The sequence below is a fragment of the Aceticella sp. 75b-Ac genome (assembly GCF_056032965.2).
Window position 1 is genome coordinate 115,343 of sequence record NZ_CM190971.1, and the last position, 57,671, is coordinate 173,013.

The following is a 57,671-nucleotide window of genomic DNA, read 5'->3' on the forward strand; positions in this document are numbered from 1 at the left end:
ATCCCAGCGATGCAAAGGCACTATCTGACGATAATTTTTTAAATGACCTTGCAGGTGCTATTGCGAATGCTTTAAAAAATGCCCTTAACCTGCCTTGAGATGGTTAGAAAACAGGTGAAGACAGATGTAAAAATACCAAAACAGGAGGATTTTAACCTGTTTTTTTCTTTTGTTTCCTTGTAAATTAGTAAAAAAGGATTTACAATAAAGAGGAAAGGTTATAATAACGGATATTGAAAACAGATTAAGGAAAAAATGATAATAAAAATGAAAGGAATGAAGACATGAAAAGAATCGATGGAAGAGATTACGATGAATTAAGACCAATTAAGATAACAAGGAATTTTAATAATTATGCTGAGGGTTCTGTATTGATAGAGGTTGGAAATACGAAGGTTATTTGTACGGCATCGGTAGAGGATAAAGTGCCTCCGTTTCAAAAAGGAACAGGAAAAGGGTGGATAACCAGCGAATATTCCATGATTCCAAGAGCAACTGAAATCCGGACACAGAGAGAAGCAACAAGGGGTAAACAGTCGGGAAGGACAATGGAGATACAAAGGCTTATTGGAAGAGCATTAAGAGCTGTTGTGGATTTAAGCCTTCTTGGAGAGAAGACCATCTGGATAGACTGTGATGTTATACAGGCTGATGGAGGTACGAGGACAGCATCAATAACAGGTTCTTTTGTTGCACTTGTAGATGCTGTAAATAAACTGATACAAAAAGGCACGATAAATAAAATGCCCGTAAAAAACTTTGTTTCAGCTGTAAGTGTGGGAATTGTTGATGATAAGGAACTCCTGGATTTATGTTATTATGAGGATTCAAATGCCCTTGTTGATATGAATATTGTTATGACGGATAAAGGTGAGTTTATAGAGATACAGGGAACAGGCGAAGGAGGTCCTTTTCCAAAAGAAAAATTTAACAGTCTTATGGAACTGGCGGAAAAAGGTCTTAAAGAAATAATAATTATACAAAAACAGGTACTGGGTAAACTTGCCGATAAAATAGGAGTGGAAAATCTTGAGGTTAATAGTAGCGACACATAATATAAATAAGATAAAAGAAATCAGGGAAATTCTTTCTGATTTTGATATAGAAATTTCTTCAATGGCTGAAATAGGTATACAGGAGGAAATAACTGAAACGGGAAAGACCATTGAAGAAAATGCATTAGTAAAGGCAAGGGCTTTAAAAAACAAAACGGAAGGATTAATAATGGCAGATGATACAGGACTTTTTGTAGACTACCTTAATGGTAATCCCGGTGTTTATTCTGCAAGATTTGCCGGAGAAAATGCAACATATGAAGATAATAACATGAAACTTTTAAAAATGCTTGAAGGTGTGCCTTTTGATAAAAGAACGGCACATTTCAAAACAGTAATAGTTTTACTTAATAAAGATAAGGAAACAGTCATTGAGGGAAGATTAGACGGAAGAATTCTATACAAACAGAGAGGGAAAAATGGATTTGGATATGACCCGATATTTTATGTTGATGAAGCTAAAAAAACATTAGCAGAGATGACTCTTGAAGAGAAAAACACCATTAGCCACAGAGCAAGGGCTTTAAATAAACTTAAAAGCTATTTATATAAAATAATGGGGGATAAGGAATGAAGTTATTTGTAGTAAGCGATACTCATGGCATACTCAAATACGTTCGGAATTACTTAAAGCAGGTTGATGATATAGATTATATAATACATCTCGGAGATTATTATACGGATGCAGAGACATTATCAAAAGAATTTAATATACCGACAAAGTATGTTTATGGGAATTGTGATTTTGCAGACAAGGATAAAGCGGATAAAATAATTGAAATTTGTGGTAAAAAGATACTTCTTACACATGGGCACAGGTACCATGTAAAATTTGAAAAAGATACTATAATTATAAAAGCCAAAGAATCAAAAGTAGATGCGGTTTTCTTTGGGCATACCCATATCCCGATGATATCAAAGCATAGTGATATTTTACTGTTAAATCCGGGAAGTGCTTCAATGCCAAGAGGAGGTTCAAACAGGTCTGCGGCAGTTGTTTCAATAGAAAACAATGAAATAATACCGCAGATTATAAACCTTGATGAAATAAATTAATATAAAAATTTTAAATAGGGTGTTGACAAATGAGGTTAATCCTGATATAATCTTTAATTGTCAGAGCAATATAATAAGTCTTTAAACTTAATGTGCGGGTGTAGCTCAATGGTAGAGTTCTAGCCTTCCAAGCTAGCTACGTGGGTTCGATTCCCATCACCCGCTCCATTCTGCGCCTGTAGCTCAGTTGGATAGAGCAACGGACTTCTAATCCGTGTGTCGGGAGTTCGAATCTCTTCAGGCGCACCATTTTTAATAGAGTTTGATTACTATGGTGGGTATAGTTCAGCTGGCTAGAGCGCCAGATTGTGGCTCTGGAGGTCGTGGGTTCGAGTCCCACTATCCACCCCATTTAGTGGGATGTAGCCAAGTGGTAAGGCACCAGACTTTGACTCTGGCATTTCGTAGGTTCGAATCCTGCCATCCCAGCCATGTTATACATGACCCATTAGCTCAGTCGGCAGAGCACCTGCCTTTTAAGCAGGGTGTCCCGCGTTCGAGTCGCGGATGGGTCACCAACATTATAAGAAATTTGATTTTTATTAAGTCACTTTTGCGGGAGTGGCGGAATTGGCAGACGCGCTAGATTCAGGTTCTAGTGTCCAAAAGGCATATGGGTTCAAGTCCCTTCTCCCGCACCATAATAATATGCGGATATAGCTCAGCTGGTAGAGCATTACCTTGCCAAGGTAAGGGTCGCGAGTTCGAATCTCGTTGTCCGCTCCAGAAACATTAATTTACCGTGCGCCATTAGCTCAGTTGGTAGAGCAGCTGACTCTTAATCAGCGGGCCCCGGGTTCGAGTCCCTGATGGCGCACCAATTTCAATGCTTAATCCTAAAAGATAAAGTTAAAGGGTATTCGTTCAAAGCGAATACCCTTTATTGCTTAATTTTGTACATATTCCAAGGAATTTTATCTATCAATTTATTCTTATAAATCGAATCTGCACCCATAAATATATATTTTAGATTATCTTCATGTGGTATTTGTAATCCAATCCATACCTTATTTCCTTCTACCATTGGTTTTGACGACAGAACATCCGTCAATGAATTATCAGCCCTTTTGTATTGATAAACTTTGCCATCAATTAATACTAAATCCATACGTTTAATATCGTTGTTTTTGTAAAACAGTCGCATTTCAATGTGATATACTACTTTTTTCGATATAGATTTTGCCGATTGCAAACCAATATACAATTCATTATTATCATAGAAAGCTCCTAATTGTGAAAGCGCCGCACTTCTATATATTTCTTCATTCAACATTCCCATTGTAGGTACTTTTAATAAAGAATAAGGGAAAGTTTTGTTTTGTAAGTTAGGTTTTAATTGAACTACCGGTATATATAAAACCGGTTTTGTAGCAAATAGTTCACTTTTTCGTACGAAAGCCATTAAAAATGGTTCCATAACTTCTGTTTGGGTTCTGTATTGCTTTATAGCAATTTGCTTTGTAACAACTTCTTGTTGAGTCAAATAGAAGGATTGCCAATCAGTATTGCTATCATTCATGTTTTCCGGCGGCAACATAGGAGTATTTTTTTCTGCCATCCAAGGTACGGGCCATTGTGGATAATGAACTAAGAACATATGTTCATGCACATTAATATTCATAGCCGTAATTGCATACCTTACAAAATTGCTTACTGCCCAATGATCTGGATGTATGTCGTCCGCTAAAGGATAATATATATCCGTTGGTTTAAAGTTCTTAATTATCTCCGTTAATTCTTTTACCAAATTTGTACCTGTATATGGAATTCCGGGTTTATATACGGTATCATAAGGTGCATATGCAACATTGGTTCCTCCGCTTATCCTCGGATGATTATTATCCCAATATTGGCTCCATAAAAACCTTGTACTTCCATCAGCAAATCCTAAAAAAATCAAATCATTTCGTGGCAATCCCAAAACCTTCATGGCATATATACTTTCCTGTTGCCTTGCCAGTCCTAATTGATAAAAATCTTTTGGAGTAGGATTTAATTTGCTGGAAAATGACATAGCAGCCTTTTTATAACTTTCTCCGCTTGTAACAATTACAACTTTTATAGGTATATTTTGTTTTACAGCTCTTTGAATGATCCCTGCCATGCCCAGTGTTTCATCATCCGGATGTGGAACAATCACAAGGATTCGGTTACCAGGGTCATCAAAGGAAATAGCAGGCATTAATAATAAAAGTTTTTCTGCGATTATAGGAACAATAGGTGGAGTATTGTTAGCAGGTTTTATAGCTTATTTCATACAGAATAAAATTGGTTTGACAGGTTTAAGCAGTGATGAGGTTGCCCAGCTAATTATGAATATGCCTTATAAAATTGATTTCAGAAGTTTGTTATTTCCCGGAATTGTTTTAGGTGCTTTAGGGGCTGTCATGGATGTGAGTATTTCAATAGCATCTGCCGTTGATGAGGTAAGCCGAGCAAATCAGAATTTAACAATAAAAGAATTGTATACAGCAGGAATGAATATTGGCAGGGATATAATGGGTACAATGGTGAATACGTTGATTTTAGCTTATTCAGGCAGTGCCATAGCCTTGTTTTTCTTATTTGTAGCATATCAAAGTTCTTTAAACGATATACTAAACCTAAATATAGTAGCTAATGAAATTGTACGTTCTTTGGCAGAAAGCAGCGGTTTGGTTGCTTCAGTACCTTTAACCCCCTTAATATCAAGTATATTGATAAAGAAGGATAAATCACATATAATTAAGTAAATGCAAAAATAAATGTTGTTATAAGTTCGGTTATAGCTGGTATTATTTTTGCATATGAAGTTATATTAATTCAATAATGGAAGGAAGTTAAATAATAATGGGAAAAATTTTAGTGCTGGCTGAGAAGCCCAGTGTAGCTCGTGATATAGGTAAGGTTCTGAAATGCAATATAAATGGGAAAAGTTATTTAGAAGGTGATAAGTACGTAATCACTTGGGCTCTTGGTCATTTAGTAACGTTAGCAGATCCGGATATTTATGATATCAATCTTAAGAAATGGAGCATGGATACACTTCCCATGTTGCCGAAAAAAATGGAGCTGACTGTGATACCAAAAACAGCAAAGCATTTTGGAGAAGTCAGAAAAGTTATGAAAAGAAACGATATAGACGAATTAATATTAGCAACAGACCCTGCAAGAGAGGGTGAATTAGTAGGAAGATGGATTATAGAGAAGGTTGGATTTAGAAAACCGATTAAGCGTCTTTGGATTTCTTCTCAAACTGATAAGGCAATAATTGATGGTTTCAAAAGATTAAAACCGGGAAATGATTATCTGAATTTATACCAATCTGCCGTATGCAGAGCCGAGGCAGATTGGTTGATTGGTCTTAATGTTACAAGGGCATTGACATGTAAATATAATGCCCAACTTTCTGCAGGCAGGGTTCAGACTCCGATTCTTTCTATGATAATTGAAAGAGAAGAAGAAATAAAAAGGTTTAAGCCGAAGGATTACTATATCATAACAGGTAAAACTAAAGATTTTAAACTTCAATGGCAAAATAAAGATGGTAATTCAAAGATTTTTGATGAAAATTTTGCAAAAGAAGTATTAATGAAGGTTACCGGAAAATCAGGAAAGATAATTGACGTGGAAGAAAATAATCGGAAGCAGTATTCTCCGGCTTTATATGATTTAACGGAATTACAAAGAGAAGCTAATAGGATATACGGTTATTCGGCAAAAGAAACCCTTTCTATTATGCAAAGATTATATGAGAATTATAAGGTTTTGACATATCCTAGAACTGACTCAAGATATATTTCCAGTGATATTGTACCTACATTGCCGGACAGATTAAAGGCTGTATCTTTCGGGCAATACGGGAAAATAGCAAATGGAATATTAAAAAATAAAATAGTATCACATAAGGGATTTGTTGATGATAAAAAAATTACAGATCATCATGCGATAATTCCGACTGAGGAAAGGATGAATATTTCCAATCTCAATAATGAAGAAAGAAATATTTATAACATGGTAATAAAACGCTTTTTAAGTGTTATGCTGCCTCCTTTTAAATATTTACAAATAACTATAAAAGCAGAAGTTAATGGAGAAATTTTTACGGCAAAAGGTAAAATTGTCAAATCAAAAGGTTGGAAGACTGTTTATGATAGTGATGAAAATCTTGAGGAGAACAATGAGGATAAAAATGCGGAAGGACTGAAGGACCAGATACTTCCGATGATAAAAAAAGGAGATAATATATCATTTGTTTCAGTTGATCTGCATAAATTGCAAACAAAGCCTCCAACAAGATTTAATGAGGCGACACTTTTATCTGCCATGGAAAATCCTCAAAAATATGTACAAATGGATAGTGAATTATCAAAAACATTGGGGGAAACAGGAGGGCTTGGTACTGTTGCTACAAGAGCAGACATTATTGAAAAACTCTTTAATGCATTTTATATTGAAAAAAAGGGCAAAGAAATTATTCCAACATCTAAGGGAAGGCAATTGATAGATTTAGTGCCTGATGAATTAAAATCGCCCCTTCTTACGGCAAAATGGGAAAGAGAACTGGATTTAATCAGTAAGGGAAAGATGGATGGGAATACATTTGTAGACAAAATGAAACAATACGCCGAAAAGCTCGTAAAAATTGTTAAAAACAGTACAGACAAGTATATACATGATAATTTAACCGGAAATAAATGCCCTGTATGTGGAAAACATATGCTTGAAGTAAAAAGCAAAACAGGAAGAATGCTTGTATGTCAGGATAGGGAATGTGGTCATAGAGAGATGCTAAGCAGATTTACAAATGCAAGATGTCCGGAATGCCATAAAAAATTAGAATTAAGAGGTCAGGGTGAAGGACAGATTTATGTATGTACAAATTGTCATTTTAAAGAAAAACTATCATCTTTTAATAAAAGATTTAAGGAAAACAATCATAAAGCTGACAAGAGAGATGTGGAGAAATATATAAAAAAACTAAGGGAAGAAAATGAAACCCCTATTAATTCTGCACTTTCCGATGCACTATCAAAGTTAAATTTAAATAGTTGATGACACTTAACAAAATAAAATCTTTTCTAATTTATTGTTATTATTATACAGTTTAAACACCATCATTTTATTATTTTTTTTCCTTTGATTATATATTATTTTTCTAAAAAGGCAAAGAGACAATTATTTTTGCTTTTTTGGAAAATATGCAGGTTTAAGTCACTTATTTTTACGCATTCTTAATCTTGGAAATGTCTTATATGATATGTTAAAATTATAGTTAAGTTATTTATATCTTATAGTCAAGAAAATATAAGTATAATGATTGGGATGATATAGATGTGTGTGAGGTTTATATATGGTAGAGCAGGCAAAGGGAAAACTACATACTGCCTTAAGGACCTTAAAAAAAAGCTCTGTGATGGAGGAAAATATCCTCTTTTGATGATAGTGCCTGATGAGTATACATTTGAAACGGAAAAAAACCTATTGGATATGGTTGAGCGGGATGCTGACATGAGGGCACAGGTGCTGAGCTTTAATAGGCTTGCGATAAGAGTATTCGGAGAAGTCGGGGGTACTGCCGCCTGCAATCCTATAAAACCATGCAGCAGAGGAATCCTTATGTATAAAATAATGGACAGAACTAAGGATAATTTGCATATCTTTCATAGGTCAGTTAAATATCCGGGATTTGTTAATGAAATATCTTCAATAATTATGGAGTTAAAGACATATAGGATAACGCCGGAGCTTCTTGATAATATCATAAATATACTAAACAATTCATTATTAAAAGAAAAACTTAAAGAAATAAATTTAATTTACAAGAATTATGAGCATGAGCTTCATAAAAAATACATAGACCAGGAAGACGAAATGGAATTACTTATAAAGATGCTTGATTATTCGGAGGAATTAAGAGGGGCTGAAATCTGGATTGACGGATTTACAAAATTTACGCCGCAGCAGTTAAAAATCATAGAAAAACTTATAAAAAAAGCAGCAAGAGTAAATATTTCACTTTGCAGAGATACGTTAAATGATAATGAATTTGAAAATATTGAATTATTTTCGCCTCTAAAAAATACCGAAGAAGAATTAATAAAACTTTGCCATGATAATGATATTGAATTGGAGAACCCTGTCGACTTAAATGAAAAGCCTGCGGTAGTTTTAGGGAGTCCTGAAATTAAGCATCTTGAAGAAAATATATTTAAATATCCTTTTAATATATATAATGGGGAAATCCAAGATATAAGCATCTTAGAATCTGCAAATCTTTATGACGAAATCGAAGGGACTGCAAAGGATGTTTTAAGATTAGTGAGGGATGGTAATTTGAGATATAAGGATATTACCATTGCGCTATGTGATATAAATAAATATGCGAAACTCACAAAAGGAATATTTACAGAATACGGCATTCCATATTTTATTAATCAAAAGAAAGACATAAGCAATAATCCTATTATTGTGTTTATCACATCATTGCTTCAAATATTTACGAAGGATTGGGAATATGAACCGGTTTTCAGATATTTAAAGACAGGATTATTGAACATTGATTATGATGATATATGCCTTATAGAGAATTATGTTATTGCAAACGGCATAAAAGGAAATAAATGGTTTAAAGACAATTGGGAATACAGGCTTTCGTACAGATTCGACAGGATGAATTTGACTGAAGAGGAAAAAGATACAATAAACAGGATAAATATGATAAAAACATCAATAACAAAACCCTTAATATCCTTGCATGAAAGGATTAATAAATGCAAAGTTGCCGATATATGCAAGGCATTATATGAATTTATGGTGAATATGGGGGTATATGACAAGATAGAAAAACTTGTAGGCAACTATAAGGAAATAGGTGAAGCCGATACGGCAGAGGAATATTCAAATATTTGGGGTATTGTAATGGATGTATTGGATCAAATGGTTGAGATAATGGGGGATGAAGTAGTAACGTTAGCTCAATTTTTAGAAGTTATTACAATGGGATTCGATTCATACAATATTGGTCTTATACCACCGGCAATTGATCAGGTTTTGATAAGCAATCTTAACAGACTAAAAAACCATAATACGAAGGTATTGTACATAATGGGGGCAAATGATGGAATTATTCCTTCCATATATAAAAATGAAGGAATCTTATCTGATGATGATCGTAAGAAGCTCAAGGAACTTGGTATTGCTATAGATGGTGATATAAATGAAAGAATCATGGAAGAACAATTTATTATTTATAAGGCAATGACATCTGCAAAAAAATACCTTAGAATAAGTTATCCCATTGCTGACCAGGAAGGTAAAACAATGAGACCTTCAATTATGATATCAAAGCTTAAAAAGATATTTCCCGACATAAAATGTGAGGAAAAGATTGAAAAGCCTCATTCATCTTCCCCTGTTTTAAATTGCGTTTCAAGTCCTGCACCGACGTTTTATGAAATGGTCAGGGAATTAAAAAAGAGCAGCAGTATAAAAGATGTGAATCCGATTTGGATAGATGTATATAGATGGTTTTGCAGCAGACCTGAATGGAAGGAGAGGCTATACAAAGCCTTTGAAGGCTTTAATCATACATATCAGGTATTTCCTGATAAAATAAAAAGGTTATATGGCAGTAATATTACTTTAAGTATTTCAAGGCTTGAGAGATATTCGGGATGCCCCTTTTCATATTTTATGGAATACGGGCTTAAAGCTAAGGAACGAAAAACATACAGCTTTGAAGCAATTGATATGGGTACCTTTTTCCACAAAGTATTGGAGGAGTTTTCAAGGGGTATTAAAAATGAAGGGCTGTCATGGAGAGAGATAGACAGAGAATGGTGCAGTGAAAAAGTATCGTTAATTGTTGATGATATGCTTAAGAAAATGCCCGGATATATATTGAATTCATCTTCAAGGTATAGATATATATCCGATAGATTTAAGCGGGTTATAACAAGAGCCGTATGGACTATTGCAGAACATATTAAAAGGGGTTCTTTTAATCCCCTGGAATATGAAGTAGGCTTTGGAGGCGGCAAAAGGTATTCCCCGGTAAAAATTGCTACTTCATCTGGAGATGTGATAAATATTATCGGCAGGATTGACAGGGTAGACGTTATGAAAAAAGACGGGGAGTTATATGTAAGAATAATTGATTATAAATCAGGGAATAAAGGCTTAAACCTTGCTGATGTATATCATGGTTTGCAGCTTCAACTGATATTATACCTTGATGTAATATTGGAAAGTGTAAGTGGTGATATGAAGTTAAATCCCGCCGGAATATTTTATTTAAAAATTGATGAACCAATGATTAAATCAAAGGGAGATTTATCCGAAGAAGAAATTGAAAGAGAGGTATTGAAGGCACTAAAGATGAAGGGTCTTGTTTTGAATGACAGTAATATTATAAAAGAAATGGATAATACATTAAAAAGCGGTTATTCTTCAATAATACCGGTTTATTTGAAAAATGACGGCAGTGTGGGAAGAAACACCCATGGGGTGACAAAAGAGCAATTCAAGTTATTGCGTGATTATGTTAAGTATTATATACAAAAGCTATGTGATGATATCCTCAAGGGCAACATAGAGATAAAACCATATAAGAATGGAGATATGTTACCATGTCAATTCTGTAAGTTTTCTGATGTATGCAGAATTGATAAAAATTTTAATGGATACAGGATAATAAACAATGAAAAAGATGATGTAATATGGGATTTGATGGAGAGGGGCTTAAAAAATGAATGTTGCAAAATGGACTAAAGAACAGGGAGATGCGATAAATTCGAGAAATTCAAGCCTCCTTGTTTCCGCAGCGGCAGGAGCCGGTAAAACAGCTGTACTTGTTGAAAGGATTATAAAAAGGATAACGGATATAAAAAACCTGGTTGATATTGATAAACTCCTTGTTGTTACATTTACGGATGCTGCCGAATCTGAACTTAGGGAAAGAATAGGAAATGTGATATCCGATGTTCTTATAAAAAATCCTGAAAACAAAAGAATAGAGGCACAGCTTAAACTTTTGTGTAGGGCTAATATCTCTACGATACATTCATTTTGTCTTGAAGTAATCAGGAATAATTTTCATATGACCGATATTGACCCGTATTTTAGAATTGCAGATGACATAGAAACAGATTTAATTAAACAGGAGGCGATGGAGGAACTTTTAGAGGAATGGTATGATAAGGATAATAATTGGGATTTCATTACACTTGTTGAAAGTTATGGCGGAAGCCGGGGTGATTCTAAGCTTAAAGAAATAATTTTTGATTTATATAATTTTGCAAAGTCAATGCCATTTCCGGAAGAATGGCTTAGAGATAAAATAGAAAAATTCAATATAGATGATAATTTCGATTTTGGTAAATCTGAATGGGGAAACTGTCTCATAAAAGGCATCAAAATAGAACTAACGGGTTATAAAAATGCTATAGAGAAGGCGATATCCATAATTGTTTCTTCAGATGGACTTTTACCATATCTCGATAATTATGATGAAGAGCTTGAGATTATTGAGAATTTGATTAAATGTACGGAAAAATCATGGGAGAGTCTTTGTGATGCATTTAATAATATAAATTTCAAAAATTTAAAAAGCTGCAAAAAAGATGCGGATATAGTGGCTAAGGAGACTGTTACAAAGATACGGAATGAGGTTAAAACAGGTATCAATAAAATAAAAGAGGAAATATTTTCATATACCCGAGAGGAAATCAAAAAAGAGATAAAATCATTATATCCTTTGATGAAAACCCTGTGCAGCCTTGTTGTTGATTTTGATAAAAAGTATTCAATGCTTAAAAAGGGAAAAAATATTATGGATTTCAATGATATTGAACATTATGCACTTAATATACTGCTCAGGAGAAATGAAAAGGGAGATACGGAACCGACAGAGGTTGCAAAAATATACAGGGGTAAGTTTGAGGAAATATTGATTGATGAGTATCAGGACAGCAACATTATACAGGAGGCTATTCTTAATTCTATATCAAAAGATAACAATATCTTTATGGTTGGTGATGTCAAGCAGAGTATATACAGATTTCGTCAGGCAAAACCGGAGCTTTTTCTTGAAAAATATGAAAGCTATTCTTATGATCAAAACAGTGAGAAAAGAAAAATCCTGCTTAATGATAATTTTAGGAGCAGAAAAGAAATAATAGACAGTATCAATTATATTTTTAAGAATATAATGTCAAAAGAAATCGGAGAACTTGATTATAATGATGAGGAAATGCTTAATTACGGTGCGGATTTTCCTGAGATAGAAGAAGAGGTAAAGACGGAACTTCATATTATTGAAAACAAAGCATATACAAAAAATGAGGAGGTTTCATCAGAGGAGGATGACAGTGAAGATGAGCCGATTGAAAATATACGGCTTGAGGCGAAGATGGTAGCAAAAAGGATAAAGCAGTTAATATCTCCTGATGAAAATGGTTTGAGATTAAAGGTTTATGATAAAAATATTCAGGGTTTGAGAGCTCTCAAATACAGGGATATTGTCATATTGTTGAGGTCTGTATCTGATAGGGCGCCTATATTTTTAGAGGAATTGTCAAAATCAGGCATACCTGCATATGCGGATGCCGGTCTTGGATATTTTGAAACACCAGAGATTAAGATGATAATATCTCTGCTGCAGGTTATAGATAATCCAATGCAGGATATACCCCTCATTGCCGTATTAAATTCACCGATATTCGAATTTACACCGGATGATTTAGTTGATGTTAGACTTGAGGATGTGGAGGGTGCATTTTATAGTGCGTTATTAAGGGCTTCCTTGAAAAATGATGTAATAGGTAAAAAAGCAAAACATGTTATAGAATGTATTGAAAAATGGCGGGAAAAAGCGCTGAATATGCCGATTGATGAACTAATAAGATATTTATATGAGGAAACAGGCTATTACGGATATGTCGGTACTATGGAAGAAGGGACAATAAGACAGGCAAATTTAAGTATATTATTAATAAGAGCTAAAGAGTATGAAGATACAAGCTTTAAGGGACTTTTTAATTTTATAAATTATATAAATAAACTTAAATACCACGAAGAAGATATGGCAAGCGCAAAAGTTCTTGGGGAAAATGAGAATGTGGTTAGAATAATGAGCGTACATAAAAGCAAGGGGCTTGAATTTCCTGTTGTTTTTGTATCCGATATAGGGAAAAAGTTTAACCTTAAGGATTTAAAAAAGCCTGTTCTATTTCATTATGATTTAGGTCTTGGACCTGAATTTGTCGATTACAAAAAAAGAATTTTTCATTCGTCTATTGTAAAGGAAGCCGTTAAAAAGCAGATATTATATGATACCCTTTCTGAAGAAATGAGGATATTGTATGTTGCACTTACAAGGTGTAGGGAAAGGCTTATTATTACAGGTTCATCAAACGATGTGGAAAAAGATGTGGCAAGATGGGGAAGATATACCATTGGTGGCAAACTATCAATATATAATACATTGAGGGCTAAAAACTATCTTGATTGGATCTGCCCCGTTATTTTAAAGCATAAGGATGGCAAAGCCTTGAGGGAATATCTGCAGGGCAATATTGACCTGATTGATGATACATCAAAATGGGAAGTAAGGGTATGGCAGCGTGAGTTTATAATCAATGATGAAAAAGCTGATAACGAAGATATACAAAGTATTTTAGATGAATTAAAAGGCATTAAAAATGCAAGAAGTAAATTTGCGGATGAAGTTGACAGAAGGCTTCAATATAAGTACCCATTTGAGAAGTCAACGGTTTTGCCGGCGAAACTTACTGTTACGGAGGTCAAGAAGCTTCTAAATGATGACATGAGCACTTCCTTAATTAAAAGCAGCCATCTAAAAAAACCTGCCTTTCTGGATGAAAAAAAAGACTTTAGTGCAGCAGAAAAAGGTACTTTTCTGCATTTGGTTATGCAGAAACTTGATTTTTCAAAGGTAAAAACGGAAAATAACATAAAAGAACAGATTGAGTTGATGGTTCGATCAGGAATTTTAGCTGAAAGTCAGGCAAAAACGGTGGATACAGGAAAAATATTAGCATTTTTATGTACACCTGTCGGTATCAGGATGAAAAATGCTGAGAAGCTATACAGGGAGGTACCGTTTTTAACTAAGATTAAAACCACGGAGATATATAAAGACCTTACATCAGAATATGAAAATGAATATATACTCCTACAGGGAAAGATAGATTGTTACTTTGAAGAGGATGGCGGGCTTGTCCTTATTGATTATAAAACGGATTATGTAACAAAAGACAATCTTGATAGTTTAAAAAATGAATATAAAATTCAAATTGAGTTATATTCAAAATCCTTTGAATATATAACGGGCAAAAAGGTTAAAGAAAGATATATCTATTTTTTCTCCAAGTGGATTGATGCCGTCAAAATGTAATTATGATATAAAGAGGGATTTATGGGATAAAGAAACTGAGAAACAATTTTTAAAATTTACACATAATTAACAAAATATTAACATAAATTTTGTATAATTATGTTGAGGGGTGATAAATTTGGAAGAAGATATTAAAAAAATAATAGAAGAAAGGCAATTTACAATTTTTTTTCAGCCTATTGTTTCTTTATCAGATGGAAAAGTTGTAGGATATGAAGCCTTGACAAGGGGACCTGAAGGCAGCTTCTTCTATAATCCTGAAATTCTCTTTGGTGAAGCAAAAAAATATGATTTATTATGGGAACTTGAAATGGTTACAAGAATTAAAGCGATTGAAATATTTAATAGTTTTAAAAATGATAAACTTCTTTTTCTAAATGTAGACCCTGAAATAATAAAAGATGAACATTTTATAAAAGGTACAACAAGAGAAGTGCTACAATTCTATGGGACAAGTCCTTCCAATTTAATTTTTGAAATTACAGAAAAGACTGCTATAAATGACTATAAAACATTTAAAGATGTTATTGATAATTACAAGATTCAAGGCTATAAAATTGCTATAGACGATGTAGGAGCAGGTTATTCCGGACTTTATGCAATTGCAGAAATAAAACCTTGTTATGTAAAAATTGATATGTCACTAATCAGAGATATTGATAAAGACAATTTTAAAAAGGCAATAGTAAAAGCATTAGTAGAATTTGCAAATAACACTAATATAAAACTTATAGCAGAAGGTATAGAAACTATTGACGAATTGTACGCCATAATAGAAATCGGGATACCATTAGCTCAAGGATTTCTTTTGGCGAAACCTGCCGATAAATTGTACTGTATAGAAGAAGAGATTAAAAAAATGATAGTGGATAGAAATGCCTATATTGAAAAATTAAAATTTGCTTCAACTTTTACAGTAAGTATAGGTGAAATAGCAAGAAGAGACAAAGGGGTTTCTCCTTTTGCACGAGGAAGTGAGGTGGAAAAAATATTTGCCAATAATCCCAATCTGCAAGGTCTTACAGTGGTTAATGAGGGTAAAATATCGGGGTTAATAATGAGAAAAAAGTTTTTTTCCCATATAGGGACTCAATATGGTTGGGCGATATATATGAAAAGACCGATATATAAATTAATGGATCCAAATCCGTTAGTGTTTGATTATAATATCCCCATCAGTGATGTGGTAAAATCTGTTACAACACGGGAAGAAGACAAACTTTACGACTATATAATTATTGAAAAAGAGGGGTTTTATTATGGGATAGTGCCTGTGATTTCTCTTCTGGAGAAATCAATGCAGTTAGAGCTTAATATCGCTAAATATTCCAATCCACTGACCGGTCTTCCGGGCAATCTTATGATCGAAGAAAAAATAAGAGAAATTATAACTCAAAACGATCCTTTTTCACTTTTATACTTTGACCTAAACAATTTTAAAGCATATAACGACATTTATGGTTTTGAAAAAGGAGATAAGGTTATAAAATATACGGCAAATATTATTGATAGGCATCTGTATTTTTATAAAGACAGTTTTTTGGGACATATAGGAGGAGACGATTATGTGGCTATTTTAAAAACCTATGAAGTAGAAGATTTATGTAAAAATATAGTTGAAGAGTTTGATTATAATATTGTAAGGTTTTATAGTGATTCGGATGTAAAAAGGGGATATATACATGCAACCGACAGACTATGCAGGGAAAATGACTTTCCTATTATGGGTATCTCAATTGCTGTAGTAAACAATATGAATAAAAAATTTGCTACTATTGATGAATTAAGTGAAATAGCTTCACAGGTCAAAAAGAAATGTAAATTATTTAATAAGAGCTATTATATAATAGAATCATTTTGAAATGTACGCTTGACATTTAGATAAATTTCATGTAAAATACCGATATACAATTGACATTAAGAAGTAAATATCGAAAAAGATATGCGGGCGTGGCGGAACTGGCAGACGCGCCAGACTTAGGATCTGGTGTAATTTACGTGGGGGTTCAAATCCCTTCGCCCGCACCATTTACACATAAAAAAAGAAATGTAAATTATAAGTGAATATTTAATTCTGAAAAAGGCAAACTTAGAGAAATCTAAGGACGCAAAATTATGGGCCTAAGGCGATTAATCGCTATGGCTGCCAGGTTGCCAGGAACTCCTATATGGGGTTCCTACGGGAAACTTCATATAGGGGGATATGGAATGATTAAAAAATTTTTAATAATTTTTTTAATATTTCTTTTTGCTTTTATAATAAATTTTCATACATATGAAGCTAAAACTTATGTAAATGCTCCAGATATTGTATACGGAAATATTTCAAAGGTATTTTATCTTGCCGGATTTCCAGGAGATATTAAATTAAAAGATTTTACTACGGGTAAGGTAGCAACGTTAGTTAAAGGTGGCTGCGGAAACTTTGACGTTTCAAGTGACGGGCGAAGAATAGTTTATGCTTCAAGTAAAACCGGAACATGGCAGATTTATATAGCAGATGTAAATAGAGATAAATTATCAAATATACGCATGCTGTCAGACGGAATTTCACGTTCAGAAGATCCTCGTTTATCTTGGGATGGCAGTAAGGTTGTATACAAAAGAAATGGTGATATTGTCGTATGTGCGCTTGATGGTTCTATCATACAGGAAATCACAAATACACCTGATACTGAAGAATGGGCGCCAAATTTTGCACCTGATGGAAGGATAGCATTTACAAGAGGGATTGGAGACAAATGCCAAATAGTCGTTTGGGATAATGGCAGAGAACAGACAGTTGCACCCGGTTGGTACCCAGCTTTTGGAGATGATGGAAGTTTATACTTCGTAGGAAGATTCAATGATAATGAAGATGATATTTACCGTATTCTTCCAAATTCGACTTCTAAAGAATTGTTACCTATTAATGCTCCAGGGATAAGCGATGCAGATCCCCATTGGGTGCTTGGAACAAATAAATATATGACATTCAATTCAGAACGCGGCAATGATGAACGCAGGTATGAGGGATATATTGCTGATATTACTACTAATAGGATATCAAAGATTGCAAGTGATGTATTGCCGGTACTTAATCCGATTGTTATTATCAAAAATTAATGAGAAAAGATAATTACCGTTTTTCAAATGATATTCACAAGGTTAAAATGAAAGTAAAAATGAAAATAAATTTGGTATTATACATCGTAAAAATAAATCAGGCAAGAGAAAATTCTTCTCTTGCCTTATTTATATATCTATGATAAACTAAAATGATTAGAGAAACTTAACAAAAAATTTTACAGGTGGTATTATGAACCTTAATACAGATAATAAAACAACCCCTTACAATGCTCTTAAGAATAGATTAGCTCGCTTATTAATGATTACTACAACCTTAGGGGCATGGACCTTATTGTTTCTATCTATTATATGGGTTTTAGGTGCGATCGGCTGGTACCTGCTTGCTCGACTATGGTTAAAAGAGCTTTTCGTACCCAGTGCAGTTTATCCAACTGTTATAGCAGTTTTTGTTGCAACTTTATGGGCTATGTTGCTTTGGTGCAGTGCACTTTTATGGTCCCGCTACCACTATTACCGTTATTACCAACGTAACCATAGGCAGCTTTTGCCCCCGACTTTAAAAACACAAAAGCTTTTATGGCAGGAAAATATTATAGATACCTCTAAGGGAGATCTAACCAATCCATCTCATTTAAAAGTTTTATCAGGCAAATCAAGTTATAAAGAAACAGCCGCAGCAGTTGAAAACTGGGAAAACCATGGACACTACCCTGATGAGGTGCTTTTGCATGGTGCAACCCTACGAGAGAACCTTCAGGATGAGACAGGGAAAATTATCTTAGCAGCGGGAGAAATCATCACCCCAAAAAAGCTTGAAAAGATAATAGGCTGTGGATTATACAGTGAGTTTATCACTAAACTGTCAAAACAATTTTTTTCTGAGGAGGAAGGCAAATGAAAATAATCGGGAATATTTGGTGGTTTCTCGGCTGGTATGTTTTTCTGTATCCTCTCGCATTAAGTATAGTTTGGTCCATTTTAGGATTCTACTTTTGGTGGCGGCGTGAGAGAAATCCTGACAAGGAAAAAAAGAACTGGCCTGACCTCTGGCCCCCTATAACGATATTAATGCCCTGTCACAACGAATCAGCGGGTATTGCTGCCATATGCACCAGCTTGCAGTTACTGAATTACCCTGATTATCAGGTGATTTTTATTGATGATGCTTCGACGGATGACACAGCAGCTCTAATCAGACACTTCCTCCCTGATAATCCTAATTTTCACTTGCTGAGCCTTACTAAAAACTGCGGCAAAGCGCAAGCCGCAGAGTTTGCTTCTATCATAGGGCTTATCAAACGTTCACAGAGGGTTATAGGTCGTGTTCTTACTGTATCCGGATGTGCCACTGCTTATAGGACAGAAGTACTTAAAGAGGTCGGCGGCTTTTCCTTTAAGACAGCCACAGAAGATATTGATATTACTTGGAAGATACAGCGTCATTTTTATGAGGTATGGTTTGCACCGCAGGCAGCCGTTTTTATCCAATGTCCTTCAACCTTTAAGGAATATTGGAAACAAAGGCGGCGATGGGCATTAGGCGGGTGGCATCTTTTGAGAACACATAAAGATATATTTAAAGATTTAAAATGGCGATATCTTTATCCGACATACTTGGAATTTGTGTTAAGTACCTTTTGGGCATTTGTTTTTGTTTTTGGAACAATCTATTGGCTAATTACATATTTCTTTAAATTATCACCGATTGGTTTTAGTCCGATTCCTGCATGGTATGGCGCTTTAATCTCTATAGTATGTATCTTTCAAATGGCAATAGCGTTGTTTCTTAATCATAGATATGATCCAAAGCTTTATCGTACATTTTTTTGGATTCCATGGTATCCTATCTTCTTTTTCGCATTTGGTGCTATTACGATAGTATGGACAGCACCAAAGGGGCTTTTCGGAAGCCTTGAGAATGCCGGTAGGTGGAAAAGTCCAAAAAGACAGGTAGCAAACAGCTAAAATACGAGGTAAAATTATAATTTTTAAAGGGAGTCTTTAGATTGAGGCATTTAAATAGGATTATTGGAATTTTAATACTTTTAACAATTTTTGTTACGGGTTGCAGCTTTATGCAAAAAGAAAAAACTTTAACAATTTCAAAGAATTTAAAAGGAGATGGATTGCTGGTTCTCTGCTATCATAGGGTACTGCCCACATGGATATTACGTTGGGGAAAATTATTCTATCCTTCAGAATCAGAGCTTTCCCGTTATGCTATAAGTACTAAGGAATTTAACAAACAATTAAATTATTTAAAGCAGCAGGGGGTTCGCTTTGTAACACCTCAGGAAGCCGAAGATTTTTTAAACGGACGTAACTCAATTTCTGGTAAGCTTGTTCTCATAACCTTTGATGATGGCGATCTTAGCATATACAAACATGCCTTTCCGTTGCTCAAAGAAAAACATATTCCATTTCTCCTCTTCTTTATAGCAGATCAGGCAGGAAAAGAATGGGAAGGTTTTAACATGTGTTCATGGGATCAAGTTAAAGAAATGGTAAATAGCGGCATTTGCACTATTGGTCTGCATACTTACAACCTTCATTATTTTGATCCTCAAACGAAAAAACCTGTTTTTCTTCTCCAAGATAAAGAAAAGCTATTTGTTGCTGATACAGAAAAGGGAATAAACTGTTTTAAAAAACAACTTGGCATAAAGGTTAAATATTTTGCTTATCCTTATGGATTTGGCACACCTTCAACCGACCGCATTCTTATGAAACATGGAATACTTAATATATTCACATTAGATTCAAGGGTAAATCATCAAGGAGACCCGTGCTTTTTTATAGGACGTGTATTGGTTACCCCTAATAGCTGGCAAAAGGTAGCCGATTGGGCTCGCTATCGTTAAAATTAAACTGTCATTACATCTTTAAGCATTTTCCTGCTTCAAAGCTTGCCTTAATTGTTTTTTCAATATCAATATCAGTATGAGCAGTCGAAAGAAAGAAGGTCTCAAATTGTGACGGCGGTAAATAAATCCCCCTCTTTATCATTTCTTTAAAATATTTTTCATACATACCGGTGTTGGATTTTACAGCGGTATCGTAATCATATACAGGTCCTTCATTAAAGAACATACACATCATAGTGCCAACTCTGTTTATTGTAACAGGTATACCATTTTGCTTCATACTTTCTTCTAAACCATTGCATAATCTCTCTGCTTTTTTATTAATTTCCTCATACAACTCAGGATTTTTCGATAATATGTTTAAAGTCATAAGCCCTGCTGCCATTGCAAGGGGATTGCCTGATAGGGTTCCTGCCTGATATACCGGTCCATCAGGAGATATCATTCTCATAATATCTTCTCTTCCGCCATATGCTCCCACAGGAAGTCCCCCGCCTATGATTTTTCCAAGTGTTGTCAAATCTGGTGTTATCCCATATAATCCTTGTGCGGATGCATAAGATACCCTAAAGCCTGACATAACCTCATCAAATATCAAAAGGGCTTCATACTTTTTGGTTAACTCTCTTAAAGCCTTTAAAAATTCCTCTTTAGGTGGTACTGTTCCCATGTTTCCGGCAACAGGTTCTACGATAACACCTGCAATTTTATCACCAAAATTTAAAAAGATATCCTCAATCATTTTAACATCATTATATCTTGCTATAATTGTATCCTTTGCTGTTTCCTTAGTAACACCCTTTGAATCCGGTGAACCAAAGGTTAAAGCGCCGGAACCAGCCTTTATCAAAAGGCTGTCTGAATGTCCATGGTAACAGCCGGCGAATTTCACTATAATATCTCTACCCGTATATCCTCTTGAAAGCCTTATTGCACTCATTGTAGCCTCTGTACCGGAGTTGACCATCCTTACAATATCACAGGAGGGTACAGCATTTACAACCTTTTCTGCCATTTCAACCTCTAATTCCGTACAGGCTCCAAAGCTTGTACCCAATTCCGCCTGCCTCTTTACAGCATCTACTACATCAGGATGCGAATGTCCAAGTATTAAAGGACCCCATGACATAACATAATCTATGTACTCATTTCCATCAACATCCCATATATGGCTCCCAGCTCCGCGACTAATAAATAGCGGATTCATACCAACAGATTTAAATGCCCTTACAGGGCTGTTAACACCGCCGGGCATAAGCCTTTTCGCTCTATCAAATAATTTTTCAGACCTTTTATTATTAATCATAACAACCTGATTATCTGGTATACAAACCACATCAAATAGTAATAATATGGTTTATAACAGAAATCAGTTTCCTCCTTTCGTTTATTTATATTTTCAAGATAAAAGCACATCTCAAGATGTTACTGAAATAATCCGCTTTTATCAATAATTTTTCTGTATGTTTTAATTTTATCTTCTTCTGCTAAGTCGCTCTCTTTAAGTCTGTTTCTCATTTTTTCAAGTTCTTTAAGCAGCAGTTCATATTCCTCTGTAAACTGTTTTTCCAGTTTCTCCCTTATCATTCTGGTGAGTAGAGGGCTTTTGCCATTTGTGGATATGGATATTGTTATATCTCCTTTTGCAACAACGGAGGGTACTATAAATGTGGATAATTCCTTGTCATCAACGACGTTTACAGGAATATTATATTTTTGGCAATCAGATGCAACTCGCTTATTAGTCTTTCTATCGTCTGTCGCAACAATTACAATATTGTATCCTTTAACATCATCATCAAAATAACAGCGTTCAATCACATCTATTTTTCCTTCATTGTACAACATATATATGTCTTTTTTAAATGCCTGTGAAATTACGGTAACCTTAGCACCGCATTTTAACAATGAGGATATTTTTCTTAATGCAACATTCCCGCCGCCAACGACAAGACATTTTTTATCCTTAATATTCATCATTACAGGGTAGTAATCCATTTTGCAACATCCTTTGCAAAGTATGTTATTATTATATCTGCTCCTGCTCTTTTAATTGAGGTAAGGGACTCCATAATAGAGCTATCATCAAGCCAGCCATTTTTAACAGCAGCTTTTAACATTGAATATTCCCCGCTTACATTGTATGCTGCAACAGGGATATTAAAGGAATCTTTTGCCCTTCTTATTATATCAAGGTATGGAAGTGCAGGTTTTACCATTATGATGTCCGCCCCCTCCTCTATATCAAGTGCAATCTCCCTTAAGGCTTCATCAGAATTAGCCGGATCCATCTGGTATGATTTTCTATCTCCAAATTTAGGTGCGGATTCTGCCGCCTCTCTAAATGGACCATAAAATGCCGAGGCGTATTTAGCGCTATATGCCATAATAGGAGTGTTTGTATATCCATTTGCATCAAGTGCTTGTCTTATTGCTCCGATACGTCCATCCATCATATCAGATGGCGCTATAATATCTGCACCAGCTTTTACATGGGATAGGGATATCTTACCCAGATAATCTATCGTTTCATCATTTACTACATAATTATTTTTTATTATACCGCAGTGCCCATGACTTGTATATTCACACATACATACATCCGTAACAACGATTATTTGCGGTACTGCTTTTTTTATTTCTCGTACAGCCCTCTGGATTATTCCGTCATCAGCGTATGCTTCGGAGGCAAGTTCATCCTTATGCGATGGTATACCGAACAGCAATACAGCTGGAATTCCCAAAGCATCTACCTCTCTTACTTCATTTATAAGGTTATCTATAGAAAAATGATAAACACCCGGCATGGAGTCAATTTCTTCTTTAATACTATTGCCAGGTACAACAAATAGTGGATAAATAAGGTTTTTTATTTCAATGGTTGTTTCACTGACCATCTCTCTTATGGTTTTATTTATTCTTAATCTTCTCGGCCTTTTTATTAAGTTCACATGAATCGCCCCTTTAAGTATAATCTACAAATATATTATATCACTTTTCATGAAACTCTCAAAAGTAAGAGAATTCATTTTCAGAAAATCATTAGATATAGAATGGTTATATTATAATAAAAATTGCAAGAAGGTAAAAAAAATATTTCACTTTTTTTTTACTTATGATATAATAAAATTAAAGTCTAATTTAAACCCTATATATACATAAAATCGGTCATGGTTCAAAAATAATGTTGCTATTATACTTATAAAAAATTATACTCTTAGGTATTATAATAAGTATACGCTGATTATAATATATAGGTTTTAAGCGAAAGAAAGGGGAGTTAATATGAGTGAAGCTATGAAAAAAATGTATGACATTATAGAAGAAGAAGGACGGAATGATGAAGTGAAAATGACTAAAGTTATGAAAACAATGGATGGCAATGCTGCCGCTGCACATATAGCATATGCTTTTACAGAAGTTGCTGCTATATATCCAATTACACCATCATCACCAATGGCTGAACATGTTGATGAATGGAGTGCTCATGGAAGAAAGAATATATTTGGGCAGGAGGTTAAAGTTGTTGAAATGCAGTCAGAAGGAGGTGCTGCAGGCGCAGTACATGGTTCGCTTGCTGCAGGTGCCTTAACCACAACATTTACTGCATCACAGGGCTTATTATTAATGATTCCAAATATGTACAAAATTGCTGGTGAGCTATTGCCTGGTGTATTTCATGTAACTGCTCGTTCACTTGCATCACATGCACTTTCAATATTCGGAGACCACTCTGATGTTATGGCTTGCCGTCAGACAGGTTTTGCTATGCTTTCATCGGGCAGTGTACAAGAAGTAATGGACCTTGCCGGCATTGCACATTTATCAGCAATCAAGGGAAGAGTTCCATTTCTTCATTTCTTTGATGGTTTCAGAACATCCCATGAACTTCAAAAAATAGAAGTATTGGATTATGAAGACCTTAAAAGCCTTCTTGATTATGAAGCATTAAAAGCATACAAAAAAAGGGCTTTGAATCCCGAACATCCTGTATTAAGGGGAACAGCACAGAATCCCGATATATTTTTCCAGGGGAAAGAAGCTTCAAACACTTATTACAATGCAATACCTGAAATAGTAGAAGAATACATGAAAGAAATAAGCAGATTAACAGGCAGGGAGTACAAGCTGTTTAATTACTATGGTGCTCCTGATGCTGAAAGAATTATAATAGCAATGGGCTCAGTAACAGAAACAATTGAGGAAACAATTGATTACTTGCTTAAAAAGGGTGAAAAGGTCGGTGTTGTTAAGGTTCATCTTTACAGACCATTCTCAATTAAACATTTACTTAATATAATGCCAAAAACAGTTAAGAAAATAGCTGTACTTGACAGGACAAAGGAACCAGGTGCATCAGGTGAACCATTGTATAAAGATGTATGTACCGCCTTCTTCGAAAGCAAATTAACACCTGTAATTGTAGGTGGACGTTATGGACTTGGTTCAAAAGATACGACACCTGCACAAATATTAGCAGTATACGAAAATTTGAAATCAGATACGCCAAAAAATAATTTCACCATAGGTATTGTAGACGATGTTACAAATACATCTCTAAAGATAGGTGAAGAAATTGAAACATCCCCTGAGGGAACTATTAGCTGCAAATTTTGGGGTTTTGGTTCTGATGGTACTGTTGGCGCAAACAAGAATGCGATTAAAATTATCGGTGATAACACGGATATGTATGCACAGGCATATTTCGCATATGATTCAAAAAAATCAGGTGGAGTAACAATATCACATTTAAGATTTGGTAAAAAGCCCATAAGGTCCACATACCTTATTAATAATGCAGACTTCATAGCATGTCACAAGCAAACCTATGTTTATAGTTATAACCTGCTTGCAGGTCTTAAAAAAGGAGGTACCTTCCTTTTAAATTGTACATGGAACAAGGATGAACTTGACGAAAAGTTACCTGCATCATTAAAGAAATACTTGGCTCAAAATAATATAAAATTTTATATAATTGATGCTGTAAAAATTGCAAAGGAATTGGGGCTTGGTACAAGAATCAATATGATAATGCAGTCGGCTTTCTTTAAACTTGCAAATATCATTCCGATTGAAGATGCGGTAAAACACTTAAAGAAAGCAATAGATGATACTTATGGTCATAAAGGGGATAAGATTCTCAATATGAACTATGCTGCTGTTGAGCGTGGTATCGAATCACTTGTAAAGGTTGATATACCTGCTTCATGGGCAAATGCTGTTGATAAAGTTAAAGAAGAACGAAAAGTACCCGATTTTATTAAAAATATTGCAGATGTTATGAATAGACAAGAGGGCGACAAACTACCTGTAAGTACATTTGTTGGTATGGAAGATGGAACATTCCCGCTTGGTACTACGGCATATGAAAAACGTGGAATAGCTATTGATGTACCTGAATGGCAGATGGAAAACTGCATACAGTGTAATCAGTGCTCATACGTGTGCCCGCATGCAGTTATAAGACCTTTCTTATTAAATGAGGAAGAGGTTAAAAATGCTCCTTCTGGATTTGAATCTAAAAAGGCTACCGGTAAGGGCTTTGAAGGATTAAACTTCAGGATTCAAATAAGCGTACTTGATTGTACCGGCTGTGGTGTTTGTGCAAACATATGCCCTGCAAAGGAAAAAGCACTAATTATGAAACCAATTGAAACTCAATTAGATCAAGCTGCAAACTGGGAATATGCCATGACTCTTTCACATAAGGAAAACCCAATGAATAAAGAAACTGTAAAAGGAAGTCAGTTTGAACAACCCTTATTAGAATTTTCAGGCGCATGTGCAGGCTGTGGCGAAACACCATATGCAAAGCTCATAACGCAATTATTCGGTGACAGGATGATGATAGCTAACGCAACAGGTTGTTCATCAATATGGGGCGGCAGTGCACCATCAATACCATATACAACAAACAATGAAGGATATGGTCCTGCATGGGCTAACTCGCTGTTTGAAGATAATGCAGAGTTTGGCTTTGGGATGTATCTTGCCGTAAAACAGCAGAGAAATAAAATTGCTGATTTAATAAATGAGGTACTTCAATTTGACATAACATCTGAGCTTAAGAATGCATTGAGATTATGGCTTGACAATATGAATAATGCAAGAGAATCGAAAAGAGCAGCATTAACAATCTTGCCTCTTATAGAGAACTATAAGACAGATAATGCAAAAATAAAGGATATTCTCAATGAAATATATGATAGAAGAGAATACTTGATAAAAAAATCCCAGTGGATATTTGGCGGTGACGGCTGGGCATATGATATCGGATTTGGTGGTCTTGACCATGTACTTGCATCAGGTGAAGACGTAAATGTACTTGTATTAGACACTGAAGTTTACTCAAATACAGGCGGACAGTCTTCTAAAGCAACTCCTTTAGGTGCTGTTGCACAATTTGCTGCAGCTGGTAAAAGCATTGGAAAGAAAGACCTTGGAAGAATCGCCATGAGCTATGGATATGTATATGTTGCACAGGTTGCCATGGGGGCAAATCCGAACCAGTTAATCAAGGCGTTAGTTGAAGCTGAAAGCTATCCGGGTCCTTCCCTTATAATAGCATATGCTCCTTGTATCAACCATGGTATTAAGTTGGGTATGAGCTGTAGCCAAATCGAAGAAAAGAAAGCCGTAGAGGCTGGTTACTGGCATTTATATAGGTACAACCCGCTTCTCAAGATAGAGGGTAAAAATCCATTTGTACTTGATTCAAAAGCACCAAACCTATCATATAAAGACTTTCTGATGGGAGAAGTCCGTTATTCGGCGCTTGAAAAGACCTTTCCTGAAAGAGCGAAAAAACTCTTTGAAGAAGCGGAAAAACTTGCAAGAGAAAAATACGAAATATATGAGAAGCTTGCAAAGCAAGAATAAAAATGGAGGGTTTCCTCCATTTTTTATTGTAAATCCATAGTATGATTCACAAGTTTTCTTGTTTATATTTAAAAAAAGATATACAATAATCAGTGTAAGCTTATTTATAGAAGTGTATAAATTCTTAGTAAAGGGGACACAGAGATGAAGGAAAAAATAAAAATGAACATCCCTCTCGTAGAGATGGACGGGGATGAAATGACAAGAATTATATGGAAAATGATAAAAGAAATATTGATTAATCCCTATATAGACCTTAAAACAGAATATTATGATTTATCTCTTAAAAACAGAGATGCAACGGACGACCAGGTTACAATAGATGCGGCAAATGCCATTAAAAAATACGGTGTTGGTGTGAAATGTGCTACAATAACTCCAAATGCACAAAGAATGGAGGAATATAAGCTTAAAAAAATGTGGAAAAGCCCTAATGGTACAATAAGAGCCATACTTGATGGAACTGTTTTTAGAACCCCTATTCTTGTTGACAACATAAAACCATTAATCAAAACATGGGAAAAACCCATCACAATAGCAAGACATGCATATGGGGATATATACAGGGATATAGAATATCGTGTTGAAGCTTCTGCAAAATCAGAACTTGTAACAACATATAAAAATGGCGAAACAGTAAAACAAACAATATATGAATTTGATGGACCCGGGATAATACTGGGGATGTACAATCTTGACAGCTCAATTGAAAGCTTTGCAAGGGCTTGTTTTAATTATGCCCTTGATACAAAACAAAATCTGTGGTTTGCAACAAAGGATACAGTATCTAAAACATATGACCATAGATTCAAAGACATATTTCAAAAAATATTTGAAAATGAATATAAGGACAAATTTAAAAATAATGGTATTGATTATTTTTATACATTAATAGATGATGCTGTTGCAAGAATTGTCAGGTCAAATGGGGGTATGGTATGGGCATGCAAAAACTATGATGGTGATGTAATGTCAGATATGGTAGCAACAGTTTTTGGAAGTCTTGCCATGATGACATCAGTCTTGGTATCACCTGACGGTAATTATGAGTTTGAAGCTGCACATGGTACGGTTACAAGACATTATTATAAATATTTAAATGGTGAAGAAACCTCTACAAATCCTATGGCAACTATATTTGCATGGACCGGTGCATTAAAAAAGCGGGGAGAATTAGATGATATACATACACTTATCGAGTATGCAAATGCTCTTGAAAGAGCCTCAATAAAAACCGTTGAAGAAGGGACCTTGACAAAAGACCTTGCAGCATTATCTGATATACCAAATAAAAATGTCGTAAATACTGAAAAATTTTTACTGAAAATTAAAGAAAACCTTAATTCTATATTCAAAAATAAATAGTAGACATGGACTGCTATTTATTTTAATGTGCCTTTTGCTTTTGGCGCAAAATATTTATATGATATAATTTAAAAAAGAAAAAATTTGTCAAGGGAGATGATCCTGTGTTTTCTGAGAAAACAATAAAAGAATATCTCAAGGAGGTAGCATCACCTTCTCCGTTTCCAGGATGCGGCAGTGTTTCGGCTGTAGCAGCTGGACTTGGAATTGCATTATCATCTATGGTTTACAATCTGACAATAGGGAAAAAATTTTATGAAGAATATGACGGCGATTTGAAAGACAAAATTGAAAACGGTCTTAAAATTAGCAGCAGATTATTTGGAGAATACATAAAGCTGATAGATGAAGATATTGCTGCATATGAGAATGTATTTAAGATTATGACGGCAAAAGAAAATGAGAATCAAAAGGAGTTAAAACAAAAGGAATTGGAGAAAGCTTATATCAAAGCCATAGATGTACCTCTAAAACTTGCAAGGCTTTGCGATGAGGGTTTAGTTCCTATATTACTTATAGCCCAGTATGGAAATCAAAATGCTGTTGCAGATGCTGCTGTTGGTGCAGTTTTGCTTTATGCTGCTATGCAGAGTGCTGTTATAATTGTAAAGACGAATATATCAAATATTACAGATAAAAAAATGGTTGAAGATGTTTTGAAAGAATGTGATGACTTATTAAAAAAATATGAGCCTATTAAAGACGAGATAATCAATATTTCCTTAAAAGGCATGTAATTATTAAAGATTTATAAGGCATAAAAAATAAAAAAAGGAAGGAATGGTATCATGGAATATGACAGTCTTATAAAAATAGCAAAAGAGGCAAGGAATATGGCATATGCACCATATTCGAATTTTAAAGTAGGGGCATGTTGCATAGCTGAAAATGGGAATATATACAAAGGATGTAATATTGAAAATGCATCATACGGACTCTCAAATTGTGCTGAAAGGACTGCTCTATTTAATGCATATTCAAACGGAGATACTAAACTGAAAGCATTAGCGGTTGTGGCTGATACGGAAAAACCTATATCACCATGCGGTGCATGCAGACAGGTGATATATGAACTTGGGGGAGAAGACATTGATGTAATCATGGGGAATTTAAAAGGGGAGTATATAATAAAAAAATCTAAGGATTTGCTGCCGGGAGCATTTTCTTCAAAGAATTTATCCATGAGGCGCTGGTATGTTTAAAAAAATTATACTTATTGTTTTAGACAGCGTCGGAGTTGGTGAAGCACCGGATGCATATAAATATGGTGATGAAGGTTCTGATACATTGGGACATGTTTATGAAAGAACCGGTGTAAAACTGCCAAACATGGAAAAACTTGGGCTTTGCAATATACTACAATTAAAAAATGCACCGGGAAATCCTGAAGTTATCGGTGGGTATGGAAAAATGACTGAAAGGTCCTGTGGAAAGGATACAACAACAGGACATTGGGAAATAGCGGGTTTATGGATTAAAAATGCTTTTCCGACATTTCCACATGGATTTCCTGATGAAGTAATAAAACCCTTTGAAGAAAAAATCGGAAGAAAAATTATTGGCAATAAGGTTGCATCAGGTACTGAGATAATAAAGGAACTTGGAGAAGAGCATATGAAAACGGGGTATCCTATTGTATATACATCTGCAGACAGCGTTTTTCAAATAGCGGCACATGAAAATATAATTCCTCTAAAGGAACTTTATCAAATATGTGGTATTGCCAGGGAAATTTTAACCGGAGATTTTGCGGTAGGAAGGGTAATTGCAAGACCCTTTACAGGAAAACCCGGTAATTTTGTGAGGACAGAAAATAGAAGGGATTTTTCTATTAAACCCTTTAAACCGACAATTCTTGATATTTTGAAAAAGGCAGGATATGAGGTATTTGCTATTGGAAAGATTGATGATATTTTTGCAGGATGTGGTATTACAGGAAAAGCCCATACGACTAATAATAAGGATGGAATTGAAACAACTATAATAGCGGTTAGTAAGGTCAGAAGAGGGCTTATATTTACGAACCTTGTCGATTTTGATATGTTGTATGGTCATAGAAATGATCCTGAGGGATATGCAGCTGCACTTAAATATTTTGATGATAGACTGCCTGATATAATGTCAGCATTGACTGATGAGGATTTATTAATAATTACCGCAGACCATGGGAATGACCCAACAACTGAAAGTACAGACCACTCAAGAGAGTATGTGCCTTTACTTGTATATAGCCCTGCCATGAAGCATGGTGTTAACCTTGGTATCAGGGAGACATTTTCGGATATTGCTGCAACAATAGCTGAGATATTCAATGTAAAAAATACAGGTTATGGACTATCTTTCCTGAATGAACTACCTTTATAAAATAACGGGGGAGGTATATATATATGCGTATGTACGACCTTATCATGAAAAAACGGGATGGCGGAATACTAAGTAAAGAAGAAATTAATTTTATAATATCCTCATATACAAAAGATTATCTGCCGGATTATCAGATGAGTGCTCTTTTAATGGCGATATACTTTAATGGCATGAGTCCGGGAGAGACTGCAGATTTGACAATGGCAATGGCATATTCCGGTGAAATAATGGATTTATCAAATATAAAAGGAATAAAAGTTGATAAGCATTCCACAGGTGGTGTTGCTGATACAACAACCCTTGTATTAGCTCCACTTGTTGCAGCATGTGGTGTACCTGTTGCAAAAATGTCCGGAAGAGGGCTTGGACATACCGGTGGTACAATAGATAAGCTTGAATCAATACCAGGTATGAGGGTTGAACTTTCTAAAGAAGAATTTATTAATAATATAAATAAATATGGCATTGCAGTGATGGGTCAATCCGGCAATATTGCACCGGCAGATAAAAAGATATATGCATTAAGAGATGTTACGGCAACAGTTGATTCTATTCCTCTTATAGCAAGTTCCATCATGAGCAAAAAAATTGCTGCAGGAGCCGACGGTATAGTGCTGGATGTAAAGGTTGGGCGTGGAGCATTTATGAAAGACCTTGATAGTGCTAAAAAACTATCAAATCTAATGGTTGATATAGGAAATTTGGTAGGAAAAAAAACCATTGCACATATTACCAATATGGATCAGCCTCTGGGGCTTGCAATAGGCAATTCTCTTGAAGTTGCTGAAGCGATAGAGGTATTAAAAGGACACGGCTCAAAAGATTTGTTGGAGGTTTGCATGACTCTTGGCATAGATATGCTTAAAGTAGCCGGCATTGTTAAAAATGATGATAAGGCAAAAGAAATGTTGAATAATGCTTTGAAAAGCGGGATAGCCTTAAAAAAATTCAAAGAATTCATAAAAGCACAGGGAGGTGATGAAAGGGTAGTTGATGATATTACACTTTTGCCACAGGCAAAATTTGTAGAGGAATGGACTGCCGATAAAGAAGTTTATATAAAGGATTTACCGGCTTTTGAATTAGGGCTTATAGCAATGAAGCTTGGAGCAGGACGTGAAAGGAAAGAAGATGTTATAGACCTTTCTGTTGGAATTATGCTCGGCGGTAAAACAGGGGATGTTATTAAGAAGGGTTATCCGATAGCAACGGTATATGCAAATAACAAGGATAGGCTTGATTGGGCAATTGAGAATTTAAAAAGGTGTATAGTACTTTCAGATGAATTTGTTGAAAGGCCTTCGTTAATATATACATAACGTTGAAAAAAATCAATGAAATAATAGAATATGAAGTAAATATTGCAAAATAATTCGTGATGGTAAACAGCCGAATGATGCGAAGTAAAACAAGATATCTTGAAATATACATAAAAAGAACAATATATGATTTGCAATAGGCAGATTTGAAAGAATCCGCCTATTGCAATTTCAGATATTCAGAAATGCAAAAACTATTGACTTTATCTAAGTAAATGCATAGAATATATACATAAGTATTTTTTAAAAAGTGAAGGAGGAAGCACGGTGAAATTCATTAGAGAGAACAATAAGCTTTATATTGTTGATACTACATTAAGAGATGGTGAACAAACTGCAGGCGTAGTATTCGCAAACAGTGAAAAGATAAGGATTGCGAAGATGCTTGATGAGATAGGCGTTAACCAATTAGAAGTCGGCATACCGGCTATGGGCGGTGATGAGAAAGAAACAATTGCAAAAATTGCAAGGTTGGGATTAAATGCTAGCATAATGGCATGGAACAGAGCTGTTATAAAAGATATTAAAGAATCCTTAGAGTGTGGTGTTGATGCTGTTGCAATTTCAATCTCCACATCAGATATCCATATAGAACATAAGCTAAAAACATCGAGGCAATGGGTGCTTGATCATATGACAGAAGCAGTTGCTTTTGCAAAAAAGGAAGGTGTATATATTTCTGTAAATGCAGAAGATGCATCAAGAACAGATATAAACTTTCTTATAGAATTTGCAAAATGTGCAAAACAGGCAGGGGCGGATAGGCTGAGGTTCTGTGATACGGTTGGTATTTTAGATCCGTTTGAAACATATGAAAAAATCAAAGCTGTAAAAGAAGCAACAGATATTGATATTGAAATGCATACGCACAATGATTTTGGAATGGCTACTGCAAATGCATTAGCAGGTATAAAAGCAGGAGCAAATTTTGTTGGAGTTACGGTTAACGGTCTTGGAGAAAGAGCTGGTAATGCTGCTCTTGAAGAAGTTGTAATGGCATTAAAGTATGTTTATAAACGAGACCTTGGAATAGATACGAAAAAATTCAGAGAATTATCCGAATATGTTTCAGCTGCATCTGGAAGACAGCTTCCTTCATGGAAAGCAATTGTTGGAACAAATGTATTTGCACATGAATCTGGTATTCATGTCGATGGTGCACTTAAAAATCCACAGACATACGAGATATACAATCCTGATGAGGTTGGTCTTGAACGTCAGATAGTAATTGGGAAACATTCAGGTACGGCGGCACTTGTAAATAAATTCAAGGAATATGGAAGAGTACTTCCTGAGTCTGAGGCGCAGGAGTTGCTACCATATGTTAGAAGTTTATCAATCCAATTAAAGAGATGTCTTTTTGATAAGGAATTAATATATCTATATGAGGAGCACATTTTAAATAAAAAAGTGATTTAATTTTTAACATAGGAGGAAAATCAATGAATATTGCTGAAAAAATATTATCATCACATATTGTTGAAGGCGATATGGTAAAAGGTCATGAAATTGCGATAAAAATCGATCAAACACTTACTCAAGATTCAACAGGCACAATGGCGTATTTGCAATTAGAAGCACTTGGTATTGACAGGGTTAAGACTGAGCTTTCTGTGGCATATGTGGATCACAATATGTTACAGGAAGGTTTTGAAAATGCTGATGACCATAAGTTTATACAAACAATTGCGGCAAAATATGGTATTTATTTCTCAAGACCGGGTAATGGTATCTGTCATCAGGTCCACCTTGAAAGGTTTGGAAAACCAGGCAAAACCCTACTTGGTTCAGACAGTCATACACCTACAGGCGGTGGTCTTGGAATGCTTGCAATAGGTGCAGGCGGTCTTGATGTTGCAATTGCTATGGCAGGAGAACCATACCGGATAATTATGCCAGAAATTGTCAATGTAAGGCTTACGGGTAAACTAAGGTCATGGGTATCTGCCAAAGATATAATACTTGAATTACTGAGAAGGCTGACAGTAAAAGGCGGAGTTGGCAAAATATTTGAATATTCAGGTGAAGGAGTCACAACATTATCTGTTCCTGAAAGAGCTACAATTGCAAATATGGGGGCAGAATTGGGTGCCACAACATCAATATTCCCATCTGATATAAGAACATATGAGTTTTTGAAAGCACAGAAACGGGAAGAGGATTTTGAGGCATTGACTGCAGATAATGATGCCCAATATGATGATATCGTTGAAATAAATCTTAATGAACTTGAACCGATGGTAGCACTTCCACACAGTCCGGATAATGTAAAAAAGGTAAAAGATGTTGGGAAAATCAAAGTTGATCAGGTTGCAATAGGTTCCTGTACAAATTCTTCTTATGCAGATATGATGAAGGTTGCTTCAATATTAAAAGGCGGGCTTGTTGCAGAAAACGTAAGTTTAGTTATTTCACCGGGTTCAAGACAGGTACTTAATATGCTTGCAGAGAACGGGGCATTAGCAGATTTGATAGCCGCAGGTGCAAGAATTCTTGAAAATGCATGCGGACCCTGTATAGGTATGGGGCAAGCACCGGCGACAAATGCGGTTTCACTGAGGACCTTCAATAGGAATTTCTATGGAAGATGCGGCACAAAAACTGCATCTGTATATCTTGTAAGTCCGGAAGTTGCTGCAGCTTCTGCATTATCCGGTTACTTAATAGATCCCAGAGAAATTGGCGATGCACCGGTTATAGCAGTACCTGATAGATTTAAAGTGAATGACAATATGATTATAAAGCCGCCGTCCGTTGATAAAAAAGAGGAGATAACAGTTGTAAGAGGTCCTAATATAAAGCCATTTCCTCTTAATAAGCCATTATCAGACATACAAAAAAGAGTGCTTATCAAGGTTGGTGACGATATTACAACAGATCATATAATGCCATCAAATGCCAAATTGCTTCCTTTAAGGTCAAATATTCCTGAGCTCTCGAAACATTGCTTCGAAACAATAGATGCGGATTTTTCAAAAAGAGCAATGGAATGGGGAGGCGGGATAATAGTAGGCGGCAATAACTATGGACAGGGTTCGAGTCGTGAACATGCAGCGTTAGCACCATTACAGTTATCTGTCAAAGCTGTTATAACAAAATCCTTTGCCAGAATACACAAGGCAAACCTTATAAATAGCGGGATACTGCCTTTAACCTTTGTGTCCTCAGATGATTATGACAATGTAGATCAGGGGGATTTACTCACGATAGAAAATGCAGCGGAACAGGTTAAAAAGGGTGGTACAATTACGATAAAAAATGAAACAAAAAATACAACATTTGAGGTTAATTTAGATGTTTCAGATAGAAATAGAGAAATTCTTTTAGCAGGAGGATTAATTAATTTTGTTAAAAATAAATAAAAAATGAAATTAAACTCTCCCTTCTCTGAGACAGAAAAATATTTTTTTAATTAATATAGGATTTTAAGGAAATGTGTAGAATTATAATAATAAGATATAAAACTATTGGAGGGAGAGTATTATTTTGTTTATGAAAAGAAATCTTAAGCTTTTTTCACTCCTTTTCTTAATAACATTAGTTATTATTTTAAAAGTCGGTAAAACTTCAAAAGATTTTAACGTAATGAATGTAGAAAAAAAATACAATACACATACCGATCTAAATAATACAACAGATAATCTTCCTGCTGAAAATACAATAACTGCTGATAATGAAGCAAAAGAAATACCTGTATTGATGTATCATCATCTGCTTAAAAGTTCTGACATTAAACAAAAAAATGATGCAATAGTTAGCGTTGAAGAGTTTGAAGAACAGATGAAGCTGCTGCATGATAATAATTATAAAACCGTATCTTTAGAAGAACTGCAGTTATTTTTAAAAGGTGATTTAAGATTACCTAAAAAGAGTGTTGTTATAACGTTTGACGATGGGTATTTAAGCAATTACACATATGCTTATCCGATTTTGAAAAAATATGGATTTAAAGCGGCTGTATTTGTTATTACCAGCAGAATTGAGAAAGAGTCTCATACATTTACACCAAACAAACTCCAATTTCTTAGCATGGAAGATATTGGAAGCTCCAAAGATGTTATTATGTATGGAGGTCATACCAATAATTTGCATGATGTTGTAAATGGTAAAACCCTTTTAATAAGAAGCAGTTCTGATGTTGCAGAAAAAGATTTAAAAACATGCAAGGATATATTAAATACTGAATATTTTGCATATCCTTATGGGCAATATACGGAAGAAACAATTAATATCTTGAATAAATTAGGCTATACAATGGCTTTTACAACACAGCAAGGGGATGTGAAAAAGGGAGACAATCCTTATACATTAAAGAGATATTTTGTTGGACCTGATACAACGATTGAAAGATTTAAAACCATAATAAATTTCAAAAAGTAGATAAAAAGAGCTGCACCTATACAGGGCAGTTCTTTTCATCTACAAAGACAATTTTAGGTTTGTAATTTATTGCTTCCATATCTTCCATAAGTGCATATGATATAATGATTACAATATCACCTTTCTGGCACAGTCTTGCAGCTGCACCATTAAGGCAGATAATGCCTGAATTTTCTTTCCCTTCTATTACATATGTTTCAAGTCTTGCTCCATTATTTATGTTTACAATCTGAACCTTTTCTCCGGGAATTATATTCGAAAGTTCCATAAGCTGTTTATCAATTGTAATGGAACCTTCATAATTGATATTTGCATCTGTTACTGTTGCTCTATGGATTTTTGATTTCATCATGATTCTCTGCATTATATTTTTTCACCCCATAGTAGATTATCTATTAATCTTGTTTTACCGATATAACATGCTATTGCAATAAGCGCTTTATCTTTAATTTCATTTAAATCCTCCAATGTGTAAGGATGTACACATGATACATATTGTATTTTACATAAAGGTTCTGTTGTCAATACTTCAATTACTTTATTGATTATATTTGAAGGATTTTTTTCATTTTTTAAAAGAAGTTTTTCGGCTTCCTTTAATGATTTGTGTAAAACCACTGCTGCTTTTCTTTCTTCCTCGTTTAAATAAATATTTCTTGAGCTCATGGCAAGACCATCCTTTTCTCTGATAATCGGAGCTTTAATGATCTCTATCGGAAAATTCAAATCCTCTACCATTTTTTTTATCACTGCAAGTTGTTGTGCATCTTTTTGCCCAAACACAGCTATATCAGGTGTAAATATGTTGAAAAGTTTAGATACTATCGTACATACACCTGTAAAATGACCGGGTCTGTATGCACCGCAGAGCTTATCTGTAAGTTTGTCTACACTTACTGATGTTAATATTTCATTTGGATACATTTCCTTGACTGAAGGTGTGAAACATAAGTCACAGCCTGTTTCTTTTAAAAGTTCAGCATCTCTATTCAGGTTCCTTGGATATTTTGCAAAATCTTCATTTTTCCCAAACTGAATTGGATTTACAAATATACTGACACAAACGAAATCCGAATACTGCTTTGCTTTTTTTACGAGGGAAAGATGTCCATTATGAAGATAACCCATTGTTGGCACAAGTCCTATTTTTTTTCCGGAAAGTCTGCACTCTGCAATTATCTCTCTCAGTTTACTTATTTTATCTATAATTATCATTTATTTTCTCTCTTTTCAGCTGTAAATGAATGTTCTTTTGAAGGAAAGCTTCCTGATTCTACATCATTTATATAATTTTTAAGACCATTTTTAATAATTTCATCTATATTTGCATATTGTTTTACAAATTTTGGTCTGTGTCCTTGAGTAATTCCCAGCATATCATGTGTAACAAGGATTTGACCATCGCAATAAGGTCCCGCACCTATTCCGATTGTAGGTATTGATATGCTTTCTGTAATATCTTTTGCCAGTTCTGATGGAACACATTCTAAAACAAGAGCGCAGATACCGGCTTCTTCTAAAGCTTTTGCATCCTTCATGATTTTTTTTGCTTTTTCCATATCTTTTCCTTGTATCTTATATCCTCCCAATTGATTTATGGATTGGGGCGTAAGTCCTAAATGTCCTATGACTGGAATGCATGCATCTACTATTAACTTTATAATAGGTGCTACTTCACAGCCGCCTTCAATTTTTATTGATTGCGCATTGCCTTCCGCAATAAGCCTTGCTGCATTTTGCATAGTGGTTTCTTTTGAAATAGAATAGGACATAAATGGCATATCTGCCATAACAAATGCCCTTTTTACACCTCGTGTTACGGCTTTTGTATGATGTACCATGTCATCCATGGTAACAGGTAATGTGCTTTCATATCCAAGAACAACCATTCCAAGTGAGTCGCCTACTAAAATCATGTCAATACCGCTTTCATCGAGTATTTTTGCGGTTGGGAAATCATATGCGGTAAGTGCGGTAATTTTCTTACCGGTTTGTTTATATTTTTTAAGTGTTGATACGGTTATTTTTTCATCCATTAAAAATATCCTCCATTTCTTTATATTTATTATATGGAAAATTTTCTATTTTTGAAGCTATATTAAGGGTCATTTTGCCAAGGGTCTTGTAAAGTTTAAGGATTTCCTCCTCTGAAATATTTTCAAGATGGAGTTTAATAGTATCTGTATCACCTCTTGCTACAGGACCTGATAATGAATTTAAGCATCCTTTTTCATTTATATTTTTTAAAGTTCCCTCCATAAGCGGAATAAGTACGTCAGGATACTTTTCAACAGGAAATCCTGAAGATTTAAGAATTGTTAAGCCTGCTTGCGTAAGTGTAACAAGGTAGTTTGATACCACAACACATGCAGCATGATAAAGGGGTTTATTGATATCACTAATGATTATGGGTTTTGCACCAATTTTTTCTGCTAAATATTTTCCTATACTTATTGCTATAGAATCACCCTCAATGGTAATATAAGATTCCGGCAGCAATGATATAGCAGCATTAATGGAGGGGCATGTTTGAACAGGATGTATAACCATTCCATGTCCGCCTATTTCACTTATTGGATTTAAAATTTTTAAGGTTATTGCGCCACTCAAATGTGCAAACACTTTATCTTTAATAAGATGTTTATATTTGATTAGTTCTTGTACTACATTATCTATTGAGATATCATTAGTGCTGATTATTATAACATCAGAATCCTTTAATATGGCATCATAATTGTCATAATATGCAGATTTTGTAAGTACTGCAGCATACTTTGCCGATTCGATATTTTTGCTTAAATACCCAGATACATAGACATTATTTTTTGATAATAGAAAGCCGAAACCACAACCTACCTTTCCAGCTCCGATAAAACCAATCTTCAATGCATCAGCCCCCTTGTTAAATTTAGGAAGATAATTAAAAAACCTTCCGGGAAATCAGAAGGTTTAGTAAGCTTTTTATCTTCCGTCCCGGTCAAATGATCCTGGCAGAGTAATACTGTATTAAATTAAAAAAATTTTAGTATGGTTCCACCTTGGGATACCATCAAATATAAAATAGCATTTAATTTAAATTTTGTCAATGTTAAAATCACAATATATTTTCCAAGATTAATTTTTCGCTTACAGGTATATGCTTAAATTTTTCATTTAAGGTTTTAAGTTCAGCAAGACTGAAATTTTTATTATTTGTATAGATATAGCTTTTTAATTTTGCTAAGGTTATATCTATTTCGTCTATTTCATTATGTTCGATTAAAATTGCCCATTTGCTGTTAGTTTTATTCCATGTTTTATCAAGTTTTTCGATCTTGTTTTTGGCACTGTCCCATTTTTCATTGTTTACATCCTTTTCTATGTTTATTATGGTATTGTTAAAATTCTGTGATGTAGTATTCAGGTAATTGTATGATGCTATATCAATTAATATGATTAATGCCACGATTATTGTTATTAAAGGTAACATATATTTCAACAGTTATTCCTCCCTTTTATATACAGTAAGGATATTATTAGGATCTAAGGATGCCAGTATAACATCCTTAATATTATCTACTTTCCACATTTTTAGCTGGTCATTAAGCATGTTTAAATCTATATTTGCATCTTTGATATTTTTTTCTATTATCTGCCCATCAATAATTATAGGTAATGGTAAGCCTTCATATTGAGGAGATAGGTTCAAATCTTCAGGATTTACCGGTCTCTTAGTGACTTTTGGTATAACACTTAAATTGCCGTTTGTCTCAAGTATTGCATATTCAACATCTGCTATATTAGGATATCCTGCAACCCTAAGCTCTTCAAGAAGGTCATTGATATTATATCTTTCCTGTTGAAGCTGTGATGTAATTATCTTGCCTTTTTTTATCAGGATAGCAGGTGTTCCGCATATGAGTGAACGGCATCTCAAGCTTTTCATGGAAATATATGATAAAAACAATTGAGATACCATTAATGTTAATATAGGTATTATTCCAGAAAGCAAAGGTATGCCTTTGTTCTGCATTGGGACAGCAACCAGGTCTGCTATCATAAGGGCAACAACAAATTCATATGGTTGAAGTTGACCTATTTGTTGTTTTCCCATTATTCTCATTACAACAACTACCATGAAATAAAGTATCAATGTACGAAAAAAAATGATAAGCATAATTTAACCCTTTCTTTTCAATATCATAATATATATTATTGAAAATATTTATATAGAATATGCATATAATATACTTTGTTAAATATATTTGCCGAATGTAAATTTTTCATTGTTAACGTTTCATGTTACTATATGATATGGTATGTAAATTTACAAACTGTTATAATATAATAAAACATAGAGAATATAGTATAGGAGTTGGAATATATGTGTAAATTATTTGTTGTTGATGCTGATGGAAGCCTGTTAAACAGTGATAATAAGATTTCCGCAGCTAACATGGATGCAATAAATGAATTAAGAGCGAGAGGTATCATCTATACAATTGCCACAGGAAGAATGTTTACATCAATATTACCATATGCGGCGGAAATTAAAATCAATGCACCCCTAATTTGCTTTAATGGTGCATTGATTAAAGATATATATACAAGGAAGACATATTATTACAATCCTATTCAACCGGATGATGCAGTATATACAATAAAAATCTTAAAAGAGATAGGGTATCAGGTAAATCTATATATTGATGACGAACTTATTGTTGATGAAATAAATGAAAGGGTTAACTGGTATCTTACATATAAAAATAATGGTGTAAGGGTTAATACCGTTGGTGATGTTGCTGAATATATAAAGAGAATAGGGAAAGGTACTGCGAAGATATATGCAATAGGGGATATAAAAAATCCTAAACCTTTGGATTCTGACGTTTATGATGAACTCTGTAAAAAGGTGGCTGTTTCCACTTCAGGAGGCGGACACCTTGAAATAAATGCAATAGGTGTAAGTAAAGGCAATGCCTTGAAAACCCTTGCAAATATGTATGATATTAAAAGGGATTCTGTAGCTGCTGTTGGAGATAACATAAATGACTTGTCAATGATAGAATATGCAGGGTTTGGTATTGCAATGGATAATGCTCCTAACCTTGTTAAGATAAAGGCTGATTTTATTACAAAATCAAATGATAAAGATGGGATTGCTTTTGCTATAAATAAGATATTCAGAAGGCAGAGAATCATAGCAGTTTAAGTGTTACCTTATTAAAGACCCCGGCATATAATAAAGTACAGGTATTTTCAAAATATGCCGGAGGTGGTTTTATGGAACAGCTGATAATAAAACTCAGTGTTTTATTGTTAATCGTTATAGGTATAATATACATGGCTATCTCTTTTTTACCATTATTTGTTTTAAGAGATACAGATAAGGATAATCAGAAGGATAAATACTGACCCTCATTCCTCACCGCCTATAACTATGTAAAAGTGAGCAGGTTTGTGGAATGAGGTAGGATAGATTTCCTTTTTTGTTTTTTTGAGAAAAATCTATTGACAAATTTTCATGAAAAAAGTACAATAACTATAAGAGAAAACGATACCGTAGGAGTGATGTAAATGAATGCAACTATCAAAGATGTTGCAAGAGAAGCTAATGTTTCGATTGCAACGGTATCAAGGGTATTAAACAATAGTGCGGTAGTAACAGATGAAACTAAACAGAGGGTTCTTGATGCAATCAAAAAGACGGGTTACAAACCAAATGCACTGGCAAGAAGTCTGAAAATCCAAAAAACACATACTATTGGAGTTGTAATACCGGATATCTCAAGTACATTTTACCCTGAGGTTGTTAGAGGGGTAGAAGACGTAGCGAGTATGTATGATTATAATATCTTTTTATGTAATACAGACCAGGACGAAAACAAAGAAATGAATTATATTGAGATATTAAGAGAAAAGCAAATTGATGGGTTAATATTTATGGGTAACATAATAAGAGATACAGTTATGGAAGTATTTATGAGTATGAAAGCTCCGGTTGTACTAGCAGGAACACAGGACAAGGAATTAAAATTGCCAAATGTTAATATTGACAATAAAAAGGCAGCATATGATGCGGTAAAGTATCTGACATCTTTGGGGCATAAGAAAATCGGTATGATAACCGGTCCTAAAACTGATCCTATCGGTGGCATGTTGAGATTAGAGGGGTATAAAGAGGCACTGAAGAAAGCAAAGATAAGGTATAAGTCAGAGCTTGTTGTTGAAGGCAATTTTAAGGTTAAACAGGCATATCTTTCCATGTTGAAACTTTTAGAACAAAAAGTTGATGCTGTTTTTGCTGCATCTGATGAAATGGCTGTTGCGGCAATAAATGCAATCTTTGATTCAGGTTTGAAAATACCGGATGATATACATGTTGTTGGATTTGATAATACTTATCTTTCATATATGTTTAGACCAACAATTACGACAATACAACAGCCGGCATATGATATTGGTGCCATAAGCATGAGGCTTATGATTAAGATTTTATCAAAAAAGCCTATTGATGAATTACATGTTGTATTACCTCACCATCTTATTATTAGAGAATCGACAGGTTATGAAGAAGAAAAAAAATAGCGTACAGCTATTTTTTTTGTATTAGTGATACATTATTTGTAGAAGACAAGAAATAATAGCCTATTATGTCAAAAAATATAAAAAGATAAATTATATATTTTTTCTTTTTAAGAGGATTTGATAAAAATATAAATATATGTTAAAAGTCTGTTTTAACATATATTTAACAGTATCGTAAGAAGAAGTTAACATTATGTTGATATATTTATAATAAAGGAAATATTTTATATGGAGGTTTTAAAATGAAGATTTGTATAATTGGTGCAGGATATGTTGGACTTGTGACGGGATGTGTTCTGGCGAATATAGGTAACAAAGTAACTGTTGTTGAAAAGAATGAAGAAAAACTTAGAATGTTAAAGAATAATCAAATGCCTTTTTTTGAAGAAGGAATGGATGAACTATTGAATGAGGTAAAAGAGAAAAATATGATTGAGTTTGAAAGTAATTTAAAGGAAGTAAAGGGTATAATTGATATTTTTATGATTTCAGTAGGAACCCCTCTTAATCAAGAGGGAATAATTGATATGACAGCATTTAACAGTGTAATTAATGAGATATCATCTTTATCATGTAATGGTGGGATATTAGTAATAAAAAGTACCGTACCGATTGGTACATCTACTCTCATTGAGGAATATTTAAATAGAGGAGGAAAAAGATGGGTTACAGCATCAAATCCAGAATTTTTAAGGCAAGGAAGTGCTTTGAAAGATACTATTGAAGCTAATAGGATAATCATCGGAACAAATTCAAAAAAAGTTGCAAAATTATTGGAACGACTTTATACACCTTTGAAAAGACCAATCTTAATAGTTGATAGAAATACATCTGAAATGATAAAATATGCTTCAAATGCATTTTTGGCTACTAAGATTTCATTTGCGAATGAAATATCAACTTTGTGCGAAAAAGTTGGAGCAGATATAAAAATGGTAGTAAAAGGTATGGCGATGGATCCACGTATCGGTGGGGATTTTCTTGGAGCAGGTATTGGCTATGGAGGCTCATGTCTTTCAAAGGATTTATCCTCATTAATAAATACTGCTAATAAAAATAATGTCGAAGTAGCTATTTTAAAAGCAACTGAAGCTGTTAATCAAAGACAAAGAATGCTTTTGCCTTATCGCTTAAAAGAAATATATGGCAGATTAAAAGGGCTTACTGTTGCTTTGCTTGGAATAACGTTTAAACCGGGGACAGATGACTTAAGGGATGCTCCATCTCTTGATATAATCAGATATATTATTGAAAATGGTGCTGATGTGAGAGTGTATGATCCGCAAGATAGGGCTTGTAAAAATGTTAAGAATTTATTTCCCGAGATTTATATTGCAAAGGATTGCTATGATGCATTGAGTGGTGCAGATGCAATACTCTTGTTAACCGAATGGTCGGAAATAAAGGATATAAATTGGAAAAAAGCAAGAAAATTAGTTAATCGTAGATTAATACTTGATGGAAGAAACTTCCTTGAAATAGAAGATATGAAAAAATATGATTTTAAATATGTCGGAGTTGGTCGAGCAGCTTATTCTCCAGATTCTTTGAAAAGTCTTATAAATAGTTGTCAATTTAAAAAAAGAGAGATTGCGAAAAGAGAATGTGCATATCGTGGAGGGATTAATCTTGCAGATGTTAAAAATATATTATTGGAGGCATTGATGTGAGAGTTGCTTTTTTTTCAGATACTTATTTACCGCAGATTAACGGTGTTTCAAAAACAATTGCAAGATTAAGAAATTATTTAAGAAGCAATGGAATTGAAAGTATAGTTTTAATACCCGAAACAGGTACCAGAAATAATGATAAAGAAGTGTACTGTTTTAGAAGTTATCGATTACCTTTTTATCCTGAATTGAAACTTGCAATTCCAACAGAAAGGGAAGTAAATATAATACTTTCAAAATTCCAACCTGATATAGTCCATTTGGTAACGGAATTTACTATGGGTTATTCAGGACTAAGATGGGCTCAAAAAAACAATATACCTATAGTATCATCTTATCATACAAATTTTGCAGATTATGCAGCATATTACAATTATCCGTTTTTGTCGCATTTGTTTTGGTATTATCTTATCTGGTTTCATAATCAGTCACATATAAATTTTTGTCCTTCACATGAAACATTAGAAATATTGAGATCGAAAGGTATTAATAATTTATTAATATGGGGACGTGGCGTTGATGGAGAATTTTTTAATCCATTTAAGCGAAAACCGGAATTTCGTAAGAATTTTGGTATAAATGTTGATGAGATAGCTTTATTATATGTAGGAAGAATAGCACCGGAAAAAAATATAGATATTTTATTTGATGCATTTAAAATTGTTAAAAAAATATTTTCAAATATAAAATTAATAATTGCAGGAAGTGGACCATCCGAGGCATTTTATAAATCTTTAAATATTCCTGATATAATTTTTACTGGGGAATTAGATCAGGAAAAACTTTCAATACTATATGCTTCAAGTGATATATTTACATTTCCTTCAACCTCTGAAACATATGGGAATGTGGTACTTGAGGCTATGTCTTCAGGCTTACCTGTAGTTGCACCATTTTGTGGAGGAATTAAAGAAAATTTAAAAGATGGTTTTAATGGCATTTCATATAAAAGCAATAGCCCCGAGGACATGGCAAATGCAATAATTAAGCTAATAAATAATAAAAATATGAGAAAAATTTTTGGCATTTATGCAAGAAAACATGCTGAAACCCGTATATGGAATCAAACCATGTCGGTTGTTTTAAAAGGATACTATAATTGTATAAATAACACAAAAGTAAAATTAGCATAAAAGGGTTATAATAATTATTTAATATAACATGTAAATTAAAATTGAAATTTATAAATATTTGGTGTTATAATAGTTTTGTGGAGTAAAGGTTATCTAATTATTATGATGTTAAAAAGGAGGAAAAAGCTATGGAAAAAAAGGTTTTAACTGTATGTCCATACTGTGGTGCAGGGTGTCAATTATACCTTGTAGTTGAAGATGGTAAAATAATAAGAGCTGAAGGAGCTTTTGGCAGAACAAACGAAGGAACATTATGCTTAAAAGGTCGCTATGGTTGGGATTACCTTAATGACCCACAATTATTAACTGCCCGTTTAAAGAAACCCATGATTAGAAAGAATGGTAAGTTAGTTGAAGTTTCTTGGAAAGAAGCAGTTGGTTATGTTGCTAATAAGCTTAAAGAAATAAAAAATAAATATGGTCCTGATGCTATTATGGGTACTGGATCAGCTCGCGGTCCAGGAAATGAGGCGAATTATATAATGCAAAAATTTATGCGAGCTGTAATCGGTACTAATAATATTGATCACTGTGCTCGGGTTTGACATGCTCCATCAGTGGCTGGTCTAGCCGCAACATTAGGAAATGGTGCAATGACTAACTCAATTAATGAGATAGAAGATGCTAATTTATTATTTATTTTTGGATACAATGGAGCAGATTCTCATCCGATAGTAGCAAGGAGAATAGTGAAAGCAAAAGAAAAAGGAGCTAAAATTATTGTTGTTGATCCAAGGATAACAGAATCTGCTAGAATAGCTGATCTGTGGCTGCCTATTAAAGGCGGAACAAATATGGTTTTAGTAAATTCATTTGGTAATGTATTGATCAATGAGGGACTTTATAATAAAGAATATGTTGACAAATATGTAGAAGGTTTTGAAGAATATAAAGCAATTGTTGATAGATATACACCTGAATATGCCGAGTCTATTACTGGAATTCCTGCAGATACAATTCGCAAAGCCATAAGAATGTATGCAGAAGCGAAGGATTCGTATATTCTTTATGGAATGGGTGTTTGTCAATTCGGTCAGGCAGTTGATGTTGTTAAGGGATTAGCAGGACTAGGACTTTTAACAGGCAATTATGGAAGACCAAATGTAGGAATTGGTCCTGTTCGTGGTCAAAACAATGTACAGGGAGCTTGCGATATGGGAGCTTTGCCCAACTTGTATCCCGGATATCAGCCTGTAAATAATCCTGAAATTCAAGCAAAGTTTGAAAAAGCATGGGGAGTAAAACTTCCCTCTAAACCTGGTTATATGCTGACAGAAGTGCCTCATTTAGTATTACATGAAGATAAAATTAAAGCTTATTATATTTTTGGAGAAGATCCAGTTCAAAGTGATCCCAATGCTGCTGAAGTAAGAGAAACGTTAGACAAAATGGAATTTGTTGTTGTCCAAGATATTTTTATGAATAAAACTGCTTTGCATGCTGATGTAATTTTGCCTGCGACTGCTTGGGGTGAACATGATGGAGTTTACACTTGTGCTGATCGTGGCTTTCAACTAATGCGTAAAGCAGTTGAACCTAAAGGTGATGTAAAGCCGGACTGGCAGATTATCTGCGAAATTGCCACTGCTATGGGATACCCTATGAGTTATAAAAATACCGAGGAAATATGGGATGAAATGAGAAGTTTGTGTCCTAATTTTGCTGGTGCAAGTTATAAGCGTATTAAAGAATTAGGTAGTATTCAATGGCCTTGTCCGAGCGAGGATCATCCAGGTACACCATATTTGTATAAAGGAAACAAATTTGCAAGACCAAATGGCAAAGGTTTGTTGTTTGCTGCTGAATGGCGACCACCTGTTGAATTGCCGGATGACGAATATCCTTTAAGTTTGTCTACCGTGAGAGAAGTTGGACACTATTCGGTTAGGACGATGACAGGCAACTGCCGTCCTTTACAGAAATTAGCTGATGAACCAGGGTATCTGCAAATAAATATAGAAGATGCAAAAGAATTAGGTATAAAGGATCAGGAGTTAGTTAGGATAAGTTCTCGTCGAGGTTCAGTAATAGCAAGGGCTTTAGTTACTGATAGAGTGCAAAAAGGTGCAACATATATGACTTATCAGTGGTGGATTGGTGCTGCAAATGAATTAACTTTGGATAATCTTGATCCTATATCAAAAACTCCTGAATATAAATATTGTGCAGTCAAGGTAGAAAAAATTGATAATCAGATATGGGCAGAACAATATATAAAAGATGAATATGAAAGAATTAAAAAACAGATGTTGATTAAGGTGAAAGAATAATGTTGAGCATTGAATCAGCACTAAAAAACGTCTTAATATCAACAAATGTTTTAGGTATTGAAAGAATAGATTTGTTATCTTCTTTAGGAAGGGTGTTGGCAGAAGATATTTATGCTTATGATTATTTACCTCCTTTTGATAAATCAGCAATGGATGGTTATGCATTAAAAAGTTTTGATACCTTGAATGCTTCTAAAGAAAATCCAATTGAATTAACTGTCAGGGGAAGTATTAAAGCTGGTGATGATTTTAAAAAGGAAATAGAAACAGGTCAAACATATAAAGTTATGACTGGAGCACCTATTCCTTTAGGTGCAGACGCAGTTATAGAAATAGAGAAGGTAGATATTAAAGATAAGAAAATCATAATAAATAGACCGGTTCAAAGCAACAATAATATTATTAATAAGGGAGAAGAGGTTTCCTTCGGAGAATTAGTTTTACCTAAGGGTAAAATTATTCGACCGCCAGAGATAGGTTTTTTGGCTTCTTTAGGTCAAGAATATATACCTGTTTATAATTTGCCAAAGGTAGCTTTAATAATAACAGGAAATGAATTAATAAATATAGATAAAAAATTACAACCCGGTAAAATAAGAAACAGTAATGAATATTCCTTGAAAGCCTTATTAGAAAGTAACGGAATCAAATCTGTATTATCATTTGGAATTATTCCTGATGATAAAGAGGTAATAATTCAGAAAATAAAAGAAGCCTTGACTGAGGCTGACGTAGTAATAAGTTCTGGTGGTGTTTCAGTAGGAGATTATGATTTTATTGATGAAATTTTAAATAAAACAGGATTTAAAATACATTTTACATCTGTTTCAATTAAACCAGGTAAGCCTATAACTTTTGCTACTTATGAAGATAAATTATTTTTTGGTTTACCTGGAAATCCTGCATCAATTATTACAACATTTGAAGAATTTGTAAAACCGGCACTGAAGAAAATGAAGGGAGAGGTAAATGTTCTTCCAAAAAAAATTTCTGTTGTTTTAGGAGAGGATATTAAAGCAAAAACAGAAAGAAGAAAATATATATATGTTAAAATAGAAAAAAAATCAGATAAATATTATGCTTACAATGCGGGCAATCAAAGTTCTAGTCAATTAAAAACAATGACAAGAGCCAATGGGATTATAATAATACCGGAAGAAAAGAATATTGTAAAAAAGGGAGAAATGCTTGAAGGAAGATTTATATTTGATTAATGTATAAACTCATAAAAAGAGAAGTATACAATTATTTTAAGTTAGGTATACTTCTTTTTTTATTATAATGTTTTGTATTTTTTAGCTATGCTTTCAGTTTCCATTTGTTGTCGGGTTTCGCAAAAGAGCGGTTTAGATTTGATAGAGTAAAATTCATATTATAAAATTTTTCATAGAATTGTTCGGCTTCTTTTATAACATTAAAATTAAATATATCAGGATGCAGATTATTGGCTATATACATGAGTCCTAATATCCATCTTGGACTTCCAAAATCAAATCCTGGCGCTATATGTGTATATATTCTTTTGTTTTTTACTGCCCCTGTATTTATTCCATCTTTAATACACTCATCATAAAAATCTTCAACTGAATTTGATATAAATGCAGAAATAAAAATGATATCCGGATTTAATTTATTTAATTGTTTTGCTGTAATTCTCATTCCGGGTCTTCCGCTGCAGTCAAGTTCTTTATTTACACTAATTCCTCCTGCTGTTTCTACTAATTGATTCTCCATTCTTCCGCCTTTAATGCAAAAAAGCGGTTTGCCCATAGCATAATACACCCTGGGTTTATTTTTTACATTAGAAACTCCGTTTTGAATTATAGATATTTTTTCTTCCAAATAACATGCTAAGTTTTCTGCTTCATTGTTATAGCCAACTATTTTACCAAAAATTTTTATAGTATTAATATAATTATTTAAATTTTGTATATTCATATGAAAATCTTTTAATTTTTCATTGCAAAGCACATATTCCCAAACCTTAACTATTTTATTTTTTTCACTAACGCCAATAGTAATTAATATAGACTCAATGATTTCCAATGCTCTGGTAAAGGGGTATCCTCCTTCAAAATCGGCTTCTTGATATTTAACATTTTTTAAAGAGCCTTTATAACTTAATTTAAATGAACATGTTGGACAAATTTTTCTTTCTACTAAGTTTGAACCTTCCATAGGTTTTAATTTTGCACCCATAGGACCATAAAAATCCCTTTTATAAATAAATTCCCCACATACCGGACAATATGTGTTTAAGAAATCAGTTCCAGGTGAATTAAAAAGATACACATAATTAACATACTGCTTTAATTCTTTTACAAGTTCTTCTGAAGCTTTAATTGAAGGTTCTAAAGAGCAATCAGCTTCTTCCAGTGGGATAAATCGCATAATTTGTAATGGGATATCTTTGGATATTTTCTTTATCTTTTTTGCGAGCTCTATTACTTCCTTCTCATTATTGTTTGTGTATACACAGGATACCTCAATAAATACACCATTATCATGTAATATTTTTATATTCCTTATAACAGGGTTAACCGTACTTCCACCACATTTACGGTAAATATCATTAGACATCCCTTTTATTCCTATATTAATAAAATCTAAGTATTTAATAATTTTGCTTAATGCATCTTCAGTAAAATACGTATTAGAAGAACAGCCTACAAGCAACTTCCTTTCTTTTGCAGCTTCTGCTACCTTTAGAAATGTGTAAAAAGATGCAATAGGGTCATTCATTAAAAAAGCAATACCGATACAATTATTTTTTATGGCTTCATTTACTATTTCCGCCGGAGATAACTCTCTAAGCGCCTTGCTTTCATAATTCATTTCTTTTACAATTACTGTAGAAATACATCCCGGACAATGGAAATTACATCCTACTGTACTGACCTGTAAAAATTTCTGTCCCATATAAAAATGCAACATAGGCATGGTTTCTATTGATATTGGGCAGGTGATAAGATACTTATTCGGAAATCTTTCTACAATACTTTGTCCCTTATTTTCATATAAACCGCATGCTCCTGTACTATTTTCTGAAATTTCACAATCTCTTTCACAAATTTTACATTTCATTGTTATTACCACCTTTCATAATCAACCATAATCCTGATTCATCCATAATAACTTCATAATTCTTAATTCCTGCAAGCCTTAATTGATTATCGAGCATTTTTACCGGGTTATTACCAAAAGTCTGAATCATTCCTCCATTCCACTCTTTATTTCTTTTTTTCATATTTATTGCTACCTGTTCTTTTAATTTTGCCGTGCCGAATCCGCCGCCGATATATGCCATTCCATCGGGTGTAAGTATCCTGTAAATTTCTTTAAAGGCTTTTGGAAGGTCATGCCAAAAAAATATTGATCCTCTACTTATTACAAGATTAATTGTTTGGTCTTTAAAAGGTATATTATGAACATCTCCAAGTTGAGTTCTGACTTTAGCTTCCAAATGATTCTTTATAATATTATCACCAGCAATTTTTAACATTTCCTCAGATTTATCAAATAAAATTACAAACAAGTCCGTAATTTTAGCTAATTCGATTCCAAGATATCCTCCACCGCTTCCAATATCTAAACATGTACCTGTTGTTATACCAGTTCTGCATTTTATTTGTTTTGCAATAACAGGATAAACAGGAGCAAAGATATTACGAGCAATTTCATCAAATTCTTCTATATTTATTTCCATTCCTATCCACTCCTTGTTTTATTAAATACTTAAAAAATAATGTTAAGGAATATAGTTAAGATATTAATTATATTCCTTAACTTCAATCTTTCATAACGTTAATAAGTTCTATTTTGCATTAGACATAATTTCTTGATATTGTCGGTCAGTAATTTTTATATGCAAAAATTTATCATAGAATTCTTTAACTTCCGCCTTTATATCATATTTAAAATAGTCTGGATATAATAAATTTCCCAGCCATTTTGCTCCTAAAATTCTGATTACTGATGGGGGTCTATCGAACCAATTAAATGGTTCGCAAGGTATAACATATACCTTTTTATCTTTTACTGCCTTTAAATTACTCCAATTCGGATTAGACATTATTACTTTGTAAGGATCGTTTGCTGAAGCTGCAAATCCTTGATCAATACATACCAAAATTGCTTCAGGATTCCATTTGAGAAGCTGTTCCATAGATACTTCGCTACGGCCATAACCTGCTTTTATTGGCACTTGGGCTACATTTATTGCTCCTACGAGGTCAATTAATTCTGAGTGTATGGAACCTTTCGGGTCTGTCTGTAGACCTTCTTTCCCTTCTGCATAATATACTTTAACCTTTTTATCTTTAGGTATTTTTTTGGCTATATCTGTAATTTCAGCATACGTTTTTTTACAATAATCACCAAGTTCTTTAGCTTTACTGGTGTCTCCTGTCAAATTACCCATAAATTTGTAAGCATTGTCCATTTTATCCAAATCACTTGTTACGCATACAACAGGTATACCTAAATCATTCTGTATTTTATCTGCATTAGAAATAGACGAACTATCTAGAGTACCCATATTAAGTATTATATCAGGTTTTATTTTTAAAAGCTCTTCCTTATTCATTGTTTGACCCTGCCCAAAATAACCACCTACAACAGGAAGGTTTTTATAAGAATTTATTGTAAACTTACTTTCAGCTTTTGAGATCTTGTAATTTAAACCTGCAATTTTATCCGGTGACAATGTATACATAAATACGGTTCCTATAGGATTGGTTGAACAAACTTTTTTAATCCGAGAAGGGACTGTTACTGTTCTACCAGCCATATCTACTATTGTTCTTGTACCTTGATTCCCTTGTTCATTGCTTTTTAATGTTTTTTGACTACCGCAGCCGGTAAACACAGCGGCTAAGATTATGCATATAATGATAAATATTGATAAAATAAAGTTTTTTCTTTTTTTACACATATTTATTTCACTCCTTTTAAAAAATCAAAAATATTAACTAAGCAAAGGCACACAGGCTTTAATAATTTCTCCGTCTACACCCTTTAAGCAGGTTATTTTTACATTTACTCCATAAGCTATCCTCAAATTCTCTTCTGTAATCACATCATCTGCATATCCTAAGGTAAACACGTTGTTTCGTTGCATCAAGGCTACTTTTGTACTGCATAAAAATGCGTGATCCGGAAAATGAGTAGTCATTATAACCCCCATTCCCTTTTTAGCAAGTTTCTTAATTTGTTCAAGTACACGTACTTGATTTCCAAAGTCTAAATTAGCGGTAGGCTCGTCCATTACAAGAATATCGGGCTGCTGCGTTAAAGCCCTGGCAATAAGCACCATTTGCCGTTCACCACCGCTGATTTCAGTATAAATTCTGTCTTTTAGAAAAGAAACCCCCAAAGTTTCCAAGGCTTTCTCTGCAATGGTTAAATCCTCTTTAGACGGTGAAGAAAAAACCCCTAAATGAGCAGTACGTCCCATAACTACTACATCAAGTACAGAAAATGGGAAAGGTGGTGTATGAGCTTGAGGTACATATCCGATGGTTTTTGCCAGTTTTTTTCTGGACCAATATTTTATATCTTCTCCGTTTAGTTGAATTTCACCACTATGCAATTTTAAAAATCGCAGAATAGTTTTGAATAAGGTTGTTTTTCCTACCCCATTTGGTCCTAATAGGCACAGAATTTCACCTGAACTTACCTTTATAGAAAAGTCTTTAAGCACAATTTTTGTTCCATATCCACAGGATACATTTTTAATTTCCAATTTCATACCCAACCCTTCCTTCCTTTTGCCAGCAGATAGAAGAAAAATGGTGCTCCTATAAGAGAAGTCAATATTCCTAAAGGGATTTCAACAGTAAAGGTATTTCGAGCTATGTCATCTACAAAAAGCAGGAAGGTACTGCCAATAAGAAATGAAGCAGGTAACATTGCTTTATAATTAGGTCCCACGATAAGTCTGGCAATATGTGGAATAATTAGTCCGATCCAGCCAACCATACCACTGACTGAAACCGCTGCTGATGTCATTAATGTTGATGAAATGATGAAAAGCAAACGCATTTTTTTTGTATCAATACCCATTGCTTGTGCTTCCTCATCGCCAAAGGAAATGACATTCAATCTCCATCGAAGCAGGATAAGAGGGACTAAACCAATAACTATCGGTATGAGCAATACAGCTATGTCATTTTTACTTATGGAAGAAAGCCCTCCCATAAGCCAAAAGGTAATGGCAGGCAGTTTGCTCTCAGGGTCAGCTACATATTTAACCATAGAAGTAAAGGAAGAAAACATCGTAGATACAACCATTCCTGTCAATACCAATACCAAAATGGCATTATTGTTGCGGCTGATTATAGTTGACATGGTATATGAGATGATAACTGCTCCCAAGCCAAAAAGAAATGCGGAAATTTGAATACCAATTGAACCAAGGGAGATTAAAATTGCTATAGCAGCACCAAACCCAGCTCCAGCAGAAGCCCCAAGGATATCTGGGGATACCATTGGATTTTTAAAAAGTCCTTGATATGTTGCTCCAGAAACTGATAAAGCACCTCCTACAAGTATAGCTGCAAAGATTCTTGGGATACGCACATTGAACAAAACCATTTCCATTGTTTTAGAGCATGCTACGGGAAGATCCAAGAGTTTGGACATTAATATGGTGATGATCTGTGCCAGCGGAATGGCGTATCGTCCCAGTGTTAGAGATACAAAGATTGCAATGATGAGCAATATAGCCAAAATACCCATGACTGAAATTTTTGTTTTTCTGTAAAATGTCACTCCAACCAATCCTTTCCATAAAATGTTACTTTCTTATATAATAACCTTTGTTCCCATAGCAACAGTGACAATAATCAACTGCATTGCCCATCAAGCACTTTGATTGAACTTCATTATTATTTCTCCCTTGTCTTCACCTTTTTCAGCCTTAAAAACATTATCGCCAAGCTCTGCTTCATATTGGTAGTGTGTAACCAAAACAAAAGGTATCTTCCACTGCCCATGAAGTTCCTTTATTTCTTTGCATAGCCTTTCCCTTAGCTTCCTGTCCATAGCTGAAAGGGGCTCATCCAGCAATAACAAATGAGGCTTTGTTATAAGGGTTCTTGCCAGGGCTACCCGCTGTTTTTCTCCGCCCGAAAGCTGAACTGGATATCTTTCAGCTAAATGAAATATATCAAATTTTTTAAGTATTTCATTAAGTTGTTTTTCTTTTTCATCTTTTGATAAATTTTTTACTCCGTATAAGATATTATTTTTTACTGTTAGATGATCAAAAAGGGCATATTCTTGAAATATATATCCGATACCCCGTTTGCTTGGAGGAAGATTGATTCGTTTTGATGAGGAAAAAAGGGTTTTCTCCCCTAATATTATCTCTCCGCAATCTGGCTTTTGAAAACCTGCAATACATTCTAAAACAGTTGTTTTGCCAGATCCTGAAGGTCCAACAAGAACCAAAATTTCTTTATCAACCAATAAGTCAACTTTAAGAACAAAATCAGGAAGCCTTTTTACAAATTTTACTTTAAGCATCTTTCATCACCTTTTTCCCTGCATATTAAGAAATCTATATCAATAAGAACAAGGGCAAAATCTTTCCCATCCCATTAATTTAGCAGCCCCGGCAGCCGTTGTCCCAAAAAAGATCAAAGGTTTTCGGACCTTTAAAATATTCTCAATCGTTCCATTAACAACAACACTCCCTGTTACCAATGCTATATCGCACCATTCTATTGCATCCTTATAATCTTTCTCTCCATCCAGTATCAAAACACCCCTTTTTTCTTTACCTATGTTATCTTTATCCAGGTCGAGCACTTTAACAGGAAATTTGGAGGCACAGGCTTCTACTAACGCAGGTTGCAGCCCCACAAAGCATATACGCGGTTGTCCGTATTTTTCAATAATGAAAGGAACTATTTTCTGAGCACAGTTTTCTAAATCGTTGTTTTTACAGTGTACTGTGTGATCAGATAAACCCAGATACCGCATAATTGCATTTAAGGATGAAATAAAAATAGCTCTTTCAAAGTTGTTTTTAAGTGGAAGTTCCAGTATCTTTTCAATAGAACCATGAAAATCATTTAATGAATCAGTAAATGCCTGTCCATAAGAACCTTTAAATTCTGCCTGCATAAGTTTTTCTTTACCCTTTAAAATAACATAATCCTTACGTTTTGTAATGCCAATAGCATCTTTCGGAGAAAGCAGGCAGGCTTTAATCTCAACATTTTCGTTCAATAACCTATTTTCATCAACAATTTCCCTTAACTTGGACTTTAAGTTATTGTAAAAATCCATAAATCTATCTCCTCACATAATTAATTTCAGATTATTTTCTTCCTTTTTCTGTATAATGCAAAATTTTCTTTTTTGAGAGCCAGTTTATGTAATATATTAAACCAAAAGATAATAAAAGAATTACAATGACAAAATATCCGGCGGTTTTGTAATCTCCCCCCTCTGCTGCAAAATAAATTGCTATTGGCATTGTCTGAGTCTTGCCTGGGATATTACCTGCAATCATCAATGTTGCTCCAAACTCACCAATAGCTCTCGCAAATGAAAGAACTATACCCGATAGAATACCAGGCCAGGCAAGAGGCATGGTAACAGTACAAAGAACCCTAAACTCATTTGCACCTAAAATACGAGCAGCCTGTTCTTGCTTAATATCTACGCTTTCAAAAGCTGCTTTTGCACTCTTATACATGAGCGGAAAGGCGACTATAGAAGATGCAATTACAGCAGCCCACCATGTAAACAGCAATTGACCGTTAAATATTTTCTTAATGAGAAAACCTATTGGTCCATTTCTCCCTATGAGTACAAGAAGAATAAAACCCGTAACCGTTGGGGGCAAAACCAATGGCAAACATAAAAAGGTTTCCAAGATTTCCTTTCCTGAAAAATTTTTTATTAAAAAAAAACGTGCAAGAGATATTGCTATTATAAAATTAATAACTGTTGCTATTATTGATACTTTTATTGATAAGAATATAGGATATATCATTTTTGGACTCCTTCTTTTGGTTTGGATTTATTGTTTTTGTTCTAAAGGTATAAATCCAAATTTTTTGAAAATTTTTGATGCTTCTTGACCTTTGAGATAGTTAAGAAAATCAAGAGCTGTTTCTTTTTCCTTGCTGTTATTTATAACTGCTCCTCTGAAGAAAACAGGAGGACAGGAATTTTCAGGTGCTTCTGCGGCAATCCTAATCTTATTATCATTTGTAGTATTTGATTTCCATATAAATCCGGCATCCACATTTCCTGTTTCTACATAAGC

At 34.1% G+C, this 57,671-nt stretch carries 47 protein-coding genes, 9 tRNA genes, 1 pseudogene and 1 riboswitch (2 of these 58 running past the window's edge); of the genes and pseudogenes, 38 read left to right on the forward strand and 19 right to left on the reverse strand.

Translation table 11 applies throughout. The features are described 5' to 3' along the window. The 12 genes from AC0LWJ_RS00595 to AC0LWJ_RS00650 all read left to right on the forward strand — a co-directional run. On the forward strand, positions 1–98 hold the end of the coding sequence (locus AC0LWJ_RS00595) for an N-acetylmuramoyl-L-alanine amidase family protein (protein ID WP_474238335.1). It extends 1,426 nt beyond the left edge of the window; only the last 98 of its 1,524 coding nucleotides appear in the window; its start codon lies off the left edge, out of view; it ends in the stop codon at positions 96–98. A gap of 186 nt (positions 99–284) precedes the next feature. After that, positions 285–1,055: a ribonuclease PH gene (rph, locus tag AC0LWJ_RS00600; protein WP_474238333.1), complete on the forward strand. Its 771-nt coding sequence runs from the start codon at positions 285–287 to the stop codon at positions 1,053–1,055. After that, positions 1,030–1,629, forward strand: a complete 600-nt coding sequence (locus AC0LWJ_RS00605; RefSeq protein ID WP_474238331.1) for an XTP/dITP diphosphatase — start codon at positions 1,030–1,032, stop codon at positions 1,627–1,629. Before rph ends, AC0LWJ_RS00605 begins: the two co-directional genes overlap by 26 nt. Continuing rightward, positions 1,626–2,111, forward strand: coding sequence for a metallophosphoesterase (locus AC0LWJ_RS00610; protein WP_474238329.1), 486 nt, complete (start codon positions 1,626–1,628; stop codon positions 2,109–2,111). The genes AC0LWJ_RS00605 and AC0LWJ_RS00610 overlap by 4 nt, the downstream gene beginning before the upstream one ends. A gap of 94 nt (positions 2,112–2,205) precedes the next feature. Next, a tRNA-Gly gene (locus AC0LWJ_RS00615) sits at positions 2,206–2,279 on the forward strand. Between the two features lie 4 nt (positions 2,280–2,283). Further along, positions 2,284–2,360: transfer RNA gene (locus AC0LWJ_RS00620), tRNA-Arg, on the forward strand. A gap of 25 nt (positions 2,361–2,385) precedes the next feature. Then, positions 2,386–2,462: transfer RNA gene (locus AC0LWJ_RS00625), tRNA-His, on the forward strand. 5 nt (positions 2,463–2,467) lie between these two features. After that, positions 2,468–2,543: transfer RNA gene (locus AC0LWJ_RS00630), tRNA-Gln, on the forward strand. Between the two features lie 10 nt (positions 2,544–2,553). Next, positions 2,554–2,629 (forward strand) — tRNA-Lys (locus tag AC0LWJ_RS00635). Between the two features lie 37 nt (positions 2,630–2,666). After that, positions 2,667–2,752: transfer RNA gene (locus tag AC0LWJ_RS00640), tRNA-Leu, on the forward strand. A gap of 9 nt (positions 2,753–2,761) precedes the next feature. After that, positions 2,762–2,837: transfer RNA gene (locus AC0LWJ_RS00645), tRNA-Gly, on the forward strand. Between the two features lie 18 nt (positions 2,838–2,855). Beyond that, positions 2,856–2,931: transfer RNA gene (locus AC0LWJ_RS00650), tRNA-Lys, on the forward strand. Between the two features lie 60 nt (positions 2,932–2,991). On the opposite strand, the pseudogene AC0LWJ_RS00655 reads toward AC0LWJ_RS00650, so the two are convergent. Further along, positions 2,992–4,281: pseudogene (locus tag AC0LWJ_RS00655) on the reverse strand (PIG-L deacetylase family protein); the annotation flags it as partial. Between AC0LWJ_RS00655 and AC0LWJ_RS00660 the strand changes: the two are divergent. The 10 genes from AC0LWJ_RS00660 to AC0LWJ_RS00705 all read left to right on the forward strand — a co-directional run bounded on the left by AC0LWJ_RS00660 (position 4,214) and on the right by AC0LWJ_RS00705 (position 20,438). Continuing rightward, positions 4,214–4,843, forward strand: a complete 630-nt coding sequence (locus AC0LWJ_RS00660) for a YibE/F family protein (protein ID WP_503031449.1) — start codon at positions 4,214–4,216, stop codon at positions 4,841–4,843. The pseudogene AC0LWJ_RS00655 and the gene AC0LWJ_RS00660 overlap by 68 nt on opposite strands. A 97-nt stretch (positions 4,844–4,940) precedes the next feature. After that, a complete protein-coding gene (locus AC0LWJ_RS00665) occupies positions 4,941–7,145 on the forward strand; it encodes a DNA topoisomerase III (protein WP_474238319.1) in 2,205 nt (734 codons plus the stop codon). 279 nt (positions 7,146–7,424) lie between these two features. Then, positions 7,425–10,862 carry a helicase-exonuclease AddAB subunit AddB gene (addB, locus tag AC0LWJ_RS00670; RefSeq protein ID WP_474238315.1) on the forward strand — a complete coding sequence of 1,146 codons (3,438 nt, stop codon included), beginning with the start codon at positions 7,425–7,427 and terminating at the stop codon, positions 10,860–10,862. Next, positions 10,840–14,508, forward strand: coding sequence for a helicase-exonuclease AddAB subunit AddA (addA, locus tag AC0LWJ_RS00675; RefSeq protein ID WP_474238311.1), 3,669 nt, complete (start codon positions 10,840–10,842; stop codon positions 14,506–14,508). Before addB ends, addA begins: the two co-directional genes overlap by 23 nt. 118 nt (positions 14,509–14,626) lie before the next feature. Beyond that, on the forward strand, positions 14,627–16,369 hold the full coding sequence (locus AC0LWJ_RS00680) for a GGDEF domain-containing protein (RefSeq protein WP_474238308.1): 1,743 nt from the start codon (positions 14,627–14,629) through the stop codon (positions 16,367–16,369). A gap of 83 nt (positions 16,370–16,452) precedes the next feature. Further along, positions 16,453–16,536: transfer RNA gene (locus AC0LWJ_RS00685), tRNA-Leu, on the forward strand. Between the two features lie 44 nt (positions 16,537–16,580). Further along, a riboswitch (cyclic di-GMP riboswitch) is annotated at positions 16,581–16,667 on the forward strand. Between the two features lie 49 nt (positions 16,668–16,716). After that, positions 16,717–17,613: a TolB family protein gene (locus AC0LWJ_RS00690; protein ID WP_474238304.1), complete on the forward strand. Its 897-nt coding sequence runs from the start codon at positions 16,717–16,719 to the stop codon at positions 17,611–17,613. Positions 17,614–17,806: 193 nt separating this feature from the next. Next, complete coding sequence (locus AC0LWJ_RS00695; RefSeq protein ID WP_474238299.1) at positions 17,807–18,475, forward strand: hypothetical protein; 669 nt, start codon at positions 17,807–17,809, stop codon at positions 18,473–18,475. Then, positions 18,472–19,542 (forward strand): glycosyltransferase family 2 protein, encoded by a 1,071-nt coding sequence (locus AC0LWJ_RS00700; protein ID WP_474238296.1) that lies wholly within the window; start codon positions 18,472–18,474, stop codon positions 19,540–19,542. Before AC0LWJ_RS00695 ends, AC0LWJ_RS00700 begins: the two co-directional genes overlap by 4 nt. Before the next feature lie 110 nt (positions 19,543–19,652). Continuing rightward, positions 19,653–20,438: a polysaccharide deacetylase family protein gene (locus AC0LWJ_RS00705; protein WP_503031450.1), complete on the forward strand. Its 786-nt coding sequence runs from the start codon at positions 19,653–19,655 to the stop codon at positions 20,436–20,438. 13 nt (positions 20,439–20,451) lie between these two features. Here the strand turns inward: AC0LWJ_RS00705 and hemL are convergent, their stop codons facing one another. The 3 genes from hemL to hemB all read right to left on the reverse strand — a co-directional run bounded on the left by hemL (position 20,452) and on the right by hemB (position 23,392). Further along, complete coding sequence (gene hemL / locus AC0LWJ_RS00710) at positions 20,452–21,747, reverse strand: glutamate-1-semialdehyde 2,1-aminomutase (RefSeq protein WP_474238292.1); 1,296 nt, start codon at positions 21,745–21,747, stop codon at positions 20,452–20,454. 119 nt (positions 21,748–21,866) lie between these two features. Further along, positions 21,867–22,439 (reverse strand): precorrin-2 dehydrogenase/sirohydrochlorin ferrochelatase family protein, encoded by a 573-nt coding sequence (locus tag AC0LWJ_RS00715; RefSeq protein WP_474238290.1) that lies wholly within the window; start codon positions 22,437–22,439, stop codon positions 21,867–21,869. Then, entirely contained in the window at positions 22,421–23,392 is a 972-nt protein-coding gene (gene hemB, locus AC0LWJ_RS00720) for a porphobilinogen synthase (protein WP_474238288.1), read from the reverse strand. The genes AC0LWJ_RS00715 and hemB overlap by 19 nt, the downstream gene beginning before the upstream one ends. Before the next feature lie 400 nt (positions 23,393–23,792). On the opposite strand from hemB, the gene nifJ reads away from it, so the two are divergent. The 9 genes from nifJ to AC0LWJ_RS00765 all read left to right on the forward strand — a co-directional run bounded on the left by nifJ (position 23,793) and on the right by AC0LWJ_RS00765 (position 36,748). Further along, the gene (gene nifJ, locus AC0LWJ_RS00725) at positions 23,793–27,320 is read left to right on the forward strand and encodes a pyruvate:ferredoxin (flavodoxin) oxidoreductase (RefSeq protein ID WP_474238398.1); all 3,528 of its coding nucleotides are present in this window, start codon (positions 23,793–23,795) and stop codon (positions 27,318–27,320) included. A 144-nt stretch (positions 27,321–27,464) separates the two neighbouring features. After that, on the forward strand, positions 27,465–28,685 hold the full coding sequence (locus AC0LWJ_RS00730; protein WP_474238286.1) for an NADP-dependent isocitrate dehydrogenase: 1,221 nt from the start codon (positions 27,465–27,467) through the stop codon (positions 28,683–28,685). 104 nt (positions 28,686–28,789) lie between these two features. Then, complete coding sequence (locus AC0LWJ_RS00735) at positions 28,790–29,422, forward strand: cyclodeaminase/cyclohydrolase family protein (protein ID WP_474238285.1); 633 nt, start codon at positions 28,790–28,792, stop codon at positions 29,420–29,422. Positions 29,423–29,473: 51 nt separating this feature from the next. Beyond that, on the forward strand, positions 29,474–29,887 hold the full coding sequence (locus AC0LWJ_RS00740; RefSeq protein WP_474238283.1) for a cytidine deaminase: 414 nt from the start codon (positions 29,474–29,476) through the stop codon (positions 29,885–29,887). Then, complete coding sequence (locus AC0LWJ_RS00745; protein ID WP_474238281.1) at positions 29,880–31,049, forward strand: phosphopentomutase; 1,170 nt, start codon at positions 29,880–29,882, stop codon at positions 31,047–31,049. Before AC0LWJ_RS00740 ends, AC0LWJ_RS00745 begins: the two co-directional genes overlap by 8 nt. Before the next feature lie 23 nt (positions 31,050–31,072). Then, positions 31,073–32,368, forward strand: coding sequence for a pyrimidine-nucleoside phosphorylase (locus AC0LWJ_RS00750; protein WP_474238279.1), 1,296 nt, complete (start codon positions 31,073–31,075; stop codon positions 32,366–32,368). A gap of 267 nt (positions 32,369–32,635) precedes the next feature. After that, the gene (gene nifV, locus AC0LWJ_RS00755; RefSeq protein ID WP_474238277.1) at positions 32,636–33,787 is read left to right on the forward strand and encodes a homocitrate synthase; all 1,152 of its coding nucleotides are present in this window, start codon (positions 32,636–32,638) and stop codon (positions 33,785–33,787) included. A gap of 23 nt (positions 33,788–33,810) precedes the next feature. Beyond that, positions 33,811–35,730 carry an aconitate hydratase gene (locus tag AC0LWJ_RS00760; RefSeq protein ID WP_474238274.1) on the forward strand — a complete coding sequence of 640 codons (1,920 nt, stop codon included), beginning with the start codon at positions 33,811–33,813 and terminating at the stop codon, positions 35,728–35,730. Between the two features lie 130 nt (positions 35,731–35,860). Next, the gene (locus tag AC0LWJ_RS00765) at positions 35,861–36,748 is read left to right on the forward strand and encodes a polysaccharide deacetylase family protein (protein WP_474238395.1); all 888 of its coding nucleotides are present in this window, start codon (positions 35,861–35,863) and stop codon (positions 36,746–36,748) included. A gap of 16 nt (positions 36,749–36,764) precedes the next feature. On the opposite strand, the gene panD is transcribed toward AC0LWJ_RS00765, so the two are convergent. The 6 genes from panD to AC0LWJ_RS00795 form a co-directional block, all read right to left on the reverse strand. Next, positions 36,765–37,112: an aspartate 1-decarboxylase gene (gene panD, locus AC0LWJ_RS00770; RefSeq protein WP_474238272.1), complete on the reverse strand. Its 348-nt coding sequence runs from the start codon at positions 37,110–37,112 to the stop codon at positions 36,765–36,767. After that, complete coding sequence (gene panC / locus AC0LWJ_RS00775) at positions 37,112–37,963, reverse strand: pantoate--beta-alanine ligase (protein ID WP_474238269.1); 852 nt, start codon at positions 37,961–37,963, stop codon at positions 37,112–37,114. Before panC ends, panD begins: the two co-directional genes overlap by 1 nt. Continuing rightward, the gene (panB, locus tag AC0LWJ_RS00780) at positions 37,960–38,784 is read right to left on the reverse strand and encodes a 3-methyl-2-oxobutanoate hydroxymethyltransferase (RefSeq protein ID WP_474238266.1); all 825 of its coding nucleotides are present in this window, start codon (positions 38,782–38,784) and stop codon (positions 37,960–37,962) included. Before panB ends, panC begins: the two co-directional genes overlap by 4 nt. Beyond that, the gene (locus AC0LWJ_RS00785; RefSeq protein ID WP_474238263.1) at positions 38,777–39,634 is read right to left on the reverse strand and encodes a Rossmann-like and DUF2520 domain-containing protein; all 858 of its coding nucleotides are present in this window, start codon (positions 39,632–39,634) and stop codon (positions 38,777–38,779) included. The genes panB and AC0LWJ_RS00785 overlap by 8 nt, the downstream gene beginning before the upstream one ends. A 208-nt stretch (positions 39,635–39,842) precedes the next feature. Then, the gene (locus AC0LWJ_RS00790) at positions 39,843–40,217 is read right to left on the reverse strand and encodes a DUF4363 family protein (RefSeq protein WP_474238392.1); all 375 of its coding nucleotides are present in this window, start codon (positions 40,215–40,217) and stop codon (positions 39,843–39,845) included. A gap of 12 nt (positions 40,218–40,229) precedes the next feature. After that, the gene (locus AC0LWJ_RS00795; protein ID WP_474238261.1) at positions 40,230–40,904 is read right to left on the reverse strand and encodes a YetF domain-containing protein; all 675 of its coding nucleotides are present in this window, start codon (positions 40,902–40,904) and stop codon (positions 40,230–40,232) included. Positions 40,905–41,111: 207 nt separating this feature from the next. On the opposite strand from AC0LWJ_RS00795, the gene AC0LWJ_RS00800 reads away from it, so the two are divergent. From AC0LWJ_RS00800 to AC0LWJ_RS00830, 7 genes are all read left to right on the forward strand, one after another. Beyond that, positions 41,112–41,939 (forward strand): HAD family hydrolase, encoded by an 828-nt coding sequence (locus AC0LWJ_RS00800; RefSeq protein WP_474238258.1) that lies wholly within the window; start codon positions 41,112–41,114, stop codon positions 41,937–41,939. Between the two features lie 71 nt (positions 41,940–42,010). Next, positions 42,011–42,142, forward strand: a complete 132-nt coding sequence (locus tag AC0LWJ_RS00805; protein WP_474238256.1) for a hypothetical protein — start codon at positions 42,011–42,013, stop codon at positions 42,140–42,142. A gap of 162 nt (positions 42,143–42,304) precedes the next feature. Then, positions 42,305–43,315: a LacI family DNA-binding transcriptional regulator gene (locus AC0LWJ_RS00810; RefSeq protein ID WP_474238254.1), complete on the forward strand. Its 1,011-nt coding sequence runs from the start codon at positions 42,305–42,307 to the stop codon at positions 43,313–43,315. Between the two features lie 242 nt (positions 43,316–43,557). Beyond that, positions 43,558–44,985 (forward strand): UDP-glucose dehydrogenase family protein, encoded by a 1,428-nt coding sequence (locus AC0LWJ_RS00815; RefSeq protein ID WP_474238252.1) that lies wholly within the window; start codon positions 43,558–43,560, stop codon positions 44,983–44,985. After that, positions 44,982–46,118: a glycosyltransferase family 4 protein gene (locus AC0LWJ_RS00820; RefSeq protein WP_474238249.1), complete on the forward strand. Its 1,137-nt coding sequence runs from the start codon at positions 44,982–44,984 to the stop codon at positions 46,116–46,118. The genes AC0LWJ_RS00815 and AC0LWJ_RS00820 overlap by 4 nt, the downstream gene beginning before the upstream one ends. 128 nt (positions 46,119–46,246) lie before the next feature. Further along, on the forward strand, positions 46,247–48,388 hold the full coding sequence (fdhF, locus tag AC0LWJ_RS00825) for a formate dehydrogenase subunit alpha (RefSeq protein ID WP_474238389.1): 2,142 nt from the start codon (positions 46,247–46,249) through the stop codon (positions 48,386–48,388). Continuing rightward, positions 48,388–49,602, forward strand: coding sequence for a molybdopterin molybdotransferase MoeA (locus AC0LWJ_RS00830; RefSeq protein WP_474238246.1), 1,215 nt, complete (start codon positions 48,388–48,390; stop codon positions 49,600–49,602). Before fdhF ends, AC0LWJ_RS00830 begins: the two co-directional genes overlap by 1 nt. A gap of 85 nt (positions 49,603–49,687) precedes the next feature. Here the strand turns inward: AC0LWJ_RS00830 and AC0LWJ_RS00835 are convergent, their stop codons facing one another. The 9 genes from AC0LWJ_RS00835 to modA form a co-directional block, all read right to left on the reverse strand. After that, a complete protein-coding gene (locus AC0LWJ_RS00835) occupies positions 49,688–51,472 on the reverse strand; it encodes a radical SAM protein (RefSeq protein WP_474238244.1) in 1,785 nt (594 codons plus the stop codon). Further along, entirely contained in the window at positions 51,462–52,094 is a 633-nt protein-coding gene (locus tag AC0LWJ_RS00840; RefSeq protein WP_474238242.1) for a class I SAM-dependent methyltransferase, read from the reverse strand. Before AC0LWJ_RS00840 ends, AC0LWJ_RS00835 begins: the two co-directional genes overlap by 11 nt. Before the next feature lie 108 nt (positions 52,095–52,202). Next, a complete protein-coding gene (locus AC0LWJ_RS00845; protein ID WP_474238239.1) occupies positions 52,203–53,321 on the reverse strand; it encodes an ABC transporter substrate-binding protein in 1,119 nt (372 codons plus the stop codon). A gap of 33 nt (positions 53,322–53,354) precedes the next feature. Continuing rightward, entirely contained in the window at positions 53,355–54,137 is a 783-nt protein-coding gene (locus tag AC0LWJ_RS00850) for an ABC transporter ATP-binding protein (RefSeq protein ID WP_474238237.1), read from the reverse strand. Then, on the reverse strand, positions 54,134–55,126 hold the full coding sequence (locus tag AC0LWJ_RS00855; protein WP_474238386.1) for a FecCD family ABC transporter permease: 993 nt from the start codon (positions 55,124–55,126) through the stop codon (positions 54,134–54,136). Before AC0LWJ_RS00855 ends, AC0LWJ_RS00850 begins: the two co-directional genes overlap by 4 nt. 123 nt (positions 55,127–55,249) lie before the next feature. Next, the gene (locus tag AC0LWJ_RS00860) at positions 55,250–55,915 is read right to left on the reverse strand and encodes an ATP-binding cassette domain-containing protein (RefSeq protein ID WP_474238235.1); all 666 of its coding nucleotides are present in this window, start codon (positions 55,913–55,915) and stop codon (positions 55,250–55,252) included. A gap of 39 nt (positions 55,916–55,954) precedes the next feature. Continuing rightward, positions 55,955–56,683, reverse strand: coding sequence for a Rossmann-like domain-containing protein (locus AC0LWJ_RS00865; RefSeq protein WP_503031433.1), 729 nt, complete (start codon positions 56,681–56,683; stop codon positions 55,955–55,957). Positions 56,684–56,714: 31 nt separating this feature from the next. Then, positions 56,715–57,395, reverse strand: a complete 681-nt coding sequence (gene modB / locus AC0LWJ_RS00870) for a molybdate ABC transporter permease subunit (RefSeq protein WP_503031451.1) — start codon at positions 57,393–57,395, stop codon at positions 56,715–56,717. Positions 57,396–57,422: 27 nt separating this feature from the next. Then, on the reverse strand, positions 57,423–57,671 hold the final stretch of the coding sequence (modA, locus tag AC0LWJ_RS00875) for a molybdate ABC transporter substrate-binding protein (protein WP_474239585.1). It continues 576 nt past the right edge of the window; only the last 249 of its 825 coding nucleotides appear in the window; the start codon falls outside the window, past its right edge; it ends in the stop codon at positions 57,423–57,425.

Coding starts and splice junctions, on each gene's coding strand:
- rph (WP_474238333.1), top strand. CDS start 285: ATGAAAAGAATCGATGGAAGAGATTACGATGAATTAAGACCAATTAAG.
- AC0LWJ_RS00610 (WP_474238329.1), top strand. CDS start 1,626: ATGAAGTTATTTGTAGTAAGCGATACTCATGGCATACTCAAATACGTT.
- AC0LWJ_RS00660 (WP_503031449.1), top strand. CDS start 4,214: ATGCCCAGTGTTTCATCATCCGGATGTGGAACAATCACAAGGATTCGG.
- AC0LWJ_RS00665 (WP_474238319.1), top strand. CDS start 4,941: ATGGGAAAAATTTTAGTGCTGGCTGAGAAGCCCAGTGTAGCTCGTGAT.
- addB (WP_474238315.1), top strand. CDS start 7,425: ATGTGTGTGAGGTTTATATATGGTAGAGCAGGCAAAGGGAAAACTACA.
- addA (WP_474238311.1), top strand. CDS start 10,840: ATGAATGTTGCAAAATGGACTAAAGAACAGGGAGATGCGATAAATTCG.
- AC0LWJ_RS00690 (WP_474238304.1), top strand. CDS start 16,717: ATGATTAAAAAATTTTTAATAATTTTTTTAATATTTCTTTTTGCTTTT.
- AC0LWJ_RS00695 (WP_474238299.1), top strand. CDS start 17,807: ATGAACCTTAATACAGATAATAAAACAACCCCTTACAATGCTCTTAAG.
- AC0LWJ_RS00700 (WP_474238296.1), top strand. CDS start 18,472: ATGAAAATAATCGGGAATATTTGGTGGTTTCTCGGCTGGTATGTTTTT.
- AC0LWJ_RS00705 (WP_503031450.1), top strand. CDS start 19,653: ATGCAAAAAGAAAAAACTTTAACAATTTCAAAGAATTTAAAAGGAGAT.
- hemL (WP_474238292.1), bottom strand. CDS start 21,747: ATGATTAATAATAAAAGGTCTGAAAAATTATTTGATAGAGCGAAAAGG.
- AC0LWJ_RS00715 (WP_474238290.1), bottom strand. CDS start 22,439: ATGGATTACTACCCTGTAATGATGAATATTAAGGATAAAAAATGTCTT.
- nifJ (WP_474238398.1), top strand. CDS start 23,793: ATGACTAAAGTTATGAAAACAATGGATGGCAATGCTGCCGCTGCACAT.
- AC0LWJ_RS00730 (WP_474238286.1), top strand. CDS start 27,465: ATGAAGGAAAAAATAAAAATGAACATCCCTCTCGTAGAGATGGACGGG.
- AC0LWJ_RS00740 (WP_474238283.1), top strand. CDS start 29,474: ATGGAATATGACAGTCTTATAAAAATAGCAAAAGAGGCAAGGAATATG.
- AC0LWJ_RS00745 (WP_474238281.1), top strand. CDS start 29,880: ATGTTTAAAAAAATTATACTTATTGTTTTAGACAGCGTCGGAGTTGGT.
- AC0LWJ_RS00750 (WP_474238279.1), top strand. CDS start 31,073: ATGCGTATGTACGACCTTATCATGAAAAAACGGGATGGCGGAATACTA.
- AC0LWJ_RS00760 (WP_474238274.1), top strand. CDS start 33,811: ATGAATATTGCTGAAAAAATATTATCATCACATATTGTTGAAGGCGAT.
- AC0LWJ_RS00765 (WP_474238395.1), top strand. CDS start 35,861: ATGAAAAGAAATCTTAAGCTTTTTTCACTCCTTTTCTTAATAACATTA.
- panD (WP_474238272.1), bottom strand. CDS start 37,112: ATGCAGAGAATCATGATGAAATCAAAAATCCATAGAGCAACAGTAACA.
- panC (WP_474238269.1), bottom strand. CDS start 37,963: ATGATAATTATAGATAAAATAAGTAAACTGAGAGAGATAATTGCAGAG.
- panB (WP_474238266.1), bottom strand. CDS start 38,784: ATGGATGAAAAAATAACCGTATCAACACTTAAAAAATATAAACAAACC.
- AC0LWJ_RS00790 (WP_474238392.1), bottom strand. CDS start 40,217: ATGTTACCTTTAATAACAATAATCGTGGCATTAATCATATTAATTGAT.
- AC0LWJ_RS00795 (WP_474238261.1), bottom strand. CDS start 40,904: ATGCTTATCATTTTTTTTCGTACATTGATACTTTATTTCATGGTAGTT.
- AC0LWJ_RS00800 (WP_474238258.1), top strand. CDS start 41,112: ATGTGTAAATTATTTGTTGTTGATGCTGATGGAAGCCTGTTAAACAGT.
- AC0LWJ_RS00805 (WP_474238256.1), top strand. CDS start 42,011: ATGGAACAGCTGATAATAAAACTCAGTGTTTTATTGTTAATCGTTATA.
- AC0LWJ_RS00810 (WP_474238254.1), top strand. CDS start 42,305: ATGAATGCAACTATCAAAGATGTTGCAAGAGAAGCTAATGTTTCGATT.
- AC0LWJ_RS00815 (WP_474238252.1), top strand. CDS start 43,558: ATGAAGATTTGTATAATTGGTGCAGGATATGTTGGACTTGTGACGGGA.
- AC0LWJ_RS00830 (WP_474238246.1), top strand. CDS start 48,388: ATGTTGAGCATTGAATCAGCACTAAAAAACGTCTTAATATCAACAAAT.
- AC0LWJ_RS00835 (WP_474238244.1), bottom strand. CDS start 51,472: ATGAAATGTAAAATTTGTGAAAGAGATTGTGAAATTTCAGAAAATAGT.
- AC0LWJ_RS00840 (WP_474238242.1), bottom strand. CDS start 52,094: ATGGAAATAAATATAGAAGAATTTGATGAAATTGCTCGTAATATCTTT.
- AC0LWJ_RS00845 (WP_474238239.1), bottom strand. CDS start 53,321: ATGTGTAAAAAAAGAAAAAACTTTATTTTATCAATATTTATCATTATA.
- AC0LWJ_RS00850 (WP_474238237.1), bottom strand. CDS start 54,137: ATGAAATTGGAAATTAAAAATGTATCCTGTGGATATGGAACAAAAATT.
- AC0LWJ_RS00855 (WP_474238386.1), bottom strand. CDS start 55,126: ATGGGTATTTTGGCTATATTGCTCATCATTGCAATCTTTGTATCTCTA.
- AC0LWJ_RS00860 (WP_474238235.1), bottom strand. CDS start 55,915: ATGCTTAAAGTAAAATTTGTAAAAAGGCTTCCTGATTTTGTTCTTAAA.
- AC0LWJ_RS00865 (WP_503031433.1), bottom strand. CDS start 56,683: ATGGATTTTTACAATAACTTAAAGTCCAAGTTAAGGGAAATTGTTGAT.
- modB (WP_503031451.1), bottom strand. CDS start 57,395: ATGATATATCCTATATTCTTATCAATAAAAGTATCAATAATAGCAACA.